Here is a 57,671-nt window from a genome sequence, read left to right as displayed (position 1 = left end):
GCCCTGTTCGGTGATGCGGTAGACCGACGCAGTTTTCACGCCAACACCGATCTGGATACCGGCGGGAACAATCGTTCCTGCGTCGGAGGATGCCGCGCCGGCACGTTCCATGTCCTGATAGAGTAGGTCCTGAAATTCCGCGCGTTGGCGCTTAAAGGCGGTAGTGGTCATGTTGGCGATGTTATTGGAGATAACATCCACGTTAAGCTGCTGGGCCAACATACCTGTGGCGGCAATACCGAGTGCTCGCATTATCGTCTTCCTTCTTTACTGTAGTGTTGGCATTTCTTCGATGGTTTTCATCTGCAGGTCATGTTCAGAATCCAGCAGTTGTTGGGCCGACTGATAGGCACGCATGATGTCGATCATCGCGGTCATTTCCAGAATGGGCTGGACGTTCGACTTTTCCAATGTGCGCTGCATGATGTTGACATCAACCGCGGCCTCAGGCCGGAAATCTTCCGCATCATAAAGGCCGTTACCGACCTGTTTCAGAATTTGCGGATTTTCGAAATTGACCAGACCGATCTTTGCTGTCTGTCCTGGGGCTGTCGTGACCGTACCATCCGGTGCGATGGAAACTTCCTGGAATTGGAGGTCTATGGTGATTTTACGATTGTTCTCATCCAGCAGGGCCTCATTATTGATGGTGACAACATTTCCGTCGGGATCAAGGCGGAAGCTGCCATTGCGTGTATAGCGAATGCCTTCAGCTGTTTCGATGGAGAAATATCCCTCGCCGCTGATGGCAAGATCAAGCGGCCGTCCAGTATGTGTGAACTCGCCTTCGCGCAAATCACGATAGCTGCCGTAATCCTGAACATAAGAGACGTCGTCCTGGTTCGCGCGCTCTACAAGGAACTCCTCAAAAAGGGGATGTTCACTCTTGAAGGCCGTCGTATTGACGTTTGCAAGGTTGTTTGCGGTCATGTCGAGGCGCCGTTTCAGCGCCATCTGCTGTGACAATCCAATAAAAACTGCGTTTTCCATATCTCTGCCTTTCTGGCACAAATTGATCTGCCCAGTTATATGCAGACCCCATGCCAGAAAAAAATACTAATAAAAACAATATGTTGAGTTTGAGTTTGGCGGTATTGGCAGGCAGTCTGGGGTGTAAATACGACCACCATCGGCAATTTTTTCCCCCTAAATAAGGTTGAGGCACACCGGATTGGCATTTTCCCATATAAATTGCGATTTTCCGTAAAAGATTTGGCTAATCTCAACCTCTTGTTAACCAAAGCGGCCTACTCTGTGACCTGTTATTAAAGGTCTAATTCGTTGAGGGTAAAAACGAACAATGGTTGACGAGACAGAAGAAGAGGCGCTGGACGCCGATCAGGAAGAAGACGGCGAGCCGAAGAAAAAGAAGAAATTTAGCGGTAAGGTTCTGGTTCTGTTTGTTCTGCTTCCCTTGCTGGTCGTCGGTGGCGGCGCGGGTGGTGCCTATTTCGCAGGTGTATTCGATACGCCGGAACCAACGGAAGAGGAAATCGCCGCAGAGGCCGCTGAGGTCAACAAGAAAGTGGTTTTCTACGATCTGCCAGAAATGCTTGTCAATCTTAACTCCGCTAATTCATCAAGCAGCTTTTTGAAGCTTGGTGTTTCGCTGGAACTGGAAGATGAAACCACGATTCCGGATCTGGAACTTTTGATTCCGCGGATCATGGATAATTTTCAGGTTTACCTGCGTGAACTCCGGAAAGAAGACCTGAACGGCTCTCAGGGCGTATTCCGCCTGAAGGAAGAATTGCTGATGCGGATCAATAGTTCGGTCGCGCCTGTCAAAGTGAACGACGTGTTGTTTAAAGAAATGCTGGTGCAGTAGGAAAATTTATGTCTGATCAAGACGACGAAATGGATATGGCCGCTGCGATGGCCGCTGAAGACGACGGTGAGATGGACATGGCCGCCGCGATGGCCGCTGAAGACGACGGTGAGATGGACATGGCCGCCGCGATGGCCGCCGATGATGACGGCGAAATGGATATGGCCGCGGCAATGGGCGGTGATGATGATATGGCCGCTGCGATGGAGGGAGGCGACGACGCTTCCTCCGCCGCTGAAATGAGCGGCCACAGCACACGTGTTCTTAACCAGGACGAAATCGACAGCCTGCTTGGCTTTGACATGGATGGCGGCGAGGGGGGTGAAAACTCTGGCATCAAGGCCATCATCAACTCTGCGCTGGTCAATTATGAACGTCTCCCCATGCTGGAGGTTGTGTTTGATCGTCTAGTCCGGATGATGACGACGTCGCTGCGCAACTTTACATCTGATAACGTGGAAGTCAGTCTTGATAACATCACCTCCATCCGGTTTGGTGATTATCTCAACTCTATTCCGCTTCCCGCAATTTTGAGCGTTTTCCGCGCCGAAGAGTGGGATAACTTTGGCCTGATCATGGTCGAAAGCTCCCTGATTTACTCAATCGTTGACGTACTGCTCGGCGGGCGTCGAGGTACGGCGGCAATGCGGATTGAAGGTCGCCCCTATACGACGATTGAGCGCAATCTGGTCGAGCGGATGATATCTGTTGTTCTTAACGACATGACCGGCGCGTTTGAACCTCTAAGCCCAGTAACCTTCCGTCATGAGCGGATTGAGACCAACCCGCGCTTCGCGACGATTGCGCGCCCGGCGAATGCAGCGATCCTGATCAAGCTCCGTATTGATATGGAAGATCGCGGCGGACGCATTGAAATGCTTTTGCCCTATGCCACACTTGAACCGGTTCGTGAGTTGCTTCTGCAGATGTTTATGGGGGAGAAATTCGGCCGTGACAGCATTTGGGAAAACCATCTGGCCACCGAGCTTTGGTCAACCGAGGTAGATATCCAGGCTGTTCTTGATGAGAAAAAGATGTCTCTCAGTGAGGTTTTGAATCTCGGTATTGGCGATACGGTCATGTTCAATGCGTCGCCAGACAGCCCGACGACCCTACGATGCGGTGGCATTTCGATGGTCTCAGGCAAGATGGGTCGATCCGGCCAAAATATCGCCGTTAAGGTTGATAAGTCACTCAGACCTATGGGTTAGAATAATGATGGATAATATGCCCCTCGATTTTCTGCTTAACTTGTTTCTTGTCGGCTTGCTGCTGGCGACAATCGCTTACTGCGCCATGTTGAACAAGCGATTGTCCAATATGCGTGATGCCCATTCGGAATTGCGTCAATTGACGGAAGAGTTTGACAAAGCGCTTGTTCGATCGAAAAGCGGCGTGGATGAGCTGAAACTGCTGGCGGCGACAACCGGGAAACAGTTTAATGCCGAAATCAAGCAGGCCAAGGAACTCATAGAAGAATTACAACTTATCAATGCGTCCAGCACGCGTATTGCGGACCGTCTTCAGAAGGGCGTGGAATCCTCGTCCAAGCGGGAAATAACCGGCATTTATGACGATGATCCCGCCGGCCTTTTCGACGATGAAGATGTCGTGCCTGCGCGTCCGGCAGAAGAACCGGCGAAGTTCCGCACTGAGGCGGAAAAAGAGCTTTTTGACATGCTGACTAAGTCGAAGTGAGACAGGGTTTTTTCATGATGAAACATATTCGCATATTGCCGATAACAGTCGTTGCACTGGTTCTGATATTCGGTCTCAAGCTGAGCGCTGTCTGGACGGGCGCGCAGGGCGTTCTCTTCGACGTTGATGTGGCAACGGCTCAAGCCAGTGACAAGACCGAGGAGGCTGAACCAGAAGAAGCAGCCGCAGTGGAAGATGAGAAAATGGACGCGGCTGAAGAAAGTGCACCGACCGTCGAGCCTGTGAAAGAGGCGACGGTTGCCTCAGCCGACCCGAACGGCTCACAGCAGTTTTCAAAGAGTGAAATTGAGGTTCTAGAGCGTCTGGTTGACCGCCGGGCGGAGTTGGACCGTCGCGGTGAAGAACTGGATATGCGTGATAATCTGCTCAAGGCGACAGAATCTCGCATTGACGAAAAAATCAGTGAATTGAAAGAGATGGAGACAACTCTTAAATCTCTTCTTCAAATGCATGACGAGCAGGAAAAGGCCCAAATGGAGAGCCTGGTCAAGATCTATGAGAAAATGAAGCCCAAAGACGCAGCGCGCATTTTCAACGAGCTTGAAATGGATATCCTCATTGATGTTGCGAGTAGCATCAAGGAATCAAAAATGGCGCCAATTCTTGCGGCGATGAACAGTAAACGGGCGAATATGCTGACCGTTGAACTGGCCACCCGCCGCCAGCTTCCCGGGGAGGAAGAAGGTAAGAGCTAATCCGTCGGCTAAGTACTTTTTATCATTATTGAAATTCGTGAGAATTAGTTCTCCTCTTTACCGCTGATTAACCATTGCCGGGTAAAATTTGCCTATCTTGAAGCGCTAATGATGCGCAGCCGTAAGAATAGGCAGGAAACCGGGTGACTGGAACGGACAATAAAATATCGGTGGAAATCGACATGGGTGAGCCGATGACAGGCCCGGCGATTGAGAAAAACGCCAATGCCGTCGTCTTTGTGTCGCTCTATCTGCTGTTGCTCGCCTTCTTCATTTTCCTGCACTCCGTCTCTGTTCTGCAAGAAGAACGTGTCCGGACAGTTCTTGGCAGTGTGAATATCGCCTTTGCAGGCTTGTCCCGTGATACCCCGGCGGATCGGCAGAAGAAACTTTCCGGCGAAGAACAGGGCACGCAAGACTTTCACGCAAAACTCAAAAATGTATTTGAAACGGCGGTCCCACTTGTTGAATCCCGTTTTACAAAGGGCGGCACGCGGCTTCAATTCTCTGTTCCCGTTCGTCAACTGTTTGGCTATCGCAGTCTGGAGTTGCGCGACACATTTGGCTCTTTTCTCGATGATGTTGCCGCGACATTGATTGCACGTAACAATAACGTTTCGACTGATCTTGAAATTCTTATCGGCTCCGGCGTTGATCTGCCGAAGCTTGCGAATGTTTCCGATGACATCGCCGCGCAGCGGGTCAGCCATCTTTCTCAGGTTTTGATGGAGGCGGGGGTGCCCTCTCGCAATATATCGATTGGTGTGGCCGCAGGGGATGCAGGGCTAATTCATTTCAGCTTTTTTCTGCGGCCGTCGCTTACCTTTCAGTTCCGGCCGGAGGAAGGTGCACCATGACTATTATCGGCCTGAGTTATGAAAAATCACCGACCACCAGCACGGCATGGATGACGTCGCTCGCCGATTTGTTGGCGCTGCTGCTCGCATTTTTCGTGCTGATGTTTTCGATGAGTGAAATCAAGGTCGACCGATGGCAGACCTTGACCGAAACTTTCGGTAACAAGATGAGCGACGTTACTGATCTGGTCACCAAGACAGGCGAAGCTGAAAAAAACATGTCGATGATCAATGAGCCCAAGGCTATTGATCTTGCCTATCTTGAGCATATTCTGAACGGTAAAAAGCAGCAGAGCGAGCTTCTCGCGAATGTTGATATTTTTCGTGCCGACGATCGTCTGATCATTTCTCTTGCCGGCTGGGATTTCTTCAAGCCGGGAACCGAAAAGGAAGGCGGCGAGGTTGTTGAAGTGATCGACATGATCGGTAGTACGCTCCATCACGTTAATAATCAGGTCGAGGTTTATGGGCATACGGATCCGGACCCGATCACTTCTCCGACGGCAAAATATTCGAATAACTGGGCGCTGTCGCTGGCCCGTGCGCTGTCGGTGGCAAATGAGTTGGAACGCTCCGGATATGATTATCCGATCCGGGTTTACGGCATGGCGGATTCCCGCTTTAGTGAACTAATTTTTGTGGACGACAAGGTTAAAAAATATGCTTTGGCGCGACGTGTGGACATCGTTGTGCGTGAAGCTGAGGGTCGAGGGAAGTAAGATTATGAACCGCGTTATCAATCATGGATTTAAGCATCGTCTGGGACAATCATTGTTACTGGCTACGCTGGTTATCGCGTTTCTGATAAGCGATGTGATGGCCGCCGCCCCGGTGACAGTGACGGCGGCAGATAAGGAAAATGTCGGTCGGCTTGTTTTCAACTGGGAGGCCGCGCCGGAATTCACGACAGAACAGGAAGAGGGATATCTTTATATCCGCTTCACGAAGCCTTTTGATACGGATCTTTCTGCAGCCTCTGCTGCGCTTGCGCAGTATGTTGGCAAAGGGGAGATACTGGAAGGAAAGCAGTCGCTTCGTTTTCCGCTCAAAGGTGCTCTGAGCATTGTCACGCGGCAGGAAACCAACGCCATTATTGTCGAACTTAAGAAAACCACCGAGACGGCAAAGAAGAAAACTGAGAGTGGTACCACAGCTGTTCGCCTGAGAAGCGGCGATCATGCAGATTTCAGCCGCCTCGTGTTTGACTGGCCGACAGCAAAAACCGGCTATAGCAGCCGCACAAGCGGAGATAGCTTGATCATTACCTTCGATACACCGGCGAAGATGGACGTAAAAGCGTTTAACCAGGATCCGCTCAATTTTGCAAAATCTATCTCCCTTTCGTATGTGGATGGCAAGACGGAAGTTTCCGTCCAGATCTCTCCCGGTAGCGTCACGTCCAATTTCCGCAATGAGAACAGCATCGTTTTTGATATTAAAAAGGGGAAGGTGACGGCGAAGCCTGCGCCTGAAAAAGTGGCACCTGCGCCTGCGAAAGTTCAAGCTGCGAAAGTCAGCGACCCGGTAAAGCAAGAGCAACCTGTCAAGGCCGCAACGGTGGCAGTAAAACCCACAAACCTTGCACAAGAAGAAAAATCCGCCCAAAAAGCGCCGGTCATAGAATTGCCAGTAGTCAATCTGGAATCGAAAAAGGTAAAAACGGCTCCTGCATCCACGGTGACACCGACGAAAAAGGCTTTGGAAAAAGTCGCGCTTAAAGAAGATACGGCGCAAGAACTACCCGCGCCGAAACCGATTGCCGGCTCTAATGTGGTTCAGCTAAAAACACTGGAGAGCGATGAGGCGCTAAACAATGTCTCTCTGTCCTCTGGCAAGGGATCTGGTTCGGCAATTGTTGCCATCAGCCCGACAATTATTCTTGACCCGGTCGTTAAGGAAGTGGACGTCGCGAAAGCTGACGTGCCAAAAGCGGCGCCTCTTGTCATCAAGGATGTCAAAGAAGAACCTGTTAAGAAGGTAGAAGCGAAGCTGGTTGTCTCGGAGCCACTTGCTGAGCCTGAAGGGCCCGGCCTAAAAGTTAAAATTGCTAATTTGAAGGACGGCTTTCGCCTTATTTTTCCGTGGGATAAGCCATCTGCAATGGCTATGTTTGAAGCCGGTGGTGCGCATTGGGTCGTTTTTGACAAAAAATCCAAGGCGAATTTTGAGAATCTTTCTGGACCATACAAATTCCTTGTTCCCAGTGCTCGCCAGATAGATCATGACGGCGCGACAGTGCTCCGTTTCAATTTCCGTGCTGGATATGCACCCAAGGTTCATAAGGTAAACGAAGAATGGTATGTGGATTTCCAGCTTGATGCGCCGCCGGTGATAACCCATCCGCTCGGTGTCCAGACGCAAGGGATCTCTGCTTCTGAATTTCGGGCCTTTATTCCAGCCGTGAATAATGGCAAAGAAGTCCGTTTCAATATTCCTGACAGTAAAGAGGAGCTTGTGGTGATGCCGCTGCGGGGTTCGGGCTGGGGGATCGCAGCGGAGCAAATTTTTAACAGTATTACCGTCCTGTCTACGGTGCAGGGGATCGCGCTTAATTCTACGGCCGCCGAGATCCGGATTGGTCATGAACAGAACGGACTGGCGGTCACGGCTGTCTCCAATGAATTCGCGGCCCCTCTCGTACCGAAGGAAGTTCCCAAAAAGCCGGGCGAAGAAATCTATCCGACACCGGAAATCGGGAAAGCGCAGTTTGTTCGCCTGAAGGAGTGGCAGCAGGTAAACCCGCTTCTTTTCACGATCAGGAAGCAGGAACTGCAGAACGCAGCGGCCGCGGCGGAGAAAAAGGACAAGCGTGCTGCTAAAATGACGCTTGCAAAATTTTTCATCGCGCATAACCAATTTGCCGAAGCGTCTGGTGTGCTGGCGGAGCTGCTCCGGAGTTATCCAAAAATTGAGAAAGACCGTGAGTACCGGCTTCTGACCGGACTGGCGGATCTTGGGATGCATCGCTATGAGGCGGCGGCGCGTAACTTATATCATGAAGATTTTGAAGGTGATGTAGAGGTGGCTCCCTGGCGCGGAGTGGTTTCGGCAAGCCTCGGGAATTGGAAACGGGCGGCGCAGGAACTCAACTATTCCGCGCCAGCTTTTGATGTGTATGAGAAAGAGCAGCGCGATCATTTTCGCTTGCTTCAGGCGCGCGCGGCACTCGAGAATGTGGATGTAAATAAGGCGAAACAGGCGCTTGATCTGGTGAAGTCGCCCGAGGAGAAAAAACAAAAAGCTGAAAAGGCCTATCTGGAAGGTGTCCTTGCATTGCAACTTAGCGATTTTCCTACGGCGTCGGCGAAATTTACCGAGGCAGTGAAACTCAATTACCGGCCCGTGTCGGAGAAGGCGCGCTTTAACAAGATCAATGTCGATCTGGTGGCCAAGCTGATCACGCCAGAGCAGGCCATTGCTGAATTTGAAAAACTCGATTTTTCATGGCGTGGGGATGCACAAGAGGTTGAGGTGCAGAAACGTCTTGGGGATCTCTATGTGGCAACGGGCCAAATTGGCAACGGGCTTGAAACGTATAAGCGGATTGTCCAGCATTTCCCGAAGTCGCCCTATTCGCGCGATCTGGGCCGCAAGATGAATAACCTGTTTGCGGAGCTGTTCCTGGATGGTGCCGCCGATGAGCTTCCGCCGATCAAGGCGCTTGCGATCTATTATCAGTATCGTGAACTGACGCCCGTCGGAGATCGCGGAGATAAAATGATCCAGATACTGGCGGATCGTCTGACACGGGTAGACCTTCTGGAGCAGGCCGCGCAGTTACTCGAGCATCAGGTCAATTTCCGGCTCAAAGGGCTAGCCAAGGCTCAGGCAGGCACGAAGCTGGCGATTGTTCATCTATGGAACGGCAAACCGCAAGAGGCCATGCGAGTTCTCTATGATACACGTTGGCGCCAGCTGTCGCCCGAGGAGAAGAAAGAGCGTATCCATATTGAAGCACGGGCACAGGCGGGACTACAGAATTATGATGAGGCACTGCAGTTGATCGCGAGTGACGGCAGCATTGAGGCTGACGAACTTCGCGCCGAAATTCACTGGAAATCGCGTAAATGGGCCCGGGCTATCCCGGCAATTGAAAAGCTGATCGGCAATGGCGACAGCAAGGGTGAAGACTCCACTCGGCTTGATCGGCAGCGGGTCATGCAGATGGCCGTTGCCCATAATCTTTCCAACGATAAGAACGGCATCCGAAATTTGCGGCAGAAATACGCCAGCTTGATGGAAGGGACGCCCGATCAGGCCGCCTTTGATCTTATCACGGAGCAGAATGATCCGTCAGAAACAGAATTTCGGGAGCGGGCAACAGTTATCGCCAGAGTTGGCCAGTTGGAATCTTTTATGGCGGGCTATCGCGAAAAGCTTGAAAATGGTGAATTCTGGGCCGCGTTTTAGCCAGTTTCCTTCAGGATATCACAGTAGAGTGCCGGGTCGACATTGCCGCCGGAAGCGATTGCCACAACCGTCTTGCCCTGAATATCGATTTTCCCTTCAAGAAACGCAGCGAGGGCAACTGCGCCCCCCGGTTCAATAACGCATTTGAAATAATGAAAGGCCGTGCGCATGGCCGCGCGGGTCTCATCGTCCGTCACTACCAAGCCGCCCGAGAGAGTACGTTTGTTAATCCCGAAGGTGATGTCGCCGGGCATAGGTGTCACGATGGCATCGCAAATACTATGGTTGCCCGCGTCATTCTGAACGCGCTTCCCCGCAGAAAGAGAGCGGCTGGTATCGTCGAAGTTTTCCGGTTCTGCTGCGTAGATGTTGGTTCTGGGGCTGAGTTCCCGAAGGGCGAGGGAAGTGCCCGCAATTAACCCGCCGCCGCCCGCCGGTGCCGCGCAGATATCAGCCTGAGTATTCTGCTCTTTCAATTGCTCGGCAATTTCAACTCCCGTGGTGCCTTGCCCGGAAATGACAAAGTAATTATCATAGGGCTTGATGAGAGTTAGGTTGTTGTCTTTAGCAATTTTTTCGCCAATTTCCTCACGTGACTGATGATACCGGTCATAGGTGATAACCTTCGCGCCATAGCCGCGGGTATTGTTTAGCTTGATGGTGGGCGAGTCTTCAGGCATCAGGATGGTTGCGGGGATATTCAGCATCTTTGCCGACAAGGCAACGCCTTGCGCATGATTGCCGCTTGAATAGGCGATAACTCCGGCTAACTTCTGCGCCGAGGAGAGGCGGCTCAATGTGTTGTAGGCCCCCGGAACTTAAAGGAGCCTGTATGCTGCAATGTTTCGCATTTGAGAAACAACCGTGCGCCCAGTCGCTCGTTAAGCGCCTTTGATTCAGAAGTGGTGTTCGCACGACGATTCCGCGCAGATGCTCGGCTGCATCCCGGACGGACTGATAGGACGGGGTTTTATCGAATTCGAGCAATGAACTCATCCAGTTTTGCGAGGGCTTCCGGTTCGTTCAGGAGCGGCACATGTCCCCGGTTTTCAAGGGTCACCGCTTCCATGTCAGGATTTTCTGCCTTCATGCGCGCAAAAACTTCTGCGCTTAACACATCCGAAAGCGCCCCGCGGATTGCGAGGACAGGCAAATCACCAAGTTCCTTGAAGAACGGCCAGAGATCGACCTGTTCATCGGAGTTGAGTTGTTCAGCCAGCGCTTTGGCTAGGCTCAGGTCATAGTTGAAGCGATAGTTCTTTGCCGTCTCATCATAGATGAAGGTCGTCTTCGACTGGCCCAACCAATCACTGTCCGAGATGTCCGGAAGAGCGCCGCCATAGATTCTTTTCTGTTCGGCCGCGGCCTCTTCTAGGGAAGCAAATCGCACATCTTTTCCAACATAATCAAGGATACGGCGGCTGCCAGCTTTATCGACTTCCGGTCCGACGTCGTTCAGGATGGCGCCCGCGATGAAATTTTTGGCGAGGCCTGCCATGGCGATGGTCAGCAAACCGCCGAGGGATGTTCCGACAAACAGTGCCTTCTCAATGCCTTTTGCTGTCAGGAAGGCAAAGATATCGCCAAGATATATTTGCGGATTATAGTTTTTATAGTCCGTGTCATAGGCGGACTTGCCACGCCCGCGATAGTCGAGGGTATAGACTTTCCGCGTCTTGGAATACCGCTCTGCGAAGTCGTGAAAATCGAGGGATGACCGGGTCAGGCCGGACAGGCAAATAAGCGGGCAAGCGCTCTCGTCTGATCCGTATTCCCTGTAATATAATTTCAGGCCGTCCTGTGACGGGTAGTAGTTTTCACTGAATGCCATAGGTAAAAGATATCCTGTCTATCAATTGGCACCGACAATGGCCGGGAGTTCATCAAGTGTTTTTATCTGGCCATCCGGCGTTCCGGGAAGCCGCTCAGCCGCCTGACCGAACCGGTTACACCAGACAACATTAAATCCGAAGGCTTTTGCGCCATAAGCGTCCCAGCCGTTGGACGACTGGAAGGAAATTTCTGCGGAAGTCAAGTCAAGCCGATCAACCGCCATTTGATAGGTGGCCGGATCGGGTTTGTATATCCCGACATCCTCGATCGAGTAAATTCCGTCAAGAAGTGGGGTAATGCCCGCATTATCTGCGGCAGCGGCAAGCATCTTGGGTGTGCCATTCGACAGGATCGCACATTTGATTCCGGCGGATTTCAATTGCTCCAATGTCGGTTTCACCTCTGGATAAGCGGAGAGGGTGAGATAGAGGTTCATCAGCCGCTCCCGCAGTTCCGGGTCTTCCATGCCGACGCTGGCCAACGCGAAATCGAGAGCCTCTCCCGTAACCTGCCAGAAATCCGCATGACGCTTCTGTAAACTGCGCAGCCAGGTATATTGAAGCTGCTTCAATCGCCAGATATCGGCAATCTCCAGCCATTTATCACCAAGAGTTGCCTGTTCCGCGCGGGCGGCTGCATTGACATCAAATAGCGTGCCGTAAGCATCGAAAACGCAAGCCCTGATATTTTTAAGGTGAAGGGATGCCATGGGTCATTCTTCCTCAATTGCGCGCCTCGGCCAATGTTGGCGATGTAGGGCGTCAATGCAAGTAAAGAATTTCTGTGGTGCTAGTGAGTCGCCATGCCCCGGTTGATGTCATAGCTAATTTTTAGGACGCTGCCGTCCTCCTCGGCTAATCGCTCACGATAGACCTGAAGATTTTCTATCACTCGCTGGACATAGTTCCGGGTCTCGGAAAAGGGAATAAGTTCAATCCAGTCAACCATGTCGATATCGCCGGAACGTGGATCGCCCCATTGTTTCAACCATCGGCTGACATTTGCCGGCCCGGCGTTATAGGAGGCAATCGCCAGCACGTAGGAGCCATTAAATTTCTCGATCAGGCTAGCGAGATAGGCGCTGCCGAGCATCGCATTATAGGAAGGGTCCGCCGTGAGAAGGGGCTTTGAATAGTTGACATTCAGCTTGCGCGAAACCTGTTTGGCGGTGCCGGGCATTAGTTGCATCAACCCGCGCGCACCCGCCCATGAAACGGCGTCGCTGGCAAAGGCACTTTCCTGCCGCGTAATGGCCAGCATCAGCGCAGGCTCAATCGGCGGATTTTGAATGGCGAGCGACGGGGTCGGCCAGTTGATTTCCGTAAGCTCCGTGCCTAATTGAGAGGCGCGCTTGGCAATCGCAATGGCATAATCCGGGCGACCGATGGCGGTCGCGAGGTCGGCCACGGCGATATATTCTGATTCGTTTTGCGCTTTCTCTGTCATCGCCAGCAGGAACGGCTTTGTCCATTTTGCCGCGCCGATTTCAGCGAGATGACGGACGATCAGGATTTGCTCGTCTTTGCTGCCCTCATTGCTGATCAGTTTTCTGGCGGAAGCGATCCGCGGAATGGCCGGTAGTTTTTTTGTCCCAATTCATGCAGGGCCATCTGACCGTAATAGGTCGTGTAATATTGCGCGGCGACTTTGTACCAATATTCGGCCATGACTTTTTCGCCGAGATTTTCCTTCGCTCGGCCGATCCAATAGGCACCACGGGACCGGCTGATGGGATAGCTCACATTCTCGTAAAGCCGGGTGAAATGTAGCAGCGCCTGTTCCCCGTCATTGAGAAAACGAAGCATAATCCAGCCGGATAGCCACTCTGCCGCGGCAAAGTCTGCGCCGTCGGTGAGGCCATGCTGACTCGCAAGATTGTAGGCCTCTGTAATATGACCCTTGGAGAGCAGCTTGCGCGCATGGAGATGGCGTTCGGGCCACCAGATATCTGCACGGGGGGCGGTATCGTCGATCTCAAGTAGCAACTCGCGGGATTCATCATCAAGGGCTTTGCGCCGCCGCCATTTCGCGCGCTCAAAAATCAGGCCCGGATCATTCTGAAGGTCGGCAGGAACGGCACGGATGGCCTGGTCCACATTCCATGAGTTCCGGATCAGGCGTATGCGGGCAGTTCCCAGTTTTTTCGCATCCTCGCTGAGGAGAGGAAAGAGGCGAACGGCGGCGTCCGTCTCCCGCTCCCACAAGAGATGATCAAGGCGTTTTTCATGATCCGAGGTTGTGAGGAGACCGTTATATTTTTTAAGAATTTCACTTTCAGTTTGCTTGGAAAATTCACCAAGGAGCCAGGCTTTACGGATCCAGTTTGTTCCGTCAGCTTGCTTGCCAATGCTTATCAGGGCATCGCCGTAGCGGTACATGCCAATACCAGTCACCGGTTCATAATGTGCGAACCATTTCAGGATACGTGCCCGACTTACCGTCTCATCCAGAGCCTGTTCTGCGCGACGGCGCAGGGTGCGCTGGCCGGGCCAGTCTGGATGATCGTCAATAAAGCGGGAGATCTGATCAAAACTGGCGTGGTTGCGGTAGGCCCTGAAATAGCGCCATTCGATGACTTCTGCAGGTAATTTGTATGTTGCGCGCCGGGCGATTTCGAGCGCGCTGTTCCATTGTCTGTTATCGGCGGCGGCAAAGGCTTCCTTGTAAATTTTTAGATCTCGCGCGCTCAACAGTCCGGTTGTGAGTGGGTGTGGGGGCAGCTCAATACCAATCGGGCGTTTGAGCGGGATCGGTGGCAAGTCGGTCATGAGAAGCGCCACAGGCCCGATTTCAGGCTTGGATCGGGGCAGGGGAACGAATTCGCCCTCTGGCAAAGTACCAACAGGGAGAGAGCCGTTCGTCGTTACGTGAGGAGTAGAGGGGATGCCGCCCAGCGTCGCCTTGCCTGCGGCAATCACAGGCAGCGGGATAAGCATTGTACTGGTCATCAGCGCCACAAGGGCGAACTTTTTCGCATTACCCAAACCGATCATTTAAACGACGATGTAAAAGCAACTCCTCAATCTGTAACGGCAATAAAGACATATTAGCAGATTTTCGAATAATTTGACTAATTATGCAGGCTTTTGTTTGCCATTTCGTAAACATGATCAGATAAATCCGGTAATTTCAGGATTTTCTCAAGTTCTGCCATCATCAGGCTTTGCCGATCCTTATCGTAACGCCGCCATTGGCCCAATGGCGCGACAAGTCGCGCTGCAATTTGCGGATTTGTTTTATTCAGTGCCGTAATGACACCGGAGAGAATCCGGTACCCTTCGCCAGATCTCTCATGGAAATAAACAGGATTACCCGATGCAAACGCTCCGATCAGGGAGCGTAGACGGTTCGGATTGCGCAAGGTAAAGGCCGGATGCTCCATCAAAGCCTTGATATCGTCAATTGTGCTATCCCGCACGGCCATCGCCTGCAATGTGAACCATTTATCGACGATAAGGGCATCTTTTTGCCATTTCTGGTAATAATCCGCAAACATTGCATCACGAACCGGATTGGTAATGTCCTTAAGACCAGCAAGTGCCGCAACGCTGTCGGTCATATTGGCGCTGTTGCGGTACTGGGTGTCGGCGAGGGTGATATATTCTTCCTTTCCTGTAGCAATCAAGTAGCTGAGCGCCGTATTTTTGAGTTTCCTGCAGCTGCTTTCAGGTTGGTTGGCAGGTATCGGGGCAGTTGCGCACTCATTGTACAGTTTGCGCCAATCATCCTCGAAGGTAAGGCCGATTTGCTGTCTTGCGGCCTCGCGGATCTTATGAATAGCATCCACATCGACGATCGGCATTTTCTGTGCGATGTCCTGCTCCCCCGGCAAGGTGAGGGCTGAGGCGGTAAAGGCGCGATCGAGGCTCTTGTCAGCTAGAATTTCCGCATAGGCATTTACGTATGCCGCGGGCAGCGTTCCGCCGTCACCATCAGCATCGATCTCTTTGAGGATAATATTGCTGGCGAGTCGCTGCCCGGCGTCCCAGCGATTAAACAGGTCTTCATCTTTTGCAAAGAAGAAGGCGAGGGCGTCGTCGCTCATATCCTGACGGATTATAACGGGTGCGGAAAATCCCCTGAACAGGGACGCTTGCGGCTTGCTCGTGAGTCCAGGAAAAACAAAGCTCTGGCGTGTCTTGGTGAAGTCAAAAACACCTTCCGTCTTGCCCTTGCTGGGGCCATCGGTAAAGGGAATTGGCTTGCCATCTTCATCTAGAAGGCCCAATTCAAGGGGGATATGCAGGGGTTCAAAATCTTCCCCGGCTATAGCGTTTTTCTGTTCAAGCGTCAGCTTGTATTGACCAGTATTTGCATCGAATTGTTCGTCCACGCTGATTTCCGGCGTGCCTGGCGTAACGTACCAGCGGCGGAACTGTGTGAGGTCAACGCCAGAACCGTCTTCAAGTGCGGAGACGAATTCCTCGGTCGTCACCGCCTGTCCGTCATGTCGTTCGAAATATAGATCCATACCTTTGCGGAATTTTTCTTCGCCCAGGATTGTGTGGATCATGCGGATGACTTCCGCGCCCTTTTCATAGACTGTGGCGGTATAGAAGTTATTGATCTCCACATAGCTTTGCGGCTGTATGGGATGGGCGAGGGGGCCACCATCCTCTGGGAACTGTGCTGCGCGCAGGCGCTGGACATCGCTGATACGCTGAACCGACGCGGAATTCATATCGGCGGAGAACTGTTGATCGCGGAAGACGGTGAGCCCTTCCTTCAGAGTGAGCTGGAACCAATCCCGGCAGGTAATGCGATTGCCGGTCCAGTTGTGGAAATACTCATGGGCTATGACGCTCTCAATACCGTCGAAATCAGCGTCTGTTGCCGTCTCGGGCGAGGCCAGTACATATTTTGAGTTGAAGACGTTGAGGCCCTTGTTCTCCATCGCGCCCATGTTGAAATCGCTGACGGCAACAATCATGAAGATATCGAGATCATACTCGCGGCCGTATTTCTCCTCATCCCACTTCATGGATTTTTTTAATGAGGTCATGGCGTGGCCGCATTTATCCTCATTGCCCTTTTCGACGAATATCTGCAGTTTGACGTCACGGCCCGAAAGGGTTGTGAAATTATCCTCCACAACCGCAAGATCGCCCGCAACCAGCGCGAAGAGATAGGCGGGTTTCGGATGCGGATCGTCCCAGGTGACGCTCTTGCGTCCGTCGGACAGCGTTTTCTCGTTTGTCAGATTACCGTTGGAGAGCATGACGGGGTATTTGTCCCCATCCCCGATGATGGTGGTGGAAAAGACAGCCATAACATCCGGCCGGTCAAGGAAATAAGTAATCCGGCGGAAACCTTCTGCCTCGCACTGGGTGCAGAAATTTCCGCTGGATTTGTAAAGCCCCTCCAACGCGGTATTTTCCTGCGGCTTGATCCGGTTGACGATTTCAAGTGTGAAATCGGTAGTTACTGGTGCAATCGGGAGGTGAAGCCATTCCTCGGTTACGCTGTATTCGTCTGGCGTCAGCATATGCCCGTCCATTTTGACGGATTGCAGGACCAGATGCTCCCCATTCAGACTGAGTTTCGTGGCGTCCTTGTCATTGCGCTGAAGCGCCAGTCGCGAGGTTATGACAGTATCATCCTCCCCTAGCTCGACGGTCAAATCGACGGTCTTGATCAGGAAGTCCGGCTCCTTGTAATCTTTAAGATAGATTGTGGCGGGCTTAGAGGCAGGTTTGGACAAGGGGAACACCTTCTACAGAAATAAAGACAATGAATTTAAGATAACCCCCTTATCACTTTGATCAAGAGCCGATGATGAAGCAATGTTGCGATAAATCGTCAAAATGCGAATACGAGCGTACCGGAAGTGCAGTTACTGCTTGCCTTAGGGGGCATCATGCCTATAAATCAGGCGGTTCGCCGCGATAATGAAAGGAATGCCCGAATGGTACGGGCGCAATGATATGCGAGGCGAATACAACTACTGAAACTTACTTAAGGATTATTGTCATGTTTAGAGGATCGATTACAGCGCTTGTCACTCCCTTTGATGGAGAGCGTCTGGACGAAAAATCGTTTCAAGACCTCTGTGACTGGCAAATAAAATCCGGAACCAAGGCGCTTGTGCCTGTCGGCACCACAGGGGATCCCCGACGTTGAGCCACCCTGAGCATGATCGCGTGGTGGAACTTTGTGTTGAGGTCGCGAAAGGCCGTGTGCCGGTGATGGCTGGGGCAGGCTCCAACAATACGCTGGAAGCGATCCGCCTGACGAAGCATGCCAAAGCCGCCGGCGCCGATGCCGCGTTGATCGCCATGCCCTATTACAATAAGCCGACGCAGGAAGGCATGTATGCCCATTACAAGGCCATCAATGATGCAGTCGATATCCCGATTTACATTTACAATATTCCAGGACGGTCGATCGTTGACATGACGCCGGAGACCATGGGGCGCCTGGCAAAACTTAAAAATATCGTCGGGGTCAAGGATGCAACCGGTGACGTTTCGCGTGTCTCTTTGCAACGGTTGCACTGCGGGACGGAGTTTAATCAGCTCTCTGGTGAAGACGGCTCGGCCATCGGGTTTAACGCCCACGGCGGGAATGGTTGTATCTCGGTGTCTGCGAATGTTGCGCCGGAGTTGGCGTCCCAGATGCAGGAAGCGAGTCTTGCAGGTGATAATGCGAAAGCGATAGAGCTGCAGGATCGCTTGATGCCTTTGCATCGGGCCCTGTTCCTTGAATCAAGCCCGGCACCCACCAAATATGCGTTGTCACTGCTTGGGAAGTGCAAACCGGATGTTCGTATGCCGATCATCCCGGTGGTGAAAGATGAAACCAAGCGGGAAATTGAGGCAGCGATGCGCCATGCGGGCATCCTGAACTAACAAAGGCAGATATAGCTATGGGCCGCACGATCGCGGAAAACCGGAAGGCCCGCTACAACTACTTCATTCATGAAGAGTTCGAGGCGGGCATGATCCTGCTCGGGACGGAGGTGAAGAGCCTCCGCGCCGGGCGGGCAAACATTCAGGATGCCTATGCATCTTTTGAAAATGATGGCCTGTATCTGATTAATGCGCATATTTCTGAATATGGCCATGGCAACCGTAATAATCACGATCCGCTTCGGCCGCGCCAGCTTTTGATGCATAAAAAAGAAATAAGGAAGATTTCGGGCCAGATTCAAAAGGCGGGTAAGACGCTTGTGCCGTTGTCGATGTATTTCAATGATCGCGGCATTGCAAAGGTGAAAGTCGGTCTTGCGTCGGGCAAGAAGCAGCATGACAAGCGTGCGACGGAGCGTGATCGCGACTGGGGACGCGAAAAACAGCGGTTGCTGAAAAGCAGCGTTTGACTCTTTTAGGCTGTTGCCTCCGCCGGGAGCGGGCTCACGAATTCAAGCCCAAGAAAATTGTCTTGCACCCAGACTACCCGGCTTTTTAACCCGTCGGAAAAGGCGCGGGAAGATTGCAGGACCAGCTCTGTGCCTTTGGGCACATTCCCCTGATACCAGACTTTCGCGCCGGAACGACTATAATCCACGAGGCTGACGTTCATCTTTGTCTCGTTGGTTATTATATGCCCCGGCCAGTCTATTTTTGTGCGTGCGTGCCGCCGCTTGTTGGCTGTGGGGCCCATTTGTTCCCGATAAACCGGCATATCGCTGTCGGACAGGCTTGCCAGTTGTCGGGGGCTGTATTTCTTGTCGAGCTCCCGCCGTTTTAGCACGGATTCATGGAGTTTTTCCGGTTCGTATCCAGGCGGGAAATCTTTTCCAGACAACCCGATAGGTCGATTGAACATCTTCTTGAAGGGGACGCGAACACCAAAGACCTTCCGTCGGTACATGGCAATATTTCCCAAAATATCAGGCGCACTCATCTCTTCCAGCTTTTCAAGATCAATATGAAGGCCCTGTTCGGCAGCCCGGTCCAGCATCCAGCGCAGTGCGATATCCGACAGGCGGCTGTCACGGCGGCCACCAACAATATTTTCATGAGAGCCGGGGAACCAGACTTGCTCAACGGCGGTTGTTGCCCGCGAATGGATCCCGGTCCAGAGGCCTGGCTTGAACCGGCTACGCCGTTCATCAAGCGCGAGGGCCTGGAATGCGCTATCCACATTGGCGTTGATCTTGTGATCGTGAAAGGTCATCCAGCTTTGCGATATACCGTGCAGACCGGGCAAGGGTAGACCGTGGCTGCCAACTGTATCCCAACAGCCAAGAAAGCGGATCCGTGCCGGCTGAGAAGGGAGATGCTCGGCAAGAGATTTGGCCCCCGGGGACGCAAGGGCCTCCACCGGGATTTGGCTGTACTCATACGCCTCCGGCAGGAGGTCGAGTTTCTCGGGTGGCAATATGCCAACTTTTTCCAGCAGGTCTGTCAGCCGTCGGATGTTGCAGGCACCAAGACCGGCACCGAAAAGATAAATCTCGTCCTCCTCACCGCGATAATTATGTGAGAGGAAGGTGTAGCTATTGAATATTTCCGCCTTCATGCCAAGGCCAAACGTGCGCTGCATCAGTCTTTTGAATGCGCCGGGCTTTGCCTCCAGGTCATGGAGATAGCGTATTTGCTCATCTCCACTCTCATGGGTCTCTGCGATTGAGTGGAAAGCAAGGGTGGCGTTGCCGGGAACGCGTCGGTTCTTGCTCCTGAATTGCGGGGCAATCCAGCTGCCGTCACTCAAGACCACAAGTTTTCGAGCCATACGCTTACCTTTTATTGGCAGACAATTATAGTATAACGAGTGTCACGGGCGGCTTGATAGCTATTGCTCATAACAAAATCATACATTTACTGGTTAGATAGCGGCACTCCCTGCCCAAAGTGCCGACTATATTGTAAACGTATTCTGGTGCTTCGTTCCACGAAAAAATGCGTTATTTGCGATGATGACTGGCAGGAAAGTGCCGTAACAGGTGTGAGGGAAATTTCTGTAAAAGTCGCTGAAGAGTTGAAAAAAATCTCAGTAGTGGATTGATTGCATTGAGGGAGTCGCCGGTCAGGCGATTTCCTCGGCGTCTTCATAGGGTTCAAAATCGCCCGGATACTCTTCATAGTCGCGGTCGGGTTTCTGCCCGGCGGCGCGGCCGACTTTTTTCTCCAAGTCTTTCAACTCAATAAAGAAATCCGCCTGCCGACGGAGTTCATCGGCGATCATTGGCGGCTGTGACTTGACCGTGCTGACGACGGTAACACGAACGCCTTGACGCTGGATTGATTCAACCAGACGCCGGAAATCGCCATCACCAGAGAAGAGCACCGCATGGTCGATATGCTTCGCCAGTTCCATCATGTCGATGGCCAGCTCGATATCCATATTGCCTTTGTATTTGCGTCGACCTGTCGAATCCGTGAACTCCTTCGTCGGTTTGGTGACCATGGTATAACCGTTATAGTCGAGCCAATCGACGAGGGGACGAATGGGAGAATATTCCTGATCTTCAATCAGCGCGGTATAGTACAAAGCACGGACCAGACGACCTTGAGTGGCGAATTCGCCGAGTAATCTTTTATAATCGATGTCAAAACCGAGTGCACGGGCTGCCGCATACAAGTTGGAACCATCGATGAAAAGAGCTATTCGCTCTTCAGAATAAAAAGGCATTACCAGATCCGCATTTAGTATTATAAATTATTCTTTGGGTGTTCGCTTTCGCTCCCTAATCTTTCATCAATAGCAAAATTATTTGAAATTCTCTAGATAAGAATTTCATGTCTTCGTGGTGATTGTGATGAAATAATGCGAAAACCAAGGTGTTTTCATGGTTTTTGAGGAAAATTTTCAGTGATATTGATTGGTTTAGGGGCAAATATGCCACATCCGGACTATGGCGATCCGCTAAATACGCTGACCGAGGTGGTGTGCCGACTTCGCAAAATCCTTTGTGTTACGCATCAGTCCAGCTGGTATCGCTCTGCCCCCGTTCCGATGTCTGATCAACCGTGGTTTGTGAATGCCGTGCTCGCCATTGAGACAGAAATGTCCGAAAATGAGCTGTTACAAACTCTGCACAAAACAGAGCGTGATTTTGGCCGCATTCGCCGCGACCGGTGGGAGGCGAGGGTGCTCGACCTCGATCTCCTTGCCTATCATGACAGAGTGACAGAAAATCAGGTTCAGAAGGTCGGTCCCGTTCTGCCGCATCCCTATATGCAGGAGCGGGCATTTGTTCTTGCGCCGATCGATGAAATTGCCCCTAAATGGCGGCATCCGGTGAGTGGTTTTCTGGCTTCGGAATTGCTTGAAAGGCTCCCCTCTGGGCAGGCGTTTGACGTCATTGGCGTGGAGGATAAATCTCGCTGATGCGAAAAAGCGACTAAATGGCCTGAAAGTGGCATATTCTGGCGACTTTTTATGTCAGTTTAACTTGCTATCCGCGACGCAAACGCATATGTAATAAACAAATCACAGACAATTGGAGTTACTGTAAATGGCACGCGTCACTGTTGAAGATTGCGTTGAAAGAGTTCCGAACCGTTTTGAGATCGTTCTGCTGGCGGCCCGTCGGGCACGGGAAATCGCTGCGGGCTCGATGCTGACCGTTGATCGGGACAATGACAAGAACCCTGTCGTTTCCCTTCGTGAAATCGGGGATGGCACGATTGATCTGGACGAATTGAAAGAAAATCTTGTGCATTCGCTGCAACGCCGCGTTGAGGTTGATGAGCCCGAAGAAGACAACATGGCCGCTTTGATGAGCGCCAGTAACGAATGGGCCGGTGTTATTCAGGAAAACACTGCCGTTGATACATTTTCAGCCGATGAAGTTGGGGCAACGGACGGGGACGCGCCGGCAGCAGAAACGAATGCCGATGAACCCCAAGCTGAGAACTGATTACAACACAGGTAAAACCCGGCATTTACAACTCGCATATGAGACGGAAATGCCGGGATCGGCGAGTTTGAGTATCAAAGCAGATTGCACTGGATTTTTCAGTATTATTTGTCAGCAGGAGGGGAGCGGCAGTTGCCGATCCTGTAATCGCTGATGCTTCGTCAGGTTGAACTTGTTGATCGCGTTTTAAGTTATGATCCGCAAGCCGATGAGGATCTTCTCAATCGGGCATATATTTTCACTATCAAAACCCATGGGAGCCAGGTGCGAGCCTCGGGCGATCCCTACTTTTCCCATCCCATTGAAGTTGCCGGTATTCTGACCGAGTTGAAGCTTGATACCGCCACCATCGTGACAGCCCTTTTGCATGACACGATTGAGGATACAGTTGCTACGAAAGAGCAGATCGAGGAGATGTTTGGCAGCGAGATTGCCGGTCTCGTCGACGGAGTGACCAAGCTCTCCCAAATCGAACTGCAGTCGGATCAGACCAAGCAGGGAGAGAATTTCCGTAAGCTACTTCTGGCGATGTCTAACGATATCCGCGTGCTTTTGGTTAAGCTGGCGGACCGGCTGCATAACATGCGGACCCTGCATTTCATTAAAAATCCGGAGAAGCGCAAGCGTATTGCCACCGAGACGATGGAGATTTATGCCCCACTCGCAGAGCGGATTGGTATGCAAGGCTTTCGGGATGATCTGGAAGATCTCGCCTTTATTGAACTCAATAGCGAGGCGCGGAATTCGATTAAGCGACGGCTCGAATATCTGCGCGCGGAAGGTGAAGATCTGGTCGAGCGGATCGTCGATACTCTGGAACAGGACGTCAAGTCGGAGGGGGTCGAAGCTGAAATCTACGGCCGGGAAAAACGGTTTTACTCGATCTGGCGCAAGATGGAGAAAAACAATGTCTCCTTCGAGCAGTTGGCCGATATCATCGCCTTTCGCGTCGTCGTGGAAACGGTAGAAGATTGTTATCATGTGCTTGGCATCTTGCATGCTAAATATTCCATGGTCCCGGGTCGCTTCAAGGACTACATCTCCATCCCGAAGCGCAATAACTACCGTTCCCTCCATACGACAGTTATTGGGCCGGAAAAACAGCGTATCGAGATACAGATCCGTACAAGAGAAATGCATGAGACGAACGAGTATGGCGTTGCAGCGCATTGGCAATACAAGGAAAACCTCCAGAATGTGAAGGAAGGCAAGCAGTATCGCTGGCTTCGCGAATTGCTGGAAATTCTGGAAAATACGGTCGATCCGGACGAGTTTCTGGAGCATACCAAACTCAGCATGTTTCAGGATCAGGTGTTCTGCTTCACCCCTAAGGGCGACCTGATTTCCTTGCCTTCAGGCAGCAGCCCCGTCGATTTTGCCTATGCGGTTCATACAGATGTTGGCAACACTTGCGTCGGTGCCAAGATCAACAGCCGTCAGGTGCCGCTCAGGACGCCACTCAGAAACGGCGACCAGGTCGAAATACTGCGATCCAAAAACCAGACGCCGTCGCCAACATGGGAAAGCTTTGTTGTCAGTGGTAAGGCACGATCAGCCATTCGTCGGTTCACCCGGATGAAGCAGCGCGGCCAGTATATCGAGCTTGGTAAGGCTATTGCGGAAAAGGCTTTTCGCGTTGAAGGAAAACGATTTGCGGAGAAGGCATTGCAGACCGCTGTTAAAGTATGGAATCAGGAAAGTACAGCCGATGTCTATTCCATGCTGGGCGACGGATCTCGCACCGGCAGGCAGTTAATTGATGTCATCTTTCCCGGGGAGGTCCGTAAGCCCGAGGAAGACAATGTCGTTCCGCTCACACAGAGGAAATCCAAATCAGCCACGAAGAATAAGTCACATTCGATTCCCATTCGCGGTCTGATCCCCGGCATGGCCATGCATCTTGCGGGGTGTTGCCATCCGCTCCCCGGTGACCGCATCGTTGGGATCGTGAGTACGGGGCGCGGGGTGACGATCCATACCATCGATTGCGATACGCTCGAACAGTTCGTCGAGGTGCCGGAGCGCTGGCTCGACGTCAGTTGGGATGAAGAAAATCAACAAGCCGCACTTCCCGTTGGGCGCATTTCGATTATTATGGCGAACGAGCCCGGTGCACTTTCCGGGGTTACATCGACGATTGCGTCTAATAACGGCAACATAAACAATTTATCTATCGTCAATCGTAGTCAGGATTTTTTTGAAATGCTGATCGATATTCAGGTCAAGGATGTTCGTCATCTGACCAATATAATCGCGGCACTGCGGGCTGATCCGGTGATCAGCTCCGTGGAAAGATCAGCTGGTTAGTATAACCAGGCCTAAAAAGAAGAGGGAAGTATGAAAGAGGAAGAAATCCTGTCCCATTTCAGGGAAACGAATGCCTTGCTGGAAGGACATTTCCTGTTGAGCTCGGGCTTGCATTCTGATCGTTACCTGCAATGCGCTAAGGTGTTGATGTATCCGGATCGCGCTGAGGCGCTCTGCCGGGCGCTGGCGGATAAGGTCGATGAGGCCCTTGGCGAGAAGGCCGCCGATATCGTTGTGGCGCCTGCCATGGGCGGCATAATCGTCGGATATGAACTGGCACGGCAACTCGGCGTTCCCGGCATTTTCACTGAACGGGAAAATGGAGTTTTTACGTTGCGCCGCGGATTTCATCTTGAGCCGGGTGCACGGGTCATCATGTCGGAGGATATTGTCACTACAGGTAAATCCAGCCGCGAATGTATTGAGGCAATTCGCGTGGCGGGCGGGGAAGTGGTTGGCGCGACTTGCCTGATAGATCGTTCCAACGGAAGTGCCGATGTGGGCGTTCCGCTGATTTCATTGGTGAAAATGGACGTAAAAACCTATGAGGCTGATGAATTGCCGCCGGAGCTTGCCGCGACACCAGCCGTAAAACCGGGTAGCCGCAACCTCAAGTAAGTCGAGAGTGAGTGCCGTTTGAATGTTTCTCCGTCGCCAAAAGCCAACAATACTAAAAAAACTGACTGATTTTGTTTGGCCGGCGATCGGATTTCGACGCTCGTCAAAATATGTAGGCTACCGACTTGTTCGTCTCAATGGCTCTCCCTATAGCTTGGCGGCGGGCTTTGCCTTCGGGGCGGCAGTTTCCTTTACTCCCTTTGTAGGATTGCATTTTGTGCTGAGTGCGCTTCTTGCGTGGATATTCCGGGCCAGCATTTTGGCCTCCGCTCTCGGAACAGCAGTTGGCAATCCATGGACCTTCCCATTTATTTGGACAATGCTGTATCAGACGGGGCGCTGGGTTTTAGGGGACGCGCCGGGGAATGCGGAGCTTTCCGATGCCAGCTTCAAAGCATTTTTTGATGGCGTTCTTGCGGGTCATTGGGCCCATGTTTCGCATGTCTTCTATGAAGTTATTCACCCGATGCTGGTTTCTTTCCTTCCAATATCCATATTAGTCTGGATAATATTTTTCTATCCATTGCAGGCATTGATCCGTAGATTTCAGGAAAAACGGGCGCAACTAATTTTGAAGGCACGCGCCCGAAAGGCGAACAAACAGATTGCGCGCGGGAAGAAGCTGGGAGTAACAGAGAAATGAAAAAATTAAGATTAGGCGTAAATATCGATCATGTGGCAACCATCCGCAATGCGCGTGGCGGGGTTCATCCCGACCCGTTGCGGGCAGCCCGTATTGCGGAGGCCGCAGGTGCGGACGGAATTACCGCGCATTTGCGCGAAGATCGTCGCCATATCAGCGATGGTGATATAACCCGCCTTGCAAAAGAACTGACGATCCCGCTCAATTTTGAAATGGCCGCGACTGAAGAGATGCTGAAAATCGCACTCAGTCATAAGCCACATGCAAGCTGTTTGGTGCCGGAAAAGCGCGAAGAACGAACAACTGAAGGCGGCCTGGATGTTGCGGGTGGGCATAATACGCTTCAATATTATGTCGAGAGCCTCAAGGGATCGGATATACGCGTTTCCCTCTTTATTGAAGCGGACCCACGACAGATTGGAGCCGCGAAAAAGATCGGCGCGGACATTGTTGAAATTCATACAGGGGCATATTGCGACGCAGAAGACCCGGCGCAGCGGCAGGCCGAGTTTGAACGCATTCAGAAGGCGGCAGCTCTTGCGGAGGAGTATGGGCTGGAATGCCATGCCGGTCACGGCCTGACCTATGGCACTGTTAGCCCCATCGCCGCGATCCCGACAATTGTCGAGTTGAATATCGGACATTTCCTTATTGGCGAGGCGATTTTTTCCGGTCTGGAACCAGCCATGTTAAAGATGCGCAAACTGATGGACGATGCCCGTCAGGCCGTAGCCTAGGGCGGAGTAGGGGATATGTCCCGGATTATCGGCATTGGCAATGATATCATCGATATTCGGCGCATAGAAAAAACGCTGGACCGGTTCGGGGAGCGCTTTATCAATCGCATCTATACCGAGGTGGAGATCAAAAAGTCTGAACGGCGGCTTAATCGAGCGGAATCATATGCGAAAAGATACGCCGCGAAGGAGGCCTGCTCAAAGGCGCTTGGTACGGGATTTCGTCGTGGTGTGTTCTGGAAAGACATGGGGGTCGTGAACCTGCCCTCTGGGAAGCCGACAATTGCGCTCACCGGCGGTGCGCTTGCGCAGCTCATGCGGATTACACCGGCGGGGATGCGAACGGAAATTCATTTGACGATCACCGATGAGCCGCCGCAGGCGCAGGCCATTGTCCTGATTACGGCGATACCGGAAGAGGAATAGGGATAAACACGGGAATAGCGCGGGAAATCGGTTGCCTGCGCGCCTTGATCGTGCAATTGAATGTTTTTTATTGGCAATTTGTTTGGAAGAGTTTTGATGAAGGAAGAAGCGGTAAAGGCCAAAGGCGGAATCGGAGAGACTATCCGCACGGTTATCTATGCGGTCCTGATTGCAGTCGTAATCCGAACCTTCGCTTATGAGCCGTTCAAGATTCCTTCTGAATCAATGTTGCCGACTCTGATGATCGGCGATTACCTGTTCGTCTCCAAATACTCATATGGTTATAGTCGACATTCCTTCCCGTTCAGTCTTGCGCCGATTTCCGGTCGCATTTTTGAAGAATTGCCCAAACGCGGCGATGTTGCGGTGTTCAAGAAACCAATTGGTGAACAGGTTGATTATATCAAACGGATTATGGGGTTGCCGGGGGATCAATTGCAGATGATCAACGGAGTCCTTCATATCAATGGCACGGCCGTCAAGCGCGAGCGGGTGGAGGATTTTGTTGATCGGGATCGTTTCGGCAACGTCCGGCGCATTGCCCAATATCGCGAAACTTTGCCGAGTGGACGGACTTACTTCACGCTGGATGAGACGGTGCAGGGCATTATGGATAATACGGACATCTATACAGTGCCGGAAAACCATCTGTTTGCCATGGGTGACAACCGCGATAATTCCACAGATAGCCGGTTTTTGACCCATGTCGGTTATGTGCCGGTAGAAAATCTGGTTGGACGGGCCGAGATCATCTTTATGTCGCTTGATGGTTCTGCCGAATGGTACGAGATATGGAAGTATCCTTCTGCCATCCGCTGGAACCGGATTTTCAATTCCCTAAGCTGATGTCTTGCCCGGCAAAAAAACCTGAGGAACTGTCGGTCCTGCTGGGGCATGAGTTTAAGGATTTAGGCCTTCTAAAGGCGGCAGTGACGCATTCATCCTTGATTAAGGGAAAAGGAAGGAAAGCCGAGGGCGAGGATTACGACCGTCTTGAATTTCTCGGTGATCGTGTTCTTGGTCTGGTCATCAGTGAGGAGCTTTTCCGTCGCTTTGAAACGGCGGAGGCCGGGCAGCTTTCCCGCCGTTACAATGCGCAAGTTCGCCGCGAGACATTGGCGGAAATTGCCTTGGATATGTGCCTTCAGGACTATATCCATATGGCCGGGGATCTTGCCGCTTCAGGTGGGCGGGAAAATCCGTCCATTCTGGAAGATGTGATGGAGGCTGTGATTGCCGCGCTATATCTTGACGGAGGGTTTCAGGCAGCGCGGAAATTCATAAAATCTAAATGGTGGCCGCGCTTCGATCATAAGGATGCGTCAAAGAAAGATGCGAAATCAGCCCTTCAGGAATGGCTGGCCAAGACCGGAAAGCCATTGCCGTGTTATTCGATTGTCGAGGAAATGGGACCAGATCATGACCGTCACTTCAAGGTGAAGGTCGAGGTTCCCAATTTCCCGCCAGCGATGGGATCGGCTTCATCAAAACGGGCGGCCGAACAAAAGGCCGCCGCGAAAATGCTAAAGGAACTAAAAGGTGAGTGAACAACAGACGGGCAAGGAACCAACACGGTGCGGCTATGTCGCTCTTGTCGGTGCACCGAATGCCGGTAAATCGACCCTGCTCAATCAGTTGGTAGGCGCTAAAATCGCTATCGTCACGCCAAAGGTGCAGACAACTCGCTCCCGTGTCACGGCAATCGCCCTGGAAGGGAACAGCCAGATTATCTTTGTTGATACACCCGGTATCTTCAAACCATCCCGCCGGTTGGAAAAGGCAATGGTTGATGCCGCCTTGAGCGGAGCGGAGGATGCAGACCGGGTCGTCCTGATCATAGATGCCGTGAAAGGAATTTCTGCGGATGTGGAGCGCATTATCGCGGGCCTTGAGAAAAGCGGACGCCGCGCACACGTCATCCTCAACAAAATTGATATCCTGAAACGGGATAGTCTGCTTGCGCTCGCGCAATCTCTGTCCGAGCGGGGCATCTTCGATGAGATATATATGCTCTCCGCGCTGACCGGTGACGGGGTCGCCGATTTGCGGGCCGCTCTCGCAACCGAAATGCCGGAAGGTCCGTGGCTCTACCCGGAGGATCAGCTTGCCATCGCGCCGATGCGCCAGCTTGCAGCGGAGGTTACCCGCGAAAAGCTATTCATGCGTCTCAATCAGGAGCTTCCCTATTCACTGACCGTAGAAACCGAAAGTTGGGAGGAGAGAAAAGACGGCTCCGTCAAGATCCAGCAGGTGGTCTATGTGTCGCGTGCCAACCACAAGCCGATTGTGCTGGGTAAGGGCGGGCAGACGATTAAGAAAGTTGGGGCGCTCGCCCGTGAAGATCTGGAAGAAATGCTCGAACGGCGGGTTCATTTATTTCTCTTCATTAAGGTTCGTGAGAAATGGCTCGACGATCCGGAACGTTACCGTGAGATGGGCCTTGATTTTCCCAAGGATTGATTGAAGCGCTGCGCTTTGACACCTGTTTGTGGCAGTTTTCCACCGTTTTAGCCGCCACCGGATAGCTTCACGCCGCGTCGCTATTTGTGAAGCTTTAATGAACATGGTTAAAAAATTTCCGGTGGAAACAAAATATTAACTAAATCCCCTACATCATGCGACTTGAGAAGAAGCTAATTCTTCTCGTGAGTGTAATTACTTATCTAGCTAATCAATTGAATATGGGGATATGAAGATGGCTAAGCGTGATGTAAATTTTATAGAGAAGAACCTGAAAAGTGCCGATGAGGGCATACCTGACGAACAGTTTCGAGCCGGCTTGCTTTTCTCGACCGGAAATGGCGTGCCACAGGATCTGGTGACGGCACATAAATGGTTTAATCTGGCCGCGATGAATGGCATTGAAGAAGCCCGTGAAATCCGCGCGGAGATTTCCCTCGACATGTCGGCACAGGAAATTTCCAAGGCACAGAAAATGGCGCGCGAATGGATCATGGGCCGATAGCCGGGCAATCCATAAAAACCTGTAAAAAATTGCAACTAAACTCTTTGACAGACAGCCAAAATCTGCCATATTGCCGCCTCCGGTGAGCTGGCCGAGTGGCTGAAGGCGCTCCCCTGCTAAGGGAGTATGGGGTTTATAGCTCCATCGAGGGTTCGAATCCCTCGCTCACCGCCACCCACCCCTTATAATTTGTCTCTGTTCTTGCCTGGCGGCGCAACCGCCCGTAACAGGGCACTGTCAGAGGAAAATTGGGCTTTGACCATATCTTAGCTATTCCATAAAATTCTGGAATGAAAAATCATAATCCATTCCGCTATTTCAAGACATCGCCCGAGATCATCCGCTTGGCGGTGATGATGTATGTCAGATTTCCTCTTTCACTTCGCAATGTCGAAGACCTTCTTCATGAACGGGGCATCGATATCTGCCACGAAACCATTCGCTATTGGTGGAACAAATTTGGTCCATTGTTTGCGCGCGAGGTCCGGAAGAAACGGATTCATCCGTCTCAGAATTATTCAAACTGGAAATGGCATCTGGACGAAGTATTTGTTAAGATCAATGGCGAAACACATTACCTGTGGCGCGCCGTCGACCTCGAGGGAGAAGTGCTGGAAGTCTTTGTTTCTAAGCGCCGTGATCGCAAGGCAGCCCTGGTTTTTCTTAAGAAACTTATGAAGCGGTATGGACGCCCGCATAAAATAGTAACGGACAGATTACATTCCTATCGCGCCGCCATGAAGACGCTCGGAAATGCCGAGGTACAAGAGGTTGGGCGTTGGAAGAACAATCGCTGTGAAAATTCTCATCTCCCATTTCGACGGCGAGAATACGCAATGCTTAAATTCAGACGCTTGCGAAGTTTACAGAAATTCGTTTCTATTCACGCATCATTCCATAACCACTTCAATCATGAGCGCCACCTAAACAACAGAGAAACATTCAAGCTTCAACGAAATGCTGCGCTGGCCGAGTGGCAGCAGCTTAGCGTGGCATAATTGGGGTGCTTTATTGGCAAATTGCGTCAAATAGAGACGAGGTCGCATTAGTCTGACAGCACCTTGGCGACGCCGACTGAAGCATCAGTGATTGCTGTCGTTTATGCTTTGATAGTTGGTGTGTTTGTCTATAAAACAATCCGATTTTCTGACATTCCAAAGCTCGTATTGACGGCAGCAATAGCATCAATATCCGTTCTAATGCTATTGGCTACAGCACAGCTGTTTTCCTGGGTTTTGACTATCAGTCAGGTCCCGCAGTTAATATATGGAGTCTTTGCAGCGCTCAATCAGTTTGAGTTCTTATTATCTACAATGGTGCTGCTGTTGATTGTAGGGATGTTCCTTGAGCCTGCACCGGCAATTCTGATTGTCGGCCCGGTCTTGGCCCCAATTGCTTACTCACTTGGAATAGACCCGACTCATTTTGCAATTATCTTTATCGTGAATGTAACTATAGGCATGTTGACGCCGCCAGTTGGCAGCCTATTGTTTGTGACGAGCGTTGTATCCCGGATTGAATTATTGACACTTGCGCGTTCTATCGCCCCAATCTTTCTGGTCCATATTTTTGTATTGGCTATCTTAGCCATCTATCCAGATATAGTAACGTGGTTGCCTAACTATCTTGCTCGTTAATGTTGAATATGTTGGTGGGTCAAGGAAGTGTTTACTCAGAAGAATTAAAGATTTTGACATGAAAAGTGAAAGATTTAAGCGGCCTACAGTAGCTGACGTTGCTCGAATGGCAAATGTCTCGCCAATGACTGTCTCCAATGTGATAAACGGACGGAAAAATATAGTACGCGAAGAAACACGAAAACGAGTACTAGAGGCTGTAATGAGGCTGGATTACCGTCCCAATTTGCGTGGCCGCGCATTGCGCCTTTCGCAAAGCTGGTTAATTGGCCTAGTTATTATCTTTGAAAATGATTCTGACTTTCTTGCGTCGCCTTGGACTAGTCGATTGGTTTCGGCTATGGCAAGTGACGTAAATAGAAAGAGTTACAGTCTTTTGCTTCACAATTGTCGAGAGAATGAACTTAGTGAAGCCGACCTACGCCGCTTTGCTGATACCGATGCGCTGTGTTTGATGGTTTCGGGAGAAAATGCAAAACGAAATGCAATAATAAACCGATTTTTGACACTGCAGCGGCCGATATTAGCGCTTCAGGAACCAAATGATCCACCATCCGAAAAAGATGTTGCTTACTTGCGCCAGGACGATTTTGGCGGGGGCTACCTACTGGCTAATCATCTCTATGAACAGTCGGCGCGCAAGGTAGCCTTCTTAAAACCAGCAGAACCGTGGCCTGCAATGGATGAGCGTATTCGAGGAATTCGAGATTTTCAAGCATCACACCCAGAAATGACGCTCGATATTATTCAAATTGATACGGGAACGTATGACGACGTTCACGCATGCGTTAAATCATATATCAATCACAATGGATTGCCTGACGCGGTTATGGCCGCCAACGAGCAATTGGCATTCTCTGTATCTGCGGTTTTGAAGAATATGGAGTTTTCAGTACCTGATGACGTGATGCTAACAGCCTTCAACGCCTTTGATCTTTGGAAATACTCAGATAATCGAATAACTACTGTTGAAGTCCCTGCGCGAGACATGGGCACGAAAGCTGGCGAGTATTTGTTGCATAGGATAGCTGAAGGCAGGTTTCCGGATAAGACGACTGTTTTTCCAACACGTTTATTGGTTGGCGACTCCACACGGGGAATTGATAGCCAGAGAACACATGACATAACTATACAGCAGAAGTGAAGTGAACACTGACGCAGTTTAGTTGTTATTCTTCACATTTGAAGGAATAGAGAATAGGTCCCAGAAATCATGAATGAAATACAACAATCCAGACAAGAGTGGGTCCATAGTCATCGTTCGGGGAAAGAAATATCTATTCTGGAACGCGACCGATTAATTTCAATTTTGGGGAATAATAACGATCCAAGTGTGATGGTCATTGAACGTGAAGACGGTATCCATGTTGAGAATGCTTCCGGTCAAAAATTCATGGATCTGTATGGAAATAATTGTCATCACATTGGTTATCGACACCCTGATTTGTTGGCCGCTTTAATTGAGCAAATGGGAAAAGCGACATTTTCTGGTCGTGGCTTTACAAACCTAACGTCGGTTAAATTGGGGGAAACATTAGCGCGTCTTTGGGGAAATAAATCCGCGAGAATTGCAACAGCACCAAGTGGATCGGATGCGATTGAAATTGCTGTCACCATTGCCAAGGCCGCGACCCAACGATACAAGACGATTTCATTCTATGATGCCTACCATGGACGTAGTTTTGGTGCACTGAGCCTCGGTGGTCGCTCAAGCGATAAAACTATGCTTGGTCCAATGGTTCCGGGCGCAATTCATGTGCCGCCATTTCATCGTCACGGTGATGAGGGGCTGGGCTTTGGTCATGAGCCATATGCGCTTCATTCGCTTGAATCAATTCGAACGGCTTTCAAATATGAGCCAGACATTGCTGCTGTTGTTGTCGAGCCTATACGTAACGGGGCATATGTACCTCCGGATTGGTACTGGCCGGAAGTCCGAAGCCTTTGCGATCAGTATGGTGCACTCCTGGTATTTGACGAAATACCAACGGGTCTTGGTAAAACAGGGGCTTTATTTAATCACACTCACTTCGATGTCCGCCCGGACATAACAGTCGTGGGAAAAGCTTTGGGTGGCGCTGTGCTGCCTGTCGCAGCTGTGATGGTCGGACCCAGTGTATCGATACCGAAAGCGCCAAATTTGGGGTATTTTACACATGAAAAAAATCTGCTGAGCGCACGAGCAGCCCTTACGGTTCTAGAGATTATTCAAAATTACGATTTGATATCCCGCACGATTAACCTTGGTTCATGGGCAAAAATGCGGTTGCAGGATTTGGCGTCGCGTTGCCCATCTGTAAGGGAAATTCGTTGTGTCGGTCTGATGGCGGCGATAGATTTTGGCCCAGAGGATGGCGACCGGGAATTCGCCGCAAATTTTGCACAGCTAGTCTATCGAGAAACAATTGACAGTGGCGTTATTCCTATTTTGCCAAGCGGATCATCAATGACTTTGTCAGTTCCACTCGTTATTTCACAAGAAGAATTAGCTAAAGCAATAGATGTTGTTGAAACATCAATTCAAACCGTTGAAGCACGAATTTCGTAGTGAATTCGGCTTTGACAGAAGAAAATAACTAGTCGGATTTCTGTGATTTCTACTCTTCAGGAATAAAAATCAACAACCCCTCCTGATGTAACAAAACATCGCCTGAAATTATCCGCTTCGCTGTGGCGTTGTATGTCAGATTTCCGTTGTCCCTTCGCAACGTTGAAGATTTACTTCATGAACGGGGCATCGATATTTGCCATGAGACGGTGCGCTATTGGTGGAATAAATTTGGCCCAATGTTCGCAAATGAAATCCGTAAGAAACGGATCCGTCCGTCTCAAAGTTATTTCAACTGGCGATGGCACCTGGACGAAGTATTTGTCAAAATCAATGGCGAAACTCATTATCTGTGGCGGGCCGTTGACCACGAGGGCGAAGTGCTGGAATCCTTTGTTACCAAACGCCGCGATCGCAAGGCAGCAATGGTTTTCCTTAAGAAAATAATGAAACGGTATGGGAAGCCTCATGTCATTGTCTCAGACAGATTACGTTCGTATCGTGCTGCAATGAACTTGATTGGAAATGAAAAGAGTCAGGAAACTGGGCGCTGGTTGAACAATCGCTGTGAAAACTCCCACCTGCCATTTCGACGAAGAGAGCGGGCAATGTTGCAATTCAGGCGGCTGAGTAGTCTGCAAAAATTCGTCTCAATCCATGCTTCAATCTACAATCACTTCAACCATGAACGCCACCTAACCAGCCGAGAAACATTCAAGGTTCAAAGAAATGTTGCGCTGGCCGAGTGGCAGCAACTTAGTGCGGCATAGTAGGGGCACCTTATCGCCATTTTACGCCAAACAGAGACGTGGTCGCATTCGGCTGACAGCACCCTGACAGTACCTGACAACGCCCTTGCGAATGACTGCACAATCGACCACTATGTGCGACAAATATAACTAGAAAAGGTCTCGATCCAATGAACGAAACACTGTCACAATATTCTGAAGCACTGGTAACGTGTGATTGGCTCGAGGCCCATTTGAACGACCTAGATCTGGTTGTATTCGATTGTACGACTTATCTCGTTCCAAATGACGGCCCAAGCCGGCCTTACGATATCCAAAGCGGCAAAGCAGATTACGACGCAGGTCATATTCCTGGCGCCGGATATTTCGATCTACAGAAAGATTTTTCTGTGGCCGACAGTCCTTACCGCTTTACGCTACCGCCGGCCCAGGAGACTGCTGCTGCTTTTGCACGGCACGGTGTGAGCGATGGCAAGAGAGTTGTTCTCTACAGCCGTAAAAACCTGCAATGGGCGACGCGATTTTGGTGGATGCTGCGGTGGCTGGGGTTCGACAATGTGGCAATTCTGGATGGCGGCTATGATAAGTGGGTTGCGGATGGACGCATAACCTCAACCAGCCAGTGTAAGTACCAGGCTGACCAGTTATCCATCAATTTGAGACCTGAGTTATTCGTCGGCAAAGATGTCGTTCAGAGCGCGATCGGTGCGGGGGAGGTCTGCACGATTAACGCTTTGGCAGCAGATCTGCACAGCGGCGAGAATCCGCGCTATGGTCGTCCCGGCCGCGTTCCCGGCAGCGTTAATGTCCCCGCGACAACATTGTTCAACCCCGAGACAATAGAGTTGCTGCCGATCGACACGGTCGCTCAGGCATTCGCTGGTATCGGAGCCGACCCAACCAAGCGTATCATCGTCTATTGTGGTGGAGGGATTGCGGCAACTCTAGATGCCTTCCTGTTACACGAACTCGGCTATTGTGATATTGCTGTTTACGACAATTCTATGAGCGAGTGGGCAAACGACGTTTCATTGCCAGTCGAAACTGACTGATCGGCAGGGGCTGTCAGAAGAAGGTAGTTGTCTCCCAATCCGGCGCTTCTTACTCTCAGGCATCGTCAGAGGATAATGGCTTGTCGTTCTATTTGTCATTTTCTACTCTCCTTGAACGAGGATTTTTAATCCCTTCCGTTATTCAAGGCATCGCCTGATATTATCCGTCTTGCGTTGATGATGTAGGTCCGGATTCCGCTTTCGCTTCGTATTGTCGAAGATTTACCTTATGAGCGCGGCATAGATATTTGCCAAGAGACTTTGCGCTATTGGCGAAATAAATTTGGCCGATGTTCGCGAGTGAGATACGAAAGAAGCGAATCCAACCATCTCACAATTATTCAAATTGAAAATGGTATCTCGATGAGGTCTTCGTAAAGATCAATGGTGAAGCACGCTATCTCTGGCGGGCAGTCGACCAAGAGGACGAAGTGCTGGAAGTCTTTGCTTCTAAAATTTGGAGCGGCATAGTAGAGGCAATTTCTGTCGTATTGCGCCATACAGAGATCAGTTCGCATTAATGGGATAACGGAGCTGTACTGCCGCGAACGACTAGCGTGGCAGTAGCGACAGAGGAGTGCTGTTGGTTAGTTGGCCTTTCGGACGCAATATGATGAAGGAACCACAATCCACAGGTTGTTGCCAAATCTTCAATCGGCATACGCAAGGTTGTCAATCCAGACCCCCACCATTTGAATTCAGGAGCGTCGCCGAACCCGACAACGGAAAGATCTTCCGGGACGGAAATTTTCATTTGGTGCAAAATCTCCAATATGGCCTGGGTGACGCGAATAGTTCCTGTGATCAATGCTGTTGGCGGATTGGGACGGTTTAGCAGTTCAGTAACTGCGTTAGCACCAAATTGCGCAGATGAAGGCGGGCCAAAAATTTCGATGGCTTCGTCGGGCTCAATACCGCTTTCCGCGAAAGCGCGGCGAAAGCCGGCCCTGCGGGCGTTACCGGTTGATAATTCAAGGGACCCGCCGACATAGGCAATTCGGCGGTGACCGAGATTGAGAAGATGCTTTGTGCCTTCGCATAAACTCTCTTCATCATTGATACCGAACCATGCTGAATTATAAGTATCTACGCGGCGTAGCAGTTGGACATGGGGAAAATTATTCAGTAGATCGCGGGTTTCCCGCTTTGGCTGTGCTGTTGGCACAATAACGATCCCTGCAGCTCTGGCACTGATGAGCTCCGTGACATGGCGTGCTTCTGTTTCAGGATCATTCGCAATTGAGAGCGCCAACTGATAGCCGTTGGCACTGCAGCAGTCTGACAAGGCTTCGGCAATTGTCGCATAGAAATAGTTGCGGATATCAGGCAGCATTAGTCCAATGAGATTGCTTTTTGCGCCGCGCATTTGCCGGGCAGGGAGGTTGCCAACATATCCTAGACGACTGGCGACTTCCTTGACCCGCGATATTGTCTTGGCACTAATGCGCGGATCATCCGCCAAAGCGCGGCCGACTGTTGAAACAGATACGTCAGCTAGTTCTGCTACATCTCGTGCGGTCACCATTTTATAGGATTGCGTCATGTTCCCCACAATATATTATCAAGAGGACCTCCGTCAGGTCCCCTATTTCTAGCCTTCCAATGCAGGCATCTATCAAAAAATGGCCTGAGACAGTATAGCGGATTTAATTTCATTCTCCTGATCACGGTTTTCTGTCACGGCACTTTATGCAAGACGGGCTGATTATGGGCAACACGCCGGCAGTTTTCTTCAATTATCTCAAGGCTTCGATCAATTGTCTGTGGCGTGAGCCAGGCAATATGCGGTGTCATCACGACATTCGGACAGCTTGCCAGAACGTTCCCGGCTTTTAAGGGTTCTTGTTCGAAGACATCTAGCCCGGCTCCAGCGAGCCGTCCAGACAATAGCGCATCTGTCAGCGCAATTTCATCAATAAGATCGCCCCTCGCTGTGTTGATCAAGATGGCGCCGGGTTTCATTTTCTTGATTGCGGCACGATTAAGTAAATGTCGTGTTTCAGGGGTTGAAGGTATATGAAGCGAAAGTATATCGCTACTTTGCAGTAACTGTTCAAACGAAACTGAAGTGGCAATCGCGTCAGGACGTTTAGTGCGGCTCCAATATTGTACTTTGGCGTCAAGCGCGGAAAGTTGGAATGCAAGCCGTTCAGCAACGGCTCCGTAACCGATGAGCCCGACAGTACTTCCATTAATTTCGCCAAGGGCTTCCATCTGATTTGGTAAAAGTTGCCAACCTTTGCCACCTCGTGTCGCGTTGTCAAATTCAGCGATACGACGAAGCGTTGCAAGCATCAGTGCAAGTGTGTGTTCCGCGACGGCGGCAGTGTTCGTGCCTGGCATATTGGCAACGGTCACGCCAGCCTTTCGTGCGGCGTCAAGATCAATCGTGTTGACGCCAACGCCAATTTTTTGAATGAGTTTTAATTTGGGGGCCATTGCAATCATTGCGGCTGTTACCGGCTTTAAGACATGAAGGAATACTTCCGTATCGCTGATCTCTCGAGCGAAACTTTCCTCATCAGTCTCATTAACAATGGCAATATCCAGCCCTTTAACCGTTGAAAAGCGATCTCGCAGGCGGTCACTGGCAGAGAATTGAAGCAGAGCCTTCACGCATCAACCTCCCATTTTAATTTTTGCAGAGTTTTCCGCAAAAACAAGTCCGTCTCTACCGGCGAAACGGGCCTTGGAGCCCAGCGCTTCTTCAATTCTCAAGCATTCGTTCCACTTGGCCATACGTTCAGATCTTGCGAAGGAACCGACTTTGAGCTGTCCTGCATCCCATCCTGTTGCAAGATGTGCGATAATGACATCTTCAGACTCTCCAGATCGCGCGGATACGATTGTTCCGAGACCTGTCGATTTCCCGGCCTCAAGGGCTTTGTGTGTTTCTGTAATTGTTCCGGCTTGATTTGGCTTGATCAAAACCGCCGTTAGCGCATTATCAGCGGCAGCTTTTGTAACGCGCTTTGCATTTGTCACCAGGAAGTCGTCTCCGATAACCTGACATTCGGCACCGAACATTCGGGTAAAAGTTTTGAAACCCTCTGTATCGTTTTCAGCCAGTGGATCTTCAACTGAAAGGATGGGGTAGGTCTTCAGCCATTTTCCAAGTATCTCGATCCACTCGTCGGTATCATATCGTTTGTTGCCAAGGGCGAGCGTATAAAATCCGTCTTCCTCAAATTCGGACGCAGCAACATCCAGTGAAAGTCCGATATCAACTCCGGGTTTGAAGCCAGCTCTTTCAATCGAGATTACCAGACTATCGAGGACTTCTTCATTCGATCGGAAAGCGGGCCAGTAACCGCCTTCATCTGCGACACCTTGCAAACACCCTCTTTCTTTCATAAGCAGGCCAGCCGTTCGATATACCTCTGCCGTCCAATCAAGCGCTTCTGAAAAAGATGTGGCACCGGGACACATGATCATGAAGTCCTGTATATCGACCCGCTGCGCAGCGTGGGCACCACCGCCGAATATTTGAATTTCGGGGAGGGGCATCCGAATGTCATCATCTTGCGCCAGATATTGCCATAGTGGCACTTTGTCTGCTGCAGCGCGCGCCTGTAGCACCGCCATGGATGTTGCGACAATCGCATTTCCGCCCAGCCGGTTTCGGTTTGGGGTGCCATCAAGCGTTATCATCGCTTGATCGACTTCTTCCTGATTGTCGGCGTCCAGCCCGATTAACCGGGCGCTTATCTCGTCATTCACTGCTGAAACAGCGCGCCGGACGTCAAGTCCACCAAAGGTCGGCCCGCCGTCTCTCAAATCGACGGCCTCTCCACTGCCCATGGACGCGCCTGCGGGTGCAATTGCCCTTCCAGTTGCGCCACAGCCCAAACCGATATCGACCTCCACCGTCGGCCTTCCTCGCGAATCCCAGATCCGGCGGCCAAAAACAGATTTTATTGTCGTATCAGTCATTAAGCAGGCTCCTTGCCCATGCGTTTTTGAATTCTGAGAGTTGTTTCGGTGGCGTTTGGATAAAAGGTATTGCGGTTCTCCTGACCTGTTCCTTGTCCCCTTCAGCAGTTACGTATTCGACAGGTGATTTTCCGTCGATACGAGCCAGAAATAACGCAGGTAAAAGCCGTGCCGTACGGGACTCAAGGTCGTTTGCGGACTCCCATTTGACTTGGGCGAAATAGGCGGCCTGCAGTGCATCAAAGGAGGCGAGAAGGTCCTCTCTTCTGGACGGTATATAAACACATTTTAACAGCATGTGATTGAGGCAGAACGCGAGGTCAAACGCGGGCTCCCCGTACCAGGCACATTCCGCGTCCAGAAAAATGGGGCCGTCAGGATCCATCAGGATGTTTTTTGGACTCACATCACCATGGACAAGTGCGCATTCAGCGCCGAGCGTGTCGTCGGCGAGCTGTTGTAAGGTTTCTGCGAGGGATGGATGTATTTTAGCCGTCGCCTTTATGTATGGCTCGACTCGGAGTGCATCAAACGTCTCCGGGACCATAAAATTTCTGGCGACCCTTGCAGAATTCGCCGTGGCTTGGTGGATTTCACCGAGAGATTTACCGACTTTCGCGGCGAAAGCGATATCAACCTCACCCGCCATCAATTGGCTTTTCCATGTCGGATGATCCAGAAACTCCATCGCAAACAGTGCCGCGTCGGGTTCACTATAGAGTACTTTCGGGACAACCTGCGGATTGATTTCAGCTGCTTCCTTGATCCAGTTCACTTCATTTACATTACGCGAAAGAGGGGCCTCCCAATGCTGTGAAACGCGTAGTTCGGGCAGGGCGCGTTTAAGCACGAATGTTCGTTCACTCGCATCAATTCTCCATATGTCGGATGAAATGCCGCCAGTAAGTCTTTCCGTCTGAATATTGGAAAGATCTGGTGTCAGATTACTTCGTTCCAGAAATTCCCTGGTGTTTTGGTCAAGCATAGTTGGCTCCATAAGCCCTCTTTAAAACATTGATTTTGGAAGGAAAAGAGATATCTGCGGGAAGATAATTATTAAATAGAGAACGACTAAGTCTGCTAAAATAAATATCGCAGCTCCTTTGAATATTTGATTCAATTCGACCTGATCTCCAACAACCGATTTTATGACAAATACATTTATTCCGACAGGGGGTGTTACTAATCCGACTTCGATTAGTTTTACAATCACAATTCCGAACCAGATCAGATCATATCCAAGTGTCTCGATAATCGGAACCGCGAGGGGAAGCGTCAGCAAAAGGATACCGATCGCATCAAGAAATGTTCCCAACACCAAGTACAACGCACAAATCATGAGTAGCACGAGTGCCGGAGGAAAATTCTGATCATTCGTCCATGTGACCAGATCGCTCGCGATATTGGTGATACCGACGAACGAGACCATCAGCTTTGCACCAATAGCAAGCACAAAAATAACAGCGCATTGATAGGCGGTTTCTCTCAGCGCTTCATAGAATCCTTCCAGACTCAGCCGTTTTAGTATGAAACCAATAATAATCGCTATTGCCGCGGCAACGGCGGCTGACTCAGTCGCCGTTAGAAAACCGCTGTAAATTCCACCGATCACAACAACCGCAATCAGCGTAATGGGCCAAACATTGATAACGGCCTTTAATTGCTCGCTTTTTGTGCTGGTAATATGGTTCTCAGGCGCGGCGGTTGGTCTTGCTTTGACCCAAATGAAAATAGTCACAACATAGGCTAATACACTGAGTAAGCCCGGAAGAATTCCCGCCAGAAAAAGCATCCCGATCGATTGTTCTGTGAATACGCCATAAAGGACAAGGACGAGGGAAGGGGGAATAAGTGAGCCCAGCGTGCCACCCGCGGCAACGGAAGCGGTTGCAAGGGACTTGCTGTATCCGAATTTAAGCATCTCCGGAACAGCGATCCGACCCATGGCCGAAGCACAGGCCATACTTGATCCGGAAATGGAAGAGAAGCCGGCGCAGCCTATGACAGACGCGATGGCCAGACCGCCTGGAAGACGGGGAAGTAAAATACGTATTGCATAGAAGAGGTCCGTTGTGAAACGGGCGCGATGCGCAACGTGCCCTAGTACAATGAACAAGGGCACCATCGTAAATGTATAGGTTTTAATGAATGAAAACGGATCGGTCCCAAGGAAAGCCTGCACAGGGCGCATGGCGCGTGCGGGATTGAACGCTCGGCCATCCGGCCAGGCAAAAATGAGGAACATGCCCACGATGGCAACTGTGCATAATGCAAATGCAATTGGCACACGCAGAAAAAGCAGGATCAATAGCCCTACCAAAACAGCAATTGCAAGGGTAGTCGGGTCCATTTGTTATTATACCTTTCTTGGGACGGGTCTTCTCGGTTACGAGAGAGGTTCGGCGTGCGACGGTGTGGAGGGGGCTGCCTTCAATCCGAGGTCTTCAGCGAGGTTCAGCAATAGCCTTATGCAGAACAGGGCCAAGGCGATGACGAAAACCAGTTTTGCAGGCCACACAGGCAGCGCGAGCTCTCCTTCGTAATACTGGCCGCTATTTAGATCCTTAAGGACTCCAATCCAGACGCACCACAAAATGGCGGAAAAAATCAGTAGAGCGAGGAAATGCGCAAATGCGCTCAGAGGTCGGAAGAACTCTTTTGGCAGCCAGGATGTGAAAACCTCAACCTCAATATGGCCACGCCGCGCAGTCGCATAGGCGAAAGGAAGGGCGACAATAATTGGCATAAGGTTTTCCGCCAGAACAACATCGTCCGGAATAGGCAGATTGAAAAAGGTTCTGCCGATAACGGAAATACAGATAAGTGCAAGCAACGTGACAATAGTCAGCATTGAAAACTTTAGAAAGGCGCGTTCAATGCTGCTAACGATGCGTTCGACAGGGCTATTCCCTGCCGAACGATCGTCAAGTTTAAACCGGACCATTAGTCCTTGCCTTTCGTGGCATCCCAAGGATAGCCATTTTTATCAAAATCAGCCTGATACTTGTCAATCAGGGCTCTATACTCTTTCGCCACTTCTTGAGCCGGAAGGCCTTTTTCTCCAACGGACTTGATCCATTCATCAGCAAGTTCAGCACCATATTCCTTAATCTGATCAAGCATTCCTTCTGGCGGTGCAGCATAGATCACCCGAAATTCATCGCTATCACCGGACAGTTTGGTTTTTGCAGCGCCGACACGCGCCAGATGATCCGAGACGACGCGGGCATTCAAGTCATCTGCAACCCCGCGGATCAGGCTTTTTCTCTCGTCACTCAGTTCATCCCACAAATCCTTGTTCATGATGATGCCGTAGGCCATGACCAGCCCGAAATCCAGCTCGACAACATGCTTAGCTACTTCGTATTGGCGAAATCCCTCAATAGCCAGGTGATATATCTGGTTACAGTCTACCAAGCCTGTGGACAAAGCTTGATAGACCTCTGTCTGTGGCATGGCGATTGTTGTTGCGCCCATACGCTTTAATACATCGGTGTAAGGCCCACCTGTCCGAATTTTAAGATCTTTCAGCTGATTCAGGGAGGTAAGGGGTTCTTTGCAGATCAGTTGAACTGCGCCAGCGTTAAAGTTTCCAATGTATGTCAGGTTATTTCCGGCAAACTGTTTTTTAACGGGCTCACTTGTAGTGGCAAGTTCATAGATAGCCTGCTGGGCAACCCAAAGGTTTGAAGGGCCAACCAATTGGTTGCCGACTTCATACAAGTCCAGCACGCCGGGTGTATAAGATGATACGATCGTGCCCATATCGGCCAGTCCGGCGCCGACAACCCGGGGGACATCCGCCGGCGCACCGAGTGATCCTCCCCAATGAATATCCAAGAGCAGATCGCCCTTTGAGCGCGTTTCGATTTGATTTTTAAACCAGTTGATATTGTCACCCATGCCGCCTCGGTTGGCGCCGAAATGGGCGTAACGAATTGTTAGAGGTTCGGCGACAGCACTGATGGGTTGAGAGACCAGAGCAGTTGTGGCCGCGACGATGCCGGCAAATAGGCAAATAGCCCGCTTTGATGCCTGCTGCAGAATTTTCATTTTCATTTCATTTACTCCCTTGGTTTATTTTTCTGCTGATTTTGTGCAATTGATAGCACTGTGTTTTGAAATGTGTCAATCGGAATAATAAGCCTATAGTTGGGAATTAGTTCACTATTTAATTGACATCAATAGATGCTAATTGCATATAAATGCAAACGAAAGCATAATAAGAATATATGGGAGAATATAGAATGACTGCGTCAGCGCGCTACGCCCTTTGCACAATCGAGACGGGCTCCAAAGCAACTCCAGCAATAGCGATGGGCCAAAAATACTGGATATTGAAGGATGTGGCACCACAGATGGATATCGGGGCGGCGGGCTTGGCATCGTTGTTCGATGATTGGCAGAAAAACGAGAATATTCTGTCTTCTCTGGCGGTGGAGCTGTCAAAAGGGACACATGGGTCTGGTAATGATATCAGTAGTGCATCGTTTCTAACGCCTTTGCAATTCCCCTCCAAGATTATCTGTGCTGGCACCAATTATATTGATCATATTGAGGCTGTTGGATATTCAAGTTTCAGCAAGGACGAAAATATCCCGGCGATGTTTATGAAGCCCCCGACGACGGCGCTTGTCGGGCCTGGGAAAACAGTAAGATGCCCAACAGGGTCATCACAGTTTGACTGGGAAATTGAACTAGGGGTTATAATCGGAAAGAAAATTCCAGCGGGAACGCAGCTCAATAAAAACCTCGATGTGGTGGCTGGTTATATGACGACGTTAGATATGTCGGCACGCGATTTTCAGCGCAACCCCAAGCATTTTGCTAAGTCGGACTTGTTTTTGGGCAAGGCTTTCGATTCCAGTTGTCCGGCGGGCCCGTATTTTGTTCCGGCAAAATTTATTGATGATCCCCAAAACCTCACAATGAAGCTATGGCGGAATGGGGAGATAGAGCAGGATTCAAATACTTCCAAGATGATATGGTCGGTTTTTGAATTGTTGGAGAGGATTGCCTTGAACATCACGCTTGAACCGGGTGATCTTATTCTAACCGGGACACCTGCGGGGACAGGTATTGAAAGTGTCGTCTATGCCAATGTGGGAGATTTGATCGAAGCAGAAATTGAAAATCTCGGGCGTCTTAAGGTCGAAATATACCAATCATAATGGGAAGTTTTCCGAGGGAGGAATTAATGTCCAATAATATAAACGGCTGGGGCCCGGAAGGCCATCGCGCCGCGCTGAGTATCACTTTTGATAATCTTGGAGCCGTTGCCGAAGAAGAAATAGGGCTTCCTATTATGAAGGGAAAAATGGGGAGCACGCCTCAATAGAAGTCCTGCCAGATTTATTAGGGGTATTGGATGGGTCGAAGATTACCTATTTTATTGAAGGTTGGAATTGTCAGGCTCATCCAGATCAGATATTGGCTGTTCGCGATGCGGGGCACGAAATAGCGGCGCATGGCTGGCGGCACGAGAATTGGGCAAATACAGCTGTTGCTAAACGGAAAAGTGCGTTGAAGAAGGCGGTCGATGCCTTTGCTGAGATCGACGTTGCTGTAACAGGATTTCGTCCACCTGGAGGCGCGATAGATCTGCAGGAATTGCGGGCTGAATGTCTTGAGTTGGGCCTCAACTATGCGTCTCCATTGGGGGATGTTGGGGATGATAGTATCGACGGTGATTTTGTATCTCTTCCGTTTGCATGGAAGCATGTTGATGCCTATATGCTAAATCCGGATTTAGGAGCCCTGCGTCAAAAGTTTGGTGATCCAGAAAAACCCGTTTCGTTAGATCAATGGGGAGATGTGATTGATGAAATGGTGGAAAAGGTAAAATCAGAAAGAAGTCATGCGACCATAATATTTCATCCATTTATGTTGGGAAAAGAAAAAAAGGCCTTCGACATATTTGAGCGTTTGGTGAAATCGGTGAGGGAGGATGATGACATCTGGGCACCAACATGTTCTGAATTGGTGACTTGGCTGGAAAATAGAAAAGAGGCGTGACACTCCTTATTGGACATTGCGTCGATCAAGTTCGACTAGTTGCGACCGCTGGCATGGTGCCGGCGGTTTCGCGTGAGTGTTACTACTTCTGATAGCCGGAATTCATAATATATTGAGGTAGAGAGACATGAGCAGTTCCAAAAGCTTGCCTTTGTCGGGTGGGGTTGCTGTCAACGACAGGTTTATGCCTTTCTCTGATTTGGAGGCAAATGCCAGGCGAGTCGCAGACGGCCTCCTGAAGCTTGGGGTTGGTTCGGGAGATTCAGTTGCTCTGCTTTTGAGAAATGACATACCGTTTCTTGAGGTCAGTTATGGCGCCATGATGATTGGCGCCTACGTTGTTCCGATCAACTGGCATTTTAAGGCGGATGAAGTGCTTTATGTCATTTTGGACTGTGGAGCCAAAGTGGTGATCGGCCATGGGGATTTACTGTCGGCGTTGGACGAAGACTTTCCGGCTGGTGTGACTGTGATCGAAATTGTTACCCCCTCCGATATTGTGGCCAGAGGTGCATCTCGTGCCTCTCGACGGGCGAGAGATTCTTCCATTTTGGAATATTATGCGTGGATTGAGGGTCAGGAGCTTTATGCAGGTCCGACAAACCCACCGCCGCAGAGCATGATCTATACGTCGGGTACGACGGGCCGACCCAAAGGTGTGCGCCGGGAAATGCCGACGCAGGAGCAATTGGATGTGGTCGCGCAGATGCGGACAGATGTCTATGGCCTCCTTCCGGGCGTTCGCTCTGTGCTAGCGGGCCCGCTCTATCACGCTGCACCTAACTCATTTGGCACCCGCTCCGGACAAATAGCCGATCTGTTCGTTCTGATGCCGTATTTCGATCCAATAAATTTTATGCAGATTGTCGATGAACAAAAAATCGATACAACATTCATGGTGCCGACCATGTTTATCCGTCTCTTGCGGGTACCTGAAGAGGTGAGGGCGCGCTATGATCTTTCATCGCTGAAATTTGTTGTTCACGCAGGTTCACCCTGTCCTGCTGAGATCAAAAAGGCAATGATTGATTGGCTTGGTCCAGTTGTTTATGAGTATTATGGCAGCACGGAGTCGGGCGCGGTAACCTTTATTAACAGTGCGGACGCCCTGCAAAAGCCAGGCTCTGTTGGCCGGGCATATCGTAACTCAATCGTCAAAATACTAGATGGCGATGGTAATGATCTGCCCGTCGGAGAAATTGGGCAGATTTATGTGCGGCTCCCGAATTATCCGGATTTTGAATATCATGGAGCACCGGAGAAGCGAAAAGAAGTTGCGTGTGGAGAGTTGATCACCTGCGGAGATATGGGGTATCTGGACAAAGATGGATATTTATTCATCTGTGACCGTAAGAGCGACATGGTGATTTCAGGTGGTGTTAATATATATCCAGCCGAGATTGAAGCCGTATTGATTCAGCTTCCCGGTATCAAGGATTGCGCAGTTTTTGGTATTCCCGATCCGGAATTTGGCGAGACTCTAATCGCCTTTGTAGAATTGTTGGAGGAGGGGGCGATGGATATCAATACTCTCCGATCTGACCTTGCTAAGCGGCTTGCCGATTATAAAATTCCAAAGCATTTTGAAATCCGTAAGAATTTACCGCGTGAGGATAGCGGAAAGATTTTCAAAAAACGTCTTCGGGAGCCTTACTGGATTGATGCGGGCCGGCGGATATAAACAGTAAGGGCACAGTCAGAAGAAAATAATGAAGCGATATGGAAACCTGCATGAAATAGTGACGGACAGATTACGTTCATATCGTACCGCAATGACAATAAATGGAAATGAGGCATTGCTAGAAACTGGTTGTAAAGGTCAGATTCATGGCATGGCTTCAATATATTGAATTAGTTTCGTACGGAACGATGGCTTCGCATCTGCGGCGAGTGTTAAGAAGACACCGGTCAAAGCCTGCCGCCGTAGTGTCTTCAGGTCGATATATCCATTTACCCAATCTTGACGGGCGAGGCGGTAGCAGGAATAAATCTGTTGCGATAATTTTTCCGGAGCAACCTTTCCGTAAAGAAGGCCGGCATCCTTCGCCTTTCTGCAAGCACTGTCCGTGAGTTGGAGTGATCGTTTATAGAGGCCTGACGCAGAACTCTGCTCAAACAAACCGATACGATCGCCAGCAATATAGGCAGCTTTATAATATTGTTCGTTCGACGAAAAAAGTTCAAGACGGGCATCAATCTGTGCCTCAAACACTTTTTCTATATCCTCTTCCCTAATTTGATTGTGAACGATCTCTAGCCTCTTCAGGGGCTCTTCAATGATAAGCGTGAGAATGTCTTTCTTCCCCCCAATCAAATTGTAGATCGTAGGTACCGTTATGCCCGCCCTTTCGGCAAGGTCGCGGAGCCTAAGGGCATCAAATCCCTCGTTGGCGATCACATTTCTTGCATGGGAAAGAATAAGGGCGCGGCGTTTCGCCATATTCACCGAACGGGTCGATTCTGCTGTCGATACAATGTTTTCTGACATCCATGATTTCTACGAAATAATCTCTCTTGACGCAATATTTGTATTACATTAAAATTTTAACAATGTTAAAATAATAAAAATAGGGAGAGACGCATGGTAGATCGCGATTACACTAAATCCATTGAAGCCTGTGCCGCACATTACGGGGAAGAGGCGGAGTCAGTTAAAGCCTATATGCATCAGGGTCATGAGCGTGCATACGCCCTTGGAAATCGAGGGCCGATCCGGTTCAATTCGGACGGGTCGCTGGCGCAGGAAATATTGGATGCATATTCCAAATATGGTTTTTATGTATTTGAGGAAGTTCTCCAGAATCGTGAACTCAAGGATATTGAAGAGGATATCGCAGAAATGAGGACGCGGTTTCCTGTGCATCGCGGGGCGAAGGTTGATTCGAAGGGGCGTGCGGCGTTGGATGCGGACTGCGAAGGTTCTGGTTTGCTCTGGAGTAAGCCGTTGAGCGATCCTTTCGGAGGAACGAATGTCGCGAGAGGCCGCCATCAGGTAAAACTGAAGGATCTCAATGTAGCGCCTGACGCCCCTGAAGAAGCACCATTCATTTTGGTGGGATCATTGCAATTCTCCGAAGCGCATTTGAGACTATATGCGCATCCGGAACTGTTAAAAGTAGCGGAAACCGTCAACGGAGAAGATTTTGCGCCGTTTAACGAAGTTATGTTCATCAAGGATCCCGGGTTAGGGGCAGCCGTATCCTGGCATCAGGACGGCGATACCCATTGGGATAGTCCTGAGTTTGATGAGAATATACATGGTTTTAATTTCATGGCTCAGCTATACGGAAGTACGCCGGTTAATGGTGTTTGGGTGGTCCCTGGTACGCATAAAATGGGGAAACTCGACATTACGGAAATGGTGCGGGAATCCGGGGGGAGCGTCTGAAAGATGCGGTGCCTATCGTCTGTGATCCTGGCGATGTTGTGATGTGCAATCGCCAGTTGGTGCATGGTTCTTTTCCAAATAGTGGATTTGAGCCTCGCCTGACACTCAATTTTGGGTTCCACAAACGATCATCTGTATTGGATGTACAGGGTGCCGGTATTCATAGTCCAGCTTGTGTATATGACGCAGAATATATAAAGGAACGAACCCGTGTTCTTGGCTATGCAATTGACGCCCGACGCCACTGGTATCCGGATGAAACGCCTTATGATTACAAACCGTTTAAGGAAACGGGAGAAAGCTTTTTCTGGGACTGCAAAGCCCAAGCCAGCCTCAAAGATTATAATCAACGTGATTTAAGTATCTGAGTTACATTAAATTTTGAAAACAATAGAAGAGGAGACACCAATGAATGGTGCAGAAAGCCTTGTCGCGACATTAGTTGAATCTGGTATTGATACTTGTTTTTCCAATCCCGGAACGTCGGAAATGCATTTTGTTGCGGCAACGGATAAAGTGCCGGGTATGCGCCCAATCCTGTGTCTGTTCGAAGGGGTGGTAACGGGGGCTGCCGATGGGTATGGCCGTATGAAAGGCAAGCCGGCGGCGACGCTTCTCCATCTGGGGCCCGGGCTTGCAAACGGGCTTGCAAATTTGCACAACGCCCGACGTGCCTCTACCCCGATTGTAAACATCGTTGGGGATCACGCGACTTATCATGGTCAATATGATGCGCCATTAACGTCCGATGTCGTCGGGTTTGCAAGGCCGGTTTCCGGATGGATCCATTCCAGCACAAGTGCTGCGACAGTCGCAACTGACGGAGCCCGCGCTGTCGCCGCTTCGATGGAGGGACAGGGTCAGATTGCGACGCTCATCCTCCCGGCAGATACTGCCTGGAACAACGCTCAGGGTCCCGCGCAAGCTCTACCGGTGCCGAAATTACCACCAGCAGATCCGCGCGCAATTGAAAAGGCCGCAGCAGCATTGAAATCAGCAAAGAACGCCGTATTGCTTGTCGGATCGGACGCCTTATATGGCGAAGGTCTGGCCAATGCCGGCCGTGTAGCGGCGGCAACTGGCGCACGGCTACTCTGCCCAACGACCAATGCCCGCCGAGAGAGAGGGGCTGGCAGGGTGCTTGTTCAGCCGCTTCCGTATTTTTCTGAAATGATTGAGAAGAAACTGGAAGGAATTGATACTCTTGTTGTCGCGGGGACAAAACCACCTGTGTCCTTTTTTGCTTATCCCGGCAAGGCAAGCTGGCTGACACCTGAGGGGTGCGAGATTATCTACGCATCGCACAGCCATGAAAATTCTGCCGCGGCACTGGCAGATCTGGCGGACGCAGTCGGGGGACCGAAGTCGCCGACAAAAATAGTTGAAAAGCAAACGGAAATGCCATCCGACAGTGATCGTCTTGACCAGTTTTCAGTTGGTAAAGCCATTGCGCATCTCTTGCCGGATGACGCCATCATCTGCGATGAGGCCAATACCTCTGGAACTGGACCATCGCGCGCCTGCACCTCAGCCGCACCACATGACTGGCTTTCACTTACCGGCGGGAGTATCGGGCAGGGGCTGCCACTAGCAACGGGAGCTGCGGTTGCCTGCCCAGACCGGAAGACTATTTGTCTTCATGGAGACGGCGGTGCCATGTACACGCCGCAATCTCTTTGGACGCAGGCACGTGAAAATTTGGATGTGACGACAATTATTTTCGCCAATAAATCCTACGCCATCTTGAATGTTGAATTCGGTCGTGTTGGCGTGGGAGAGCCAGGTCCAAAGGCTTTGGCACAGCTGGATTTACGAAACCCGGAACTAAACTGGGTTCAGCTTGCGCAAAGTATGGGAGTGAGCGCGTCCAGGTCCACCACAGTGAAAGAATTCCGCGAGCAATTCGCACATTCCATGAATGAGAAAGGCCCGCATCTGATAGAAGTCGTTTTATGATAGAAATCGGAACGGCCAGATGAAATTTATTTGTTGAAAAGGGCTGAATTCGTAATGATGAGATCAGCGGTAGCCGGATTGCAGGCCAAGGGAATGTCGTAGAGTGTTGACATTCGAACCAGAGCCTTCACATCCACGTCATGTGGCTGCGCTGTCATGGGATCCTGAAAGAAAATTAGTATACTTAATTTGCCCTCACAAATAAGGGCACCCAATTGTTGATCGCCGCCCCGTGGGCCGGATTTCAACTGTTGGATAAGTATGTCTGAATGGGCTTCGGTCAGGACTTTCCAGGTGGTGCCGGTGGCGTAAAAGTTATGCTTCTCAAGTATAGGCTTATTCCGTGTCACCCAGTCCAGCAAAGTCGCCTTCATCGCATCATGGGCGACGAGGCCTATATTCAGCCGTGCCGTCTCCATAATTACCGCGACACCAGACTGAGTGTGCGGACTGACTTGTCAATGACCCAGTCGCGGATGGTTTTGTCAAATTTCAGAAAATGAGAGGATGTGAGATGTTCCTGAAAGGATGGAGGGTCCGTGTAAAGTTCATACAGGGTGAATAGTGTTTGATCCTCTGGGTCGCAACAGACATCAAATTGATGACAGTCGGCTTCCTTGCTTAAAGAATTCTCGGCTTGCTTGAGAAGGGCACTCCGGAAGGAGGAAATGAATTCTTCTTTCACTTTAAAATCAACAAGAACGACAAACATTTTTACGGCTCCGGGTCTGGAAGAAAAGACTTGCCGGTTCCATAGCCTTTTCTGAATTTACTTATTGCCTCATCCATTTGCGTTTCGGTCAGGAGAGTAGGTCCGCCGACGGCTAATGTCCGCCAAAAAACATCGCACAGGGTTTCCACTTCCTGCGCCATGGAAAGAGCCTGCTTTAGTGTGCCTCCTAGCGCAATTTGTCCGTGATTTGCCAGCAGGCAGGCCTTCCGGTCCTGGAGCGCCCGTAGCGCGACGTCAGATAGCTCCTGTGTGGCAAAGGTCCGGTAAGGGGCGCATCTGATTGTATTTCCGCCTGCGATGCCAATCATATAGTGAAAAGCGGGCAGATCATGATTGAGGCAGGCGATCGTCATCACGGCCTTGCCATGGGTATGAACAACCGCGTTGACGTCTTGCCGGGCATTGAGGATATCTTCATGAAACCGCCATTCACTAGATGGCTTGCGTCGTCCGTTGGGGCTTTCATAGTCACCACCGAAACTTTTGAAAACGATATCTTCCGGGGTTAAGTCATCATATGCCATACCGGATGGCGTAATCAGATATCCATTCTCTTCACGGATAGACGCATTCCCCGAAGTGCCCTGATTTATGCCAAGCGCATTCATTTGCTGCACCGTTTTAATTATCTCAAGCCGTGCTTCAAGATCGTTCATGATGGCTTTGCTTTCATGGCATGAATTTGCGCGGCTGCTTTAGGAAAAAAATCCTGAGCGCCAAAGTTCCCTGATTTTAGAGCAAGTGCCAAAGGTTGGCCTGAGTGGCTTAGCGTCCAAGGGACGCCGGGATCAATTTGGGGACCTATTTCCAGGGCCTGTATTGCAAGGGAATGGATTACCGCACCGGAGGTCTCCCCTCCGGCGACAATAAATCGAGTAAAGCCGCTTTCTTGAAGAGCGGGCGCCAGTTGACCCAAGGTTTCTTCAATGAGGGAACCGACGGCTACGCGATCTTTCTTGTTTTGAAGTGCTTTAACTTCCGTTGGCGGCGCAGAGGTGTAGATCAGGATCGGCCCGTCTTCCACAATATTTTTGCTAACCCAGTCCAATGTTTGAGCGAGGACAGGCTTGTCGTCCAGAATGTCCTGAGGATTGATTTTTAAAGCAGGCATCCGGGATTTGGCATAGTCTATTTGCTCTAATGTCGCTTCCGAGCAACTCCCTGATAGAATAACAGTTCGTCCTTTTGGTACATCAAGCGGATTATCTAGATGGGGAGTGCTTAGGAGTCCTTTTGCTCGGAAATTGTCCGGCAAGCCCATGGCCACTGCGGATCCCCCCGTGATCAGTTTCAGATCCTTGCAGGCTGAGCCAATGGATTTCAAATGGTCATCGTTTAAGCCGTCCATTACGAAAATCGTCTTTTGCTCCGGATCGTGATTGTCGAAAATATTTCGGATTTCCTCAGTCCCGAGTTCGATGCTTTCAACGTAAATGTTTGAAATTTGGCTAGCGCTCTGTTTGGACAATACGCGATTAAGGTTGGAATCTGTCATTGGCGTAAGCGGATGGTTTCTGAGCGAAGACTCCGACAATAAAGTGCCGTTGACAAATAAGTGGCCCTTATACACAGTCCTGCCATTCTCAGGAAAGGAGGGGCAGGCGATGGTATAGGGGCATTTCAGATAATCCATCAACGCGTCGGTAACCGGCCCGATATTTCCGTCGTCTGTTGAATCAAATGTTGAACAGTATTTAAAGAAAATCTGTTTAGCGCCGGCTTTCAGCAGCCACTCACATGCGGCAAGTGATTGTTCAACTGCTTCGGTAGCAGGGATGGTTCTTGATTTGAGGGCGACAACTACCGCATCTGCTTCCGGTTTCGGTGTCATTTCGTCCGGCACGTCTATGATCTGAACCGTCTTCATCCCTTCGCGCATCAGGATCATGGCAAGGTCAGTTGCGCCCGTCAGATCATCCGCAATACATCCAAGTACGATACTCATTTATTTGCTCCCGGCCTTTCAGGATTGAATGTGACGAATGATTTCCTGTGTTACCGCCTTCGTTCCCATATCACCGCCAAACTCAGCAGGCCTTATGGAATTTTTGGAAAACCCCGATTGTATTGCATCTGAAATAACATCTGCCGCATCGGATAAGGCTTGGCTTCCCGCTTTGTCGGCAAGGTAATCCAGCATTAATGATCCGCTGAGAATGGCCGCCAACGGGTTGGCTTTATCCTGGCCCATAATATCGGGAGCAGTTCCGTGTGCGGGCTGGAAAAGACCATGATTGTCGCCGATTTCTCCGCAGGCCGCCATTCCCATGCCACCGACAAGCCCGCCCGCGAGATCAGACAGTATATCCCCAAACATATTTTCCATTACGAGAACATCAAAATCCCATGGTTTTCGGATGAGGTCCAGTGCTTGCGCGTCGACATAGTTGTATCCCTTTTCGATATCAGGGAATGCGCGACTTCTTTCGTCAAATATTTTACGAAAGAAGGCCATGGATTTAAAAACATTGGCTTTATCTACACAGGTAACAATGCCCTTGGTGCCCTTTTCTTTACGTTTTCGGGCCAGGTTAAACGCAAAATCATGTAATTTTTCCGTTGTTTTACGAGTAATTCTGAGCGTGTCCTGCACTTCAGCGTCATTTTCAACGGGGCATCTGTTATGAACGGCCGCCGAATAAAATAGTCCTTCAGTCGACTCCTGAGGATGATCATATCTATTGCCGCGGCTCTTTCATCCGCTAATCGTTGCGGGGCATTTGGATAAGCCTTTATTGGGCGAATGCCTGCATATAGCTGAAAAATATCCCGCAGGCGCAAGTGCGGGGCGATTTCCGTTCCGTCTTCATATCGGACAGAGGGGAGGCCAATGGCACCCAGAAATATCGCGTCTGCTACACCGGCCATTTTTTCCCCATCCGGTTCGATATCAAGGCCGGTTTCGCGGTAATATCCTGCACCCGCCAGTATTTCTTGATAGTTAAGGGAAAAACCGCCAACCCGGCTCTGTGCGGCTTCTATGACGGCTAAAGTTGCGTCTGCAACATCAATCCCGATCCCATCTCCTTTGATGGTTGCAATTTGAAAAGACGGAGTGGCCATAATTGATAATCCCGCAGTGATTCACTTAGTTGACGAGTTCGCACGTTATAATATCTAGCTGACTGAAATATACTTGCCGCTGCTTTTACGCTGGATCATTAAATAGGCTAAGTATTTCGATAATCTCTTTTCCAGTAACATGCTGGAATGACCCTGCATTGAACTCCCTGACTAACATTCTGATTTTCACGACTTATTTGAAGCAAACAGTAGAGGTCATAGTGACCTGATGCCACCTATTTAATACGGCATTATTGAATATGTCAATGTATACATAAAAATATACATTGACATATATATTATCGAATATAATGTACCAATGAAGTTGAAACAAGGCGGAGTTACAGATCCGCCCGTTTTGATAAACGACGGTAAAAAATCGCCGTAATTTGGGAGGTATATTATGCTAGAAAAGGTCATTAAATTCACATCAGGGGCGTTTATTGCAGCAACGGTTATATCCGGCGCCATGGTTTTCTCCACCGACGCTTTTGCTGAAAAAAACCTGCGTTTCAGCCATACAGATAATCCTGGCGGATCTCGTCAGGCTGCGGCTGAGGTGTTTGCGAAGAAAGTGGAAGAATACACTGAAGGCCGGTATAAAATCCGGATTTACCCGGCCGGTCAGTTAGCAAATGATCCAAAGGCCATTGAACAGCTCCAGCTTGGCGGTGTCGATTTCACTGTGTCAGCCACGGGAAGTTACGCAACGCATCTACCAAGTTTGAACCTCACAGCCATGCCGTTTCTTGTCGACACATACGAGCAGGGGTGGGAATTTTACGATAATTCGGACTGGCTGAGGAATGAATTCTCCAAGCTGCCTGCCAAGGGCTTTCGCGTTTTGTCTACATGGGAGGCAGGCTTTAGAAGTTTTACCACAAGAATGGAGCTGAATTCGCCCGCGGATGCAGAAGGACGCAAAATGCGGGTTTATCCAAATGATATGATCCGCTGGACCATGGAAGCAATTGGTTTTCAAACCGTCGTAATGCCGATTACCGATGTTTATCTCTCTATTCAGCAAGGTGTTGTGGACGGCCAGGAAAACCCGGTTGATACGATTAAGTCTTTGCGGTTTTATGAAGTGGCCCCGTATATCACTTTGACACGTCACGTTTATAGCCCACTACCTCTGACCGTTTCTGAAAAAACGTGGCAGTCGTTCTCGGATGCTGACAAGGCCGCCGTGAAAAAAGCCGCCGATGAGGCCGCCAACTTTAGCCGCAATCTGGTCCGGGATTCCGTCAATAGCCAGCTTGACGAAATGAAGGCCGCCGGTGCAAAAATCAGCTCGCCTGAAATTGGACCCTTCAGAGAAGCCGTCGCCTCTGTGTATGATAAAGCAAAAGGTATCTATGGCGAAGAAGTTGCAAAAGTATTGGCGGACGCAGCAGATATTCGCAAGAAGCTCCCCGCTAAATAATAACCAATGAAATCAAACAGGTCCGCGTCAAATTGCGGGCCTGTCTCTTTTCATCGTGAACAAAGAGGGAGTGTTAGTCGATGGACTACCGCAATCGCTATCCCGCTTTCATAAAAATGTTGAGCCGCTTGATCGACTTGTTTCTGGTCTGCGGTGGTGCGTGTGTTCTGATGTTGATCTTCGCAAATGCGGCCTTGCGGGGAGCGGCTGGTTTCGATCTAGCATGGTCACTAGAGGTTACGGCGTTTTTATTGCTTTGGCTGACGTTTTTGGGCTGTGCGGCGGCGGAAGCCAGAGGCGCCCATATGAGAGTAACCGAAGTCGTTTCCTACCTCGTGCCAGATAGGCTGAAGCCGGTTCTTGAGTTTATCATCAATGTTACGATTGCCGTCGTATTAATTTCGTTGATGTATCAAGGCTTCCAGATTGCCCTACACACATGGGCGCAGAAAACAACCGTCCTGTATTGGCCTGTCGGGCTCCTATACGCCTCACTTCCAGTCGGCATGGCCCTGACATTCATCTTTCATCTGGCGAATATGGTTTTTGACATTCGGGATAGTTTTACCTCGTCCCGCGATCCCTTCAGGAAATCCAATGACCCGGCATGGGAGGATTTCGAATGATTTTGCTGTTTATCTGTGCCGTATTTCTCTTCACTATTATGATCGGTGTCCCTCTCGTCTGGGCGATACTGATTACGGCTATTCTTCCCATATTCGTGTTTGATCTGGGGTATCCCCTGCAAGCCGTTTACCTGAACCTGATCGGAGGCGTAGAACCCAATCATTTTATTGCAATACCTCTGTTTATTGTTGCTGGCGAGCTGATGGGACGGGGTGGTGTGGGGCAGCGTATCATCAATTTCGCAAAAGCCGCGTTCGGATTTTTGCCGGGCGGGCTAGGCTGTGTGGTTGTTGGGGCCTCCATGTTGTTTGGCGGTATATCCGGCTCGGCAATCGCCGACTCTGCGGCAATCGGATCGGTCATGATCCCGAACATGGCAAAGCAGGGCTATTCGAAGGGATTTGCCGGTGGTTTGGTGGCCGCCGCTGGAACAATTGGCATTATTATTCCTCCTTCAATCCCTATGTTGATATATGGATTTGTTGGCAATGTATCCGTCGCTGATCTGTTTCTGGCGGGCGTCGTACCCGGCCTGATTTTTGGCCTCCTCTTTATGGCCGTCTGTTTTTACATCGGTAAAAAGACTAAATGCGACCCTGGCGGCGCGACATCGTCCCCCAAGGAGTTATGGGGCGCCTTCGTGGCATCCGCGCCCGCGCTCTTTATGCCAATTCTTATCCTTGGGGGTATTTTCGGCGG

At 50.4% G+C, this 57,671-nt stretch carries 54 protein-coding genes, 1 tRNA gene and 5 pseudogenes (2 of these 60 only partly in view); 37 read left to right on the top strand and 23 right to left on the bottom strand.

The genetic code is table 11. The annotated features are described in order from the left end of the window. Both flgG and flgF read right to left on the bottom strand, forming a co-directional pair. Positions 1–252: the 5' end (the start) of a flagellar basal-body rod protein FlgG gene (gene flgG / locus AC0L73_RS02670; RefSeq protein ID WP_227950609.1), read on the bottom strand. 537 nt of this gene lie to the left of the window's left edge; only the first 252 of its 789 coding nucleotides appear in the window; its start codon is at positions 250–252; its stop codon lies beyond the left edge, outside the window. A 15-nt stretch (positions 253–267) separates the two neighbouring features. After that, positions 268–990, bottom strand: coding sequence for a flagellar basal-body rod protein FlgF (flgF, locus tag AC0L73_RS02665; protein WP_227950611.1), 723 nt, complete (start codon positions 988–990; stop codon positions 268–270). Between the two features lie 310 nt (positions 991–1,300). Here flgF and AC0L73_RS02660 point away from each other — a divergent pair, with 310 nt between their 5' ends. From AC0L73_RS02660 to AC0L73_RS02630, 7 genes are all read left to right on the top strand, one after another. Continuing rightward, a complete protein-coding gene (locus AC0L73_RS02660) occupies positions 1,301–1,828 on the top strand; it encodes a flagellar basal body-associated FliL family protein (protein ID WP_473654790.1) in 528 nt (175 codons plus the stop codon). 8 nt (positions 1,829–1,836) lie between these two features. Further along, positions 1,837–3,039 (top strand): flagellar motor switch protein FliM, encoded by a 1,203-nt coding sequence (gene fliM / locus AC0L73_RS02655; RefSeq protein WP_473654789.1) that lies wholly within the window; start codon positions 1,837–1,839, stop codon positions 3,037–3,039. 4 nt (positions 3,040–3,043) lie between these two features. Continuing rightward, the gene (locus AC0L73_RS02650) at positions 3,044–3,526 is read left to right on the top strand and encodes a DUF6468 domain-containing protein (RefSeq protein ID WP_473654788.1); all 483 of its coding nucleotides are present in this window, start codon (positions 3,044–3,046) and stop codon (positions 3,524–3,526) included. Positions 3,527–3,540: 14 nt separating this feature from the next. Further along, entirely contained in the window at positions 3,541–4,242 is a 702-nt protein-coding gene (locus tag AC0L73_RS02645; RefSeq protein ID WP_227950619.1) for a MotE family protein, read from the top strand. 143 nt (positions 4,243–4,385) lie between these two features. Continuing rightward, positions 4,386–5,099, top strand: a complete 714-nt coding sequence (locus AC0L73_RS02640) for a hypothetical protein (protein ID WP_473654787.1) — start codon at positions 4,386–4,388, stop codon at positions 5,097–5,099. Beyond that, positions 5,096–5,818 (top strand): OmpA/MotB family protein, encoded by a 723-nt coding sequence (locus tag AC0L73_RS02635; protein WP_473654786.1) that lies wholly within the window; start codon positions 5,096–5,098, stop codon positions 5,816–5,818. The genes AC0L73_RS02640 and AC0L73_RS02635 overlap by 4 nt, the downstream gene beginning before the upstream one ends. A gap of 4 nt (positions 5,819–5,822) precedes the next feature. Next, positions 5,823–9,509: a tetratricopeptide repeat protein gene (locus AC0L73_RS02630; RefSeq protein ID WP_473654785.1), complete on the top strand. Its 3,687-nt coding sequence runs from the start codon at positions 5,823–5,825 to the stop codon at positions 9,507–9,509. On the opposite strand, the gene AC0L73_RS02625 is transcribed toward AC0L73_RS02630, so the two are convergent. The 6 genes from AC0L73_RS02625 to pepN all read right to left on the bottom strand — a co-directional run bounded on the left by AC0L73_RS02625 (position 9,506) and on the right by pepN (position 17,052). Beyond that, positions 9,506–10,306: a threonine ammonia-lyase gene (locus tag AC0L73_RS02625; RefSeq protein WP_473654784.1), complete on the bottom strand. Its 801-nt coding sequence runs from the start codon at positions 10,304–10,306 to the stop codon at positions 9,506–9,508. The genes AC0L73_RS02630 and AC0L73_RS02625 overlap by 4 nt on opposite strands. Positions 10,307–10,479: 173 nt before the next feature. Then, the gene (locus AC0L73_RS02620) at positions 10,480–11,340 is read right to left on the bottom strand and encodes an alpha/beta fold hydrolase (protein WP_473654783.1); all 861 of its coding nucleotides are present in this window, start codon (positions 11,338–11,340) and stop codon (positions 10,480–10,482) included. Between the two features lie 21 nt (positions 11,341–11,361). Further along, positions 11,362–12,051, bottom strand: a complete 690-nt coding sequence (locus AC0L73_RS02615; RefSeq protein ID WP_227950631.1) for a haloacid dehalogenase type II — start codon at positions 12,049–12,051, stop codon at positions 11,362–11,364. Between the two features lie 80 nt (positions 12,052–12,131). Beyond that, the gene (locus tag AC0L73_RS02610) at positions 12,132–12,749 is read right to left on the bottom strand and encodes a lytic transglycosylase domain-containing protein (protein ID WP_473654782.1); all 618 of its coding nucleotides are present in this window, start codon (positions 12,747–12,749) and stop codon (positions 12,132–12,134) included. A 134-nt stretch (positions 12,750–12,883) separates the two neighbouring features. Beyond that, complete coding sequence (locus tag AC0L73_RS02605; RefSeq protein ID WP_473654781.1) at positions 12,884–14,335, bottom strand: hypothetical protein; 1,452 nt, start codon at positions 14,333–14,335, stop codon at positions 12,884–12,886. Positions 14,336–14,412: 77 nt separating this feature from the next. Beyond that, complete coding sequence (pepN, locus tag AC0L73_RS02600; RefSeq protein ID WP_415776508.1) at positions 14,413–17,052, bottom strand: aminopeptidase N; 2,640 nt, start codon at positions 17,050–17,052, stop codon at positions 14,413–14,415. 260 nt (positions 17,053–17,312) lie between these two features. On the opposite strand from pepN, the pseudogene dapA reads away from it, so the two are divergent. Continuing rightward, a pseudogene (dapA, locus tag AC0L73_RS02595) lies at positions 17,313–18,190 on the top strand (4-hydroxy-tetrahydrodipicolinate synthase). Positions 18,191–18,207: 17 nt separating this feature from the next. After that, positions 18,208–18,660 (top strand): SsrA-binding protein SmpB, encoded by a 453-nt coding sequence (smpB, locus tag AC0L73_RS02590; RefSeq protein ID WP_227950639.1) that lies wholly within the window; start codon positions 18,208–18,210, stop codon positions 18,658–18,660. A gap of 5 nt (positions 18,661–18,665) precedes the next feature. On the opposite strand, the gene AC0L73_RS02585 is transcribed toward smpB, so the two are convergent. Together AC0L73_RS02585 and AC0L73_RS02580 are read right to left on the bottom strand one after the other, a co-directional pair. After that, positions 18,666–20,018 carry a phospholipase effector Tle1 domain-containing protein gene (locus tag AC0L73_RS02585; RefSeq protein ID WP_227950641.1) on the bottom strand — a complete coding sequence of 451 codons (1,353 nt, stop codon included), beginning with the start codon at positions 20,016–20,018 and terminating at the stop codon, positions 18,666–18,668. Positions 20,019–20,312: 294 nt separating this feature from the next. Next, entirely contained in the window at positions 20,313–20,918 is a 606-nt protein-coding gene (locus AC0L73_RS02580) for a LabA-like NYN domain-containing protein (protein WP_227950644.1), read from the bottom strand. A gap of 180 nt (positions 20,919–21,098) precedes the next feature. On the opposite strand from AC0L73_RS02580, the gene folK reads away from it, so the two are divergent. From folK to AC0L73_RS02485, 19 genes and pseudogenes are all read left to right on the top strand, one after another. Beyond that, positions 21,099–21,617, top strand: a complete 519-nt coding sequence (folK, locus tag AC0L73_RS02575) for a 2-amino-4-hydroxy-6-hydroxymethyldihydropteridine diphosphokinase (protein ID WP_227950646.1) — start codon at positions 21,099–21,101, stop codon at positions 21,615–21,617. Between the two features lie 127 nt (positions 21,618–21,744). Further along, positions 21,745–22,149 carry a DNA-directed RNA polymerase subunit omega gene (gene rpoZ / locus AC0L73_RS02570; protein WP_321576136.1) on the top strand — a complete coding sequence of 135 codons (405 nt, stop codon included), beginning with the start codon at positions 21,745–21,747 and terminating at the stop codon, positions 22,147–22,149. Between the two features lie 153 nt (positions 22,150–22,302). Continuing rightward, positions 22,303–24,456, top strand: a complete 2,154-nt coding sequence (locus tag AC0L73_RS02565; RefSeq protein WP_227950648.1) for a RelA/SpoT family protein — start codon at positions 22,303–22,305, stop codon at positions 24,454–24,456. A 30-nt stretch (positions 24,457–24,486) separates the two neighbouring features. Next, positions 24,487–25,074, top strand: coding sequence for an orotate phosphoribosyltransferase (pyrE, locus tag AC0L73_RS02560; protein WP_227950650.1), 588 nt, complete (start codon positions 24,487–24,489; stop codon positions 25,072–25,074). 22 nt (positions 25,075–25,096) lie between these two features. Beyond that, positions 25,097–25,717 (top strand): DUF2062 domain-containing protein, encoded by a 621-nt coding sequence (locus AC0L73_RS02555; protein WP_227950653.1) that lies wholly within the window; start codon positions 25,097–25,099, stop codon positions 25,715–25,717. Continuing rightward, entirely contained in the window at positions 25,714–26,454 is a 741-nt protein-coding gene (locus tag AC0L73_RS02550; RefSeq protein ID WP_227950655.1) for a pyridoxine 5'-phosphate synthase, read from the top strand. The genes AC0L73_RS02555 and AC0L73_RS02550 overlap by 4 nt, the downstream gene beginning before the upstream one ends. A 15-nt stretch (positions 26,455–26,469) precedes the next feature. Then, a complete protein-coding gene (acpS, locus tag AC0L73_RS02545) occupies positions 26,470–26,880 on the top strand; it encodes a holo-ACP synthase (protein ID WP_227950658.1) in 411 nt (136 codons plus the stop codon). Positions 26,881–26,976: 96 nt separating this feature from the next. Continuing rightward, positions 26,977–27,726: a signal peptidase I gene (gene lepB / locus AC0L73_RS02540; protein ID WP_227950661.1), complete on the top strand. Its 750-nt coding sequence runs from the start codon at positions 26,977–26,979 to the stop codon at positions 27,724–27,726. Further along, complete coding sequence (rnc, locus tag AC0L73_RS02535; protein WP_473654780.1) at positions 27,672–28,427, top strand: ribonuclease III; 756 nt, start codon at positions 27,672–27,674, stop codon at positions 28,425–28,427. Before lepB ends, rnc begins: the two co-directional genes overlap by 55 nt. Then, positions 28,420–29,340 (top strand): GTPase Era, encoded by a 921-nt coding sequence (gene era / locus AC0L73_RS02530; RefSeq protein WP_473654779.1) that lies wholly within the window; start codon positions 28,420–28,422, stop codon positions 29,338–29,340. Before rnc ends, era begins: the two co-directional genes overlap by 8 nt. A gap of 235 nt (positions 29,341–29,575) precedes the next feature. Further along, on the top strand, positions 29,576–29,845 hold the full coding sequence (locus tag AC0L73_RS02525) for an SEL1-like repeat protein (RefSeq protein WP_227950667.1): 270 nt from the start codon (positions 29,576–29,578) through the stop codon (positions 29,843–29,845). 81 nt (positions 29,846–29,926) lie between these two features. Continuing rightward, positions 29,927–30,019 (top strand) — tRNA-Ser (locus AC0L73_RS02520). A 116-nt stretch (positions 30,020–30,135) separates the two neighbouring features. Next, positions 30,136–30,843 (top strand): IS6 family transposase, encoded by a 708-nt coding sequence (locus AC0L73_RS02515; protein ID WP_473654778.1) that lies wholly within the window; start codon positions 30,136–30,138, stop codon positions 30,841–30,843. A 63-nt stretch (positions 30,844–30,906) separates the two neighbouring features. Beyond that, positions 30,907–31,482 carry a TRAP transporter large permease subunit gene (locus AC0L73_RS02510; RefSeq protein WP_473654777.1) on the top strand — a complete coding sequence of 192 codons (576 nt, stop codon included), beginning with the start codon at positions 30,907–30,909 and terminating at the stop codon, positions 31,480–31,482. 58 nt (positions 31,483–31,540) lie between these two features. Continuing rightward, positions 31,541–32,626, top strand: coding sequence for a LacI family DNA-binding transcriptional regulator (locus AC0L73_RS02505; protein WP_473654776.1), 1,086 nt, complete (start codon positions 31,541–31,543; stop codon positions 32,624–32,626). A 69-nt stretch (positions 32,627–32,695) separates the two neighbouring features. Further along, the gene (locus AC0L73_RS02500) at positions 32,696–34,030 is read left to right on the top strand and encodes an aminotransferase class III-fold pyridoxal phosphate-dependent enzyme (RefSeq protein ID WP_473654775.1); all 1,335 of its coding nucleotides are present in this window, start codon (positions 32,696–32,698) and stop codon (positions 34,028–34,030) included. Between the two features lie 95 nt (positions 34,031–34,125). Beyond that, positions 34,126–34,800, top strand: a pseudogene (locus AC0L73_RS02495) (IS6 family transposase); the annotation flags it as partial. Between the two features lie 149 nt (positions 34,801–34,949). After that, complete coding sequence (locus tag AC0L73_RS02490; RefSeq protein ID WP_473654774.1) at positions 34,950–35,831, top strand: sulfurtransferase; 882 nt, start codon at positions 34,950–34,952, stop codon at positions 35,829–35,831. A 177-nt stretch (positions 35,832–36,008) separates the two neighbouring features. Beyond that, positions 36,009–36,286: pseudogene (locus AC0L73_RS02485) on the top strand (DDE-type integrase/transposase/recombinase); the annotation flags it as partial. A 62-nt stretch (positions 36,287–36,348) separates the two neighbouring features. On the opposite strand, the gene AC0L73_RS02480 reads toward AC0L73_RS02485, so the two are convergent. The 7 genes from AC0L73_RS02480 to AC0L73_RS02450 form a co-directional block, all read right to left on the bottom strand. Next, positions 36,349–37,374 (bottom strand): LacI family DNA-binding transcriptional regulator, encoded by a 1,026-nt coding sequence (locus tag AC0L73_RS02480; RefSeq protein ID WP_227952417.1) that lies wholly within the window; start codon positions 37,372–37,374, stop codon positions 36,349–36,351. A gap of 134 nt (positions 37,375–37,508) precedes the next feature. Beyond that, the gene (locus AC0L73_RS02475) at positions 37,509–38,447 is read right to left on the bottom strand and encodes a 2-hydroxyacid dehydrogenase (protein ID WP_227952416.1); all 939 of its coding nucleotides are present in this window, start codon (positions 38,445–38,447) and stop codon (positions 37,509–37,511) included. A gap of 3 nt (positions 38,448–38,450) precedes the next feature. Further along, complete coding sequence (eno, locus tag AC0L73_RS02470) at positions 38,451–39,764, bottom strand: phosphopyruvate hydratase (RefSeq protein WP_473654773.1); 1,314 nt, start codon at positions 39,762–39,764, stop codon at positions 38,451–38,453. Then, positions 39,757–40,749, bottom strand: a complete 993-nt coding sequence (locus AC0L73_RS02465; RefSeq protein WP_473654772.1) for a phosphotransferase — start codon at positions 40,747–40,749, stop codon at positions 39,757–39,759. Before AC0L73_RS02465 ends, eno begins: the two co-directional genes overlap by 8 nt. A 21-nt stretch (positions 40,750–40,770) precedes the next feature. Beyond that, positions 40,771–42,114, bottom strand: coding sequence for a TRAP transporter large permease (locus tag AC0L73_RS02460; RefSeq protein WP_227952413.1), 1,344 nt, complete (start codon positions 42,112–42,114; stop codon positions 40,771–40,773). A gap of 36 nt (positions 42,115–42,150) precedes the next feature. Beyond that, positions 42,151–42,708, bottom strand: a complete 558-nt coding sequence (locus tag AC0L73_RS02455; RefSeq protein WP_227952412.1) for a TRAP transporter small permease — start codon at positions 42,706–42,708, stop codon at positions 42,151–42,153. Then, positions 42,708–43,823 carry a C4-dicarboxylate TRAP transporter substrate-binding protein gene (locus AC0L73_RS02450; RefSeq protein WP_227952411.1) on the bottom strand — a complete coding sequence of 372 codons (1,116 nt, stop codon included), beginning with the start codon at positions 43,821–43,823 and terminating at the stop codon, positions 42,708–42,710. Before AC0L73_RS02450 ends, AC0L73_RS02455 begins: the two co-directional genes overlap by 1 nt. Positions 43,824–44,011: 188 nt before the next feature. Here AC0L73_RS02450 and AC0L73_RS02445 point away from each other — a divergent pair, with 188 nt between their 5' ends. The 4 genes from AC0L73_RS02445 to AC0L73_RS02430 all read left to right on the top strand — a co-directional run bounded on the left by AC0L73_RS02445 (position 44,012) and on the right by AC0L73_RS02430 (position 47,460). Continuing rightward, positions 44,012–44,935 (top strand): fumarylacetoacetate hydrolase family protein, encoded by a 924-nt coding sequence (locus tag AC0L73_RS02445; protein ID WP_473654771.1) that lies wholly within the window; start codon positions 44,012–44,014, stop codon positions 44,933–44,935. 26 nt (positions 44,936–44,961) lie between these two features. Further along, positions 44,962–45,102 (top strand): hypothetical protein, encoded by a 141-nt coding sequence (locus AC0L73_RS02440; RefSeq protein WP_473654770.1) that lies wholly within the window; start codon positions 44,962–44,964, stop codon positions 45,100–45,102. 26 nt (positions 45,103–45,128) lie between these two features. Further along, positions 45,129–45,779 (top strand): polysaccharide deacetylase family protein, encoded by a 651-nt coding sequence (locus AC0L73_RS02435; protein WP_473654769.1) that lies wholly within the window; start codon positions 45,129–45,131, stop codon positions 45,777–45,779. Positions 45,780–45,906: 127 nt separating this feature from the next. Beyond that, positions 45,907–47,460: an acyl-CoA synthetase gene (locus AC0L73_RS02430; protein ID WP_473654768.1), complete on the top strand. Its 1,554-nt coding sequence runs from the start codon at positions 45,907–45,909 to the stop codon at positions 47,458–47,460. A gap of 144 nt (positions 47,461–47,604) precedes the next feature. Here the strand turns inward: AC0L73_RS02430 and AC0L73_RS02425 are convergent, their stop codons facing one another. Beyond that, a complete protein-coding gene (locus tag AC0L73_RS02425; RefSeq protein ID WP_227952407.1) occupies positions 47,605–48,219 on the bottom strand; it encodes a TetR/AcrR family transcriptional regulator in 615 nt (204 codons plus the stop codon). Positions 48,220–48,360: 141 nt separating this feature from the next. Here AC0L73_RS02425 and AC0L73_RS02420 point away from each other — a divergent pair. Both AC0L73_RS02420 and AC0L73_RS02415 read left to right on the top strand, forming a co-directional pair. Continuing rightward, a pseudogene (locus tag AC0L73_RS02420) lies at positions 48,361–49,535 on the top strand (phytanoyl-CoA dioxygenase family protein). 40 nt (positions 49,536–49,575) lie between these two features. Further along, a complete protein-coding gene (locus AC0L73_RS02415; protein ID WP_473654767.1) occupies positions 49,576–51,123 on the top strand; it encodes an acetolactate synthase large subunit in 1,548 nt (515 codons plus the stop codon). A 26-nt stretch (positions 51,124–51,149) separates the two neighbouring features. Here the strand turns inward: AC0L73_RS02415 and AC0L73_RS02410 are convergent, their stop codons facing one another. The 5 genes and pseudogenes from AC0L73_RS02410 to AC0L73_RS02390 all read right to left on the bottom strand — a co-directional run bounded on the left by AC0L73_RS02410 (position 51,150) and on the right by AC0L73_RS02390 (position 54,919). Continuing rightward, positions 51,150–51,542 carry a methylglyoxal synthase gene (locus AC0L73_RS02410; protein WP_227952404.1) on the bottom strand — a complete coding sequence of 131 codons (393 nt, stop codon included), beginning with the start codon at positions 51,540–51,542 and terminating at the stop codon, positions 51,150–51,152. 2 nt (positions 51,543–51,544) lie between these two features. Continuing rightward, complete coding sequence (locus AC0L73_RS02405) at positions 51,545–51,835, bottom strand: putative quinol monooxygenase (RefSeq protein WP_227952403.1); 291 nt, start codon at positions 51,833–51,835, stop codon at positions 51,545–51,547. Between the two features lie 2 nt (positions 51,836–51,837). Further along, entirely contained in the window at positions 51,838–52,512 is a 675-nt protein-coding gene (locus AC0L73_RS02400; RefSeq protein WP_473654766.1) for a class II aldolase/adducin family protein, read from the bottom strand. Beyond that, a complete protein-coding gene (otnK, locus tag AC0L73_RS02395; RefSeq protein ID WP_473654765.1) occupies positions 52,509–53,801 on the bottom strand; it encodes a 3-oxo-tetronate kinase in 1,293 nt (430 codons plus the stop codon). Before otnK ends, AC0L73_RS02400 begins: the two co-directional genes overlap by 4 nt. Before the next feature lie 18 nt (positions 53,802–53,819). After that, positions 53,820–54,919 (bottom strand): annotated as a pseudogene (locus AC0L73_RS02390) (isocitrate/isopropylmalate dehydrogenase family protein). A gap of 403 nt (positions 54,920–55,322) precedes the next feature. On the opposite strand from AC0L73_RS02390, the gene AC0L73_RS02385 reads away from it, so the two are divergent. The 3 genes from AC0L73_RS02385 to AC0L73_RS02375 all read left to right on the top strand — a co-directional run. Continuing rightward, entirely contained in the window at positions 55,323–56,345 is a 1,023-nt protein-coding gene (locus AC0L73_RS02385; protein WP_227952399.1) for a TRAP transporter substrate-binding protein, read from the top strand. Between the two features lie 80 nt (positions 56,346–56,425). Further along, on the top strand, positions 56,426–56,971 hold the full coding sequence (locus AC0L73_RS02380) for a TRAP transporter small permease (RefSeq protein WP_227952398.1): 546 nt from the start codon (positions 56,426–56,428) through the stop codon (positions 56,969–56,971). Further along, positions 56,968–57,671, top strand: the 5' portion of a protein-coding gene (locus AC0L73_RS02375; RefSeq protein WP_227952397.1) for a TRAP transporter large permease. The gene runs 580 nt beyond the window's last position; only the first 704 of its 1,284 coding nucleotides appear in the window; it begins with the start codon at positions 56,968–56,970; its stop codon lies off the right edge, out of view. Before AC0L73_RS02380 ends, AC0L73_RS02375 begins: the two co-directional genes overlap by 4 nt.

The organism is Sneathiella sp. D3-11 (assembly GCF_055809395.1).
The sequence above is the reverse complement of the archived record's forward strand: the minus strand, read 5'-3'. Positions and strand labels throughout refer to the sequence as shown.

Bases quoted from the DNA above. Each gene is read 5' to 3' on its own strand.
- flgF (WP_227950611.1), bottom strand. From the start codon at position 990: ATGGAAAACGCAGTTTTTATTGGATTGTCACAGCAGATGGCGCTGAAA.
- AC0L73_RS02660 (WP_473654790.1), top strand. From the start codon at position 1,301: ATGGTTGACGAGACAGAAGAAGAGGCGCTGGACGCCGATCAGGAAGAA.
- fliM (WP_473654789.1), top strand. From the start codon at position 1,837: ATGTCTGATCAAGACGACGAAATGGATATGGCCGCTGCGATGGCCGCT.
- AC0L73_RS02650 (WP_473654788.1), top strand. From the start codon at position 3,044: ATGATGGATAATATGCCCCTCGATTTTCTGCTTAACTTGTTTCTTGTC.
- AC0L73_RS02645 (WP_227950619.1), top strand. From the start codon at position 3,541: ATGATGAAACATATTCGCATATTGCCGATAACAGTCGTTGCACTGGTT.
- AC0L73_RS02635 (WP_473654786.1), top strand. From the start codon at position 5,096: ATGACTATTATCGGCCTGAGTTATGAAAAATCACCGACCACCAGCACG.
- AC0L73_RS02630 (WP_473654785.1), top strand. From the start codon at position 5,823: ATGAACCGCGTTATCAATCATGGATTTAAGCATCGTCTGGGACAATCA.
- AC0L73_RS02620 (WP_473654783.1), bottom strand. From the start codon at position 11,340: ATGGCATTCAGTGAAAACTACTACCCGTCACAGGACGGCCTGAAATTA.
- AC0L73_RS02615 (WP_227950631.1), bottom strand. From the start codon at position 12,051: ATGGCATCCCTTCACCTTAAAAATATCAGGGCTTGCGTTTTCGATGCT.
- AC0L73_RS02605 (WP_473654781.1), bottom strand. From the start codon at position 14,335: ATGATCGGTTTGGGTAATGCGAAAAAGTTCGCCCTTGTGGCGCTGATG.
- smpB (WP_227950639.1), top strand. From the start codon at position 18,208: ATGGGCCGCACGATCGCGGAAAACCGGAAGGCCCGCTACAACTACTTC.
- AC0L73_RS02585 (WP_227950641.1), bottom strand. From the start codon at position 20,018: ATGGCTCGAAAACTTGTGGTCTTGAGTGACGGCAGCTGGATTGCCCCG.
- AC0L73_RS02580 (WP_227950644.1), bottom strand. From the start codon at position 20,918: ATGCCTTTTTATTCTGAAGAGCGAATAGCTCTTTTCATCGATGGTTCC.
- rpoZ (WP_321576136.1), top strand. From the start codon at position 21,745: ATGGCACGCGTCACTGTTGAAGATTGCGTTGAAAGAGTTCCGAACCGT.
- AC0L73_RS02565 (WP_227950648.1), top strand. From the start codon at position 22,303: ATGCTTCGTCAGGTTGAACTTGTTGATCGCGTTTTAAGTTATGATCCG.
- pyrE (WP_227950650.1), top strand. From the start codon at position 24,487: ATGAAAGAGGAAGAAATCCTGTCCCATTTCAGGGAAACGAATGCCTTG.
- AC0L73_RS02555 (WP_227950653.1), top strand. From the start codon at position 25,097: ATGTTTCTCCGTCGCCAAAAGCCAACAATACTAAAAAAACTGACTGAT.
- AC0L73_RS02550 (WP_227950655.1), top strand. From the start codon at position 25,714: ATGAAAAAATTAAGATTAGGCGTAAATATCGATCATGTGGCAACCATC.
- acpS (WP_227950658.1), top strand. From the start codon at position 26,470: ATGTCCCGGATTATCGGCATTGGCAATGATATCATCGATATTCGGCGC.
- lepB (WP_227950661.1), top strand. From the start codon at position 26,977: ATGAAGGAAGAAGCGGTAAAGGCCAAAGGCGGAATCGGAGAGACTATC.
- rnc (WP_473654780.1), top strand. From the start codon at position 27,672: ATGGAAGTATCCTTCTGCCATCCGCTGGAACCGGATTTTCAATTCCCT.
- AC0L73_RS02525 (WP_227950667.1), top strand. From the start codon at position 29,576: ATGGCTAAGCGTGATGTAAATTTTATAGAGAAGAACCTGAAAAGTGCC.
- AC0L73_RS02515 (WP_473654778.1), top strand. From the start codon at position 30,136: ATGAAAAATCATAATCCATTCCGCTATTTCAAGACATCGCCCGAGATC.
- AC0L73_RS02505 (WP_473654776.1), top strand. From the start codon at position 31,541: ATGAAAAGTGAAAGATTTAAGCGGCCTACAGTAGCTGACGTTGCTCGA.
- AC0L73_RS02500 (WP_473654775.1), top strand. From the start codon at position 32,696: ATGAATGAAATACAACAATCCAGACAAGAGTGGGTCCATAGTCATCGT.
- AC0L73_RS02490 (WP_473654774.1), top strand. From the start codon at position 34,950: ATGAACGAAACACTGTCACAATATTCTGAAGCACTGGTAACGTGTGAT.
- AC0L73_RS02480 (WP_227952417.1), bottom strand. From the start codon at position 37,374: ATGACGCAATCCTATAAAATGGTGACCGCACGAGATGTAGCAGAACTA.
- eno (WP_473654773.1), bottom strand. From the start codon at position 39,764: ATGACTGATACGACAATAAAATCTGTTTTTGGCCGCCGGATCTGGGAT.
- AC0L73_RS02465 (WP_473654772.1), bottom strand. From the start codon at position 40,749: ATGCTTGACCAAAACACCAGGGAATTTCTGGAACGAAGTAATCTGACA.
- AC0L73_RS02460 (WP_227952413.1), bottom strand. From the start codon at position 42,114: ATGGACCCGACTACCCTTGCAATTGCTGTTTTGGTAGGGCTATTGATC.
- AC0L73_RS02455 (WP_227952412.1), bottom strand. From the start codon at position 42,708: ATGGTCCGGTTTAAACTTGACGATCGTTCGGCAGGGAATAGCCCTGTC.
- AC0L73_RS02450 (WP_227952411.1), bottom strand. From the start codon at position 43,823: ATGAAAATGAAAATTCTGCAGCAGGCATCAAAGCGGGCTATTTGCCTA.
- AC0L73_RS02445 (WP_473654771.1), top strand. From the start codon at position 44,012: ATGACTGCGTCAGCGCGCTACGCCCTTTGCACAATCGAGACGGGCTCC.
- AC0L73_RS02440 (WP_473654770.1), top strand. From the start codon at position 44,962: ATGTCCAATAATATAAACGGCTGGGGCCCGGAAGGCCATCGCGCCGCG.
- AC0L73_RS02430 (WP_473654768.1), top strand. From the start codon at position 45,907: ATGAGCAGTTCCAAAAGCTTGCCTTTGTCGGGTGGGGTTGCTGTCAAC.
- AC0L73_RS02425 (WP_227952407.1), bottom strand. From the start codon at position 48,219: ATGGCGAAACGCCGCGCCCTTATTCTTTCCCATGCAAGAAATGTGATC.
- AC0L73_RS02415 (WP_473654767.1), top strand. From the start codon at position 49,576: ATGAATGGTGCAGAAAGCCTTGTCGCGACATTAGTTGAATCTGGTATT.
- AC0L73_RS02410 (WP_227952404.1), bottom strand. From the start codon at position 51,542: ATGGAGACGGCACGGCTGAATATAGGCCTCGTCGCCCATGATGCGATG.
- AC0L73_RS02405 (WP_227952403.1), bottom strand. From the start codon at position 51,835: ATGTTTGTCGTTCTTGTTGATTTTAAAGTGAAAGAAGAATTCATTTCC.
- AC0L73_RS02400 (WP_473654766.1), bottom strand. From the start codon at position 52,512: ATGAACGATCTTGAAGCACGGCTTGAGATAATTAAAACGGTGCAGCAA.
- otnK (WP_473654765.1), bottom strand. From the start codon at position 53,801: ATGAGTATCGTACTTGGATGTATTGCGGATGATCTGACGGGCGCAACT.
- AC0L73_RS02385 (WP_227952399.1), top strand. From the start codon at position 55,323: ATGCTAGAAAAGGTCATTAAATTCACATCAGGGGCGTTTATTGCAGCA.
- AC0L73_RS02380 (WP_227952398.1), top strand. From the start codon at position 56,426: ATGGACTACCGCAATCGCTATCCCGCTTTCATAAAAATGTTGAGCCGC.